54 protein-coding genes and 1 tRNA gene (2 of these 55 running past the window's edge) are annotated in these 57,671 nt (G+C 38.7%); 35 read left to right on the plus strand and 20 right to left on the minus strand.

Annotation, left to right across the window (positions count from 1 at the left end; all coding sequences use genetic code 11):
• The 4 genes in view from norV to GNP81_RS04035 are tightly spaced (at most 45 nt apart) and all read left to right on the plus strand, a layout consistent with a single transcriptional unit that may run on beyond the window.
• Positions 1 to 928 carry the 3' portion of an anaerobic nitric oxide reductase flavorubredoxin gene (gene norV / locus GNP81_RS04020; protein ID WP_155673595.1) on the plus strand. It extends 602 nt beyond the left edge of the window, so 928 of the gene's 1,530 nt are visible here — the last part of the coding sequence; the start codon falls outside the window, past its left edge; it ends in the stop codon at positions 926 to 928.
• An 11-nt stretch (positions 929 to 939) separates the two neighbouring features.
• Positions 940 to 2,085, plus strand: coding sequence for an NADH:flavorubredoxin reductase NorW (gene norW, locus GNP81_RS04025; protein ID WP_155673596.1), 1,146 nt, complete (start codon positions 940 to 942; stop codon positions 2,083 to 2,085).
• Positions 2,086 to 2,098: 13 nt separating this feature from the next.
• Positions 2,099 to 2,872, plus strand: a complete 774-nt coding sequence (locus GNP81_RS04030; RefSeq protein ID WP_155673597.1) for a ferredoxin--NADP reductase — start codon at positions 2,099 to 2,101, stop codon at positions 2,870 to 2,872.
• Positions 2,873 to 2,917: 45 nt separating this feature from the next.
• Positions 2,918 to 3,253: a TehB family protein gene (locus GNP81_RS04035; RefSeq protein WP_155670585.1), complete on the plus strand. Its 336-nt coding sequence runs from the start codon at positions 2,918 to 2,920 to the stop codon at positions 3,251 to 3,253.
• A 76-nt stretch (positions 3,254 to 3,329) separates the two neighbouring features.
• Here the strand turns inward: GNP81_RS04035 and GNP81_RS04040 are convergent, their stop codons facing one another.
• Positions 3,330 to 4,949: a methyl-accepting chemotaxis protein gene (locus tag GNP81_RS04040; protein ID WP_155670583.1), complete on the minus strand. Its 1,620-nt coding sequence runs from the start codon at positions 4,947 to 4,949 to the stop codon at positions 3,330 to 3,332.
• Positions 4,950 to 5,234: 285 nt separating this feature from the next.
• Between GNP81_RS04040 and GNP81_RS04045 the strand changes: the two genes are divergently transcribed.
• Complete coding sequence (locus GNP81_RS04045; RefSeq protein ID WP_012532917.1) at positions 5,235 to 5,507, plus strand: hypothetical protein; 273 nt, start codon at positions 5,235 to 5,237, stop codon at positions 5,505 to 5,507.
• A gap of 94 nt (positions 5,508 to 5,601) precedes the next feature.
• Here the strand turns inward: GNP81_RS04045 and GNP81_RS04050 are convergent, their stop codons facing one another.
• Together GNP81_RS04050 and GNP81_RS04055 are read right to left on the minus strand one after the other, a co-directional pair.
• Positions 5,602 to 5,775 carry a hypothetical protein gene (locus GNP81_RS04050; protein ID WP_155670581.1) on the minus strand — a complete coding sequence of 58 codons (174 nt, stop codon included), beginning with the start codon at positions 5,773 to 5,775 and terminating at the stop codon, positions 5,602 to 5,604.
• A gap of 102 nt (positions 5,776 to 5,877) precedes the next feature.
• Positions 5,878 to 6,498 carry a pseudouridine synthase gene (locus tag GNP81_RS04055; protein ID WP_155670579.1) on the minus strand — a complete coding sequence of 207 codons (621 nt, stop codon included), beginning with the start codon at positions 6,496 to 6,498 and terminating at the stop codon, positions 5,878 to 5,880.
• 204 nt (positions 6,499 to 6,702) lie between these two features.
• On the opposite strand from GNP81_RS04055, the gene GNP81_RS04060 reads away from it, so the two are divergent.
• Positions 6,703 to 8,931 (plus strand): NADP-dependent isocitrate dehydrogenase, encoded by a 2,229-nt coding sequence (locus tag GNP81_RS04060; RefSeq protein ID WP_155673598.1) that lies wholly within the window; start codon positions 6,703 to 6,705, stop codon positions 8,929 to 8,931.
• Between the two features lie 96 nt (positions 8,932 to 9,027).
• Here the strand turns inward: GNP81_RS04060 and GNP81_RS04065 are convergent, their stop codons facing one another.
• The 4 genes from GNP81_RS04065 to folD form a co-directional block, all read right to left on the minus strand.
• Complete coding sequence (locus tag GNP81_RS04065; protein WP_155673599.1) at positions 9,028 to 10,545, minus strand: SpoVR family protein; 1,518 nt, start codon at positions 10,543 to 10,545, stop codon at positions 9,028 to 9,030.
• Between the two features lie 10 nt (positions 10,546 to 10,555).
• Entirely contained in the window at positions 10,556 to 11,827 is a 1,272-nt protein-coding gene (locus tag GNP81_RS04070) for a YeaH/YhbH family protein (protein WP_155673600.1), read from the minus strand.
• 130 nt (positions 11,828 to 11,957) lie between these two features.
• On the minus strand, positions 11,958 to 13,892 hold the full coding sequence (locus GNP81_RS04075) for a PrkA family serine protein kinase (protein ID WP_155673601.1): 1,935 nt from the start codon (positions 13,890 to 13,892) through the stop codon (positions 11,958 to 11,960).
• Between the two features lie 185 nt (positions 13,893 to 14,077).
• Entirely contained in the window at positions 14,078 to 14,935 is an 858-nt protein-coding gene (gene folD / locus GNP81_RS04080) for a bifunctional methylenetetrahydrofolate dehydrogenase/methenyltetrahydrofolate cyclohydrolase FolD (RefSeq protein WP_005420192.1), read from the minus strand.
• A gap of 266 nt (positions 14,936 to 15,201) precedes the next feature.
• Between folD and GNP81_RS04085 the strand changes: the two genes are divergently transcribed.
• Positions 15,202 to 15,278, plus strand: a tRNA-Arg gene (locus GNP81_RS04085).
• Between the two features lie 111 nt (positions 15,279 to 15,389).
• On the plus strand, positions 15,390 to 16,847 hold the full coding sequence (locus tag GNP81_RS04090) for a protein adenylyltransferase SelO (protein WP_155673602.1): 1,458 nt from the start codon (positions 15,390 to 15,392) through the stop codon (positions 16,845 to 16,847).
• 52 nt (positions 16,848 to 16,899) lie between these two features.
• On the opposite strand, the gene GNP81_RS04095 is transcribed toward GNP81_RS04090, so the two are convergent.
• Positions 16,900 to 17,442 (minus strand): DUF4136 domain-containing protein, encoded by a 543-nt coding sequence (locus GNP81_RS04095; RefSeq protein ID WP_155670564.1) that lies wholly within the window; start codon positions 17,440 to 17,442, stop codon positions 16,900 to 16,902.
• 105 nt (positions 17,443 to 17,547) lie between these two features.
• A complete protein-coding gene (gene cspD / locus GNP81_RS04100; RefSeq protein WP_063648680.1) occupies positions 17,548 to 17,769 on the minus strand; it encodes a cold shock domain-containing protein CspD in 222 nt (73 codons plus the stop codon).
• Between the two features lie 398 nt (positions 17,770 to 18,167).
• Between cspD and clpS the strand changes: the two genes are divergently transcribed.
• Positions 18,168 to 18,488, plus strand: a complete 321-nt coding sequence (gene clpS / locus GNP81_RS04105; protein WP_005420184.1) for an ATP-dependent Clp protease adapter ClpS — start codon at positions 18,168 to 18,170, stop codon at positions 18,486 to 18,488.
• A gap of 42 nt (positions 18,489 to 18,530) precedes the next feature.
• Positions 18,531 to 20,783, plus strand: a complete 2,253-nt coding sequence (clpA, locus tag GNP81_RS04110; protein WP_155670562.1) for an ATP-dependent Clp protease ATP-binding subunit ClpA — start codon at positions 18,531 to 18,533, stop codon at positions 20,781 to 20,783.
• Between the two features lie 122 nt (positions 20,784 to 20,905).
• Here clpA and infA read toward each other — a convergent pair whose 3' ends face one another.
• From infA to aat, 3 genes are all read right to left on the minus strand, one after another.
• Complete coding sequence (infA, locus tag GNP81_RS04115; protein ID WP_005420180.1) at positions 20,906 to 21,124, minus strand: translation initiation factor IF-1; 219 nt, start codon at positions 21,122 to 21,124, stop codon at positions 20,906 to 20,908.
• 89 nt (positions 21,125 to 21,213) lie between these two features.
• Positions 21,214 to 21,906 (minus strand): arginyltransferase, encoded by a 693-nt coding sequence (locus GNP81_RS04120; RefSeq protein ID WP_155673603.1) that lies wholly within the window; start codon positions 21,904 to 21,906, stop codon positions 21,214 to 21,216.
• Complete coding sequence (aat, locus tag GNP81_RS04125) at positions 21,903 to 22,622, minus strand: leucyl/phenylalanyl-tRNA--protein transferase (protein WP_155673604.1); 720 nt, start codon at positions 22,620 to 22,622, stop codon at positions 21,903 to 21,905. The genes GNP81_RS04120 and aat overlap by 4 nt, the downstream gene beginning before the upstream one ends.
• Before the next feature lie 184 nt (positions 22,623 to 22,806).
• Between aat and aroA the strand changes: the two genes are divergently transcribed.
• The 7 genes from aroA to pyrF all read left to right on the plus strand — a co-directional run bounded on the left by aroA (position 22,807) and on the right by pyrF (position 29,442).
• A complete protein-coding gene (gene aroA, locus GNP81_RS04130; RefSeq protein WP_155673605.1) occupies positions 22,807 to 24,087 on the plus strand; it encodes a 3-phosphoshikimate 1-carboxyvinyltransferase in 1,281 nt (426 codons plus the stop codon).
• A 157-nt stretch (positions 24,088 to 24,244) separates the two neighbouring features.
• A complete protein-coding gene (gene cmk, locus GNP81_RS04135; RefSeq protein WP_005420163.1) occupies positions 24,245 to 24,919 on the plus strand; it encodes a (d)CMP kinase in 675 nt (224 codons plus the stop codon).
• A gap of 95 nt (positions 24,920 to 25,014) precedes the next feature.
• Positions 25,015 to 26,688 carry a 30S ribosomal protein S1 gene (gene rpsA / locus GNP81_RS04140; protein WP_005420162.1) on the plus strand — a complete coding sequence of 558 codons (1,674 nt, stop codon included), beginning with the start codon at positions 25,015 to 25,017 and terminating at the stop codon, positions 26,686 to 26,688.
• A 60-nt stretch (positions 26,689 to 26,748) separates the two neighbouring features.
• Positions 26,749 to 27,030 (plus strand): integration host factor subunit beta, encoded by a 282-nt coding sequence (gene ihfB, locus GNP81_RS04145; RefSeq protein WP_005420161.1) that lies wholly within the window; start codon positions 26,749 to 26,751, stop codon positions 27,028 to 27,030.
• A 134-nt stretch (positions 27,031 to 27,164) separates the two neighbouring features.
• Positions 27,165 to 27,449: a LapA family protein gene (locus GNP81_RS04150; protein ID WP_005420160.1), complete on the plus strand. Its 285-nt coding sequence runs from the start codon at positions 27,165 to 27,167 to the stop codon at positions 27,447 to 27,449.
• 7 nt (positions 27,450 to 27,456) lie between these two features.
• Positions 27,457 to 28,626, plus strand: a complete 1,170-nt coding sequence (lapB, locus tag GNP81_RS04155; protein WP_155670555.1) for a lipopolysaccharide assembly protein LapB — start codon at positions 27,457 to 27,459, stop codon at positions 28,624 to 28,626.
• Between the two features lie 111 nt (positions 28,627 to 28,737).
• Positions 28,738 to 29,442, plus strand: a complete 705-nt coding sequence (gene pyrF / locus GNP81_RS04160) for an orotidine-5'-phosphate decarboxylase (protein ID WP_155673606.1) — start codon at positions 28,738 to 28,740, stop codon at positions 29,440 to 29,442.
• 69 nt (positions 29,443 to 29,511) lie between these two features.
• Here the strand turns inward: pyrF and metG are convergent, their stop codons facing one another.
• Positions 29,512 to 31,572, minus strand: coding sequence for a methionine--tRNA ligase (metG, locus tag GNP81_RS04165; protein WP_065598237.1), 2,061 nt, complete (start codon positions 31,570 to 31,572; stop codon positions 29,512 to 29,514).
• 132 nt (positions 31,573 to 31,704) lie between these two features.
• Here metG and apbC point away from each other — a divergent pair, with 132 nt between their 5' ends.
• From apbC to GNP81_RS04180, 3 genes are all read left to right on the plus strand, one after another.
• The gene (gene apbC / locus GNP81_RS04170; protein WP_155670551.1) at positions 31,705 to 32,772 is read left to right on the plus strand and encodes an iron-sulfur cluster carrier protein ApbC; all 1,068 of its coding nucleotides are present in this window, start codon (positions 31,705 to 31,707) and stop codon (positions 32,770 to 32,772) included.
• Positions 32,773 to 32,876: 104 nt separating this feature from the next.
• Positions 32,877 to 33,524, plus strand: coding sequence for a uridine kinase (gene udk / locus GNP81_RS04175; RefSeq protein WP_005420153.1), 648 nt, complete (start codon positions 32,877 to 32,879; stop codon positions 33,522 to 33,524).
• Positions 33,525 to 33,699: 175 nt separating this feature from the next.
• Positions 33,700 to 35,835 (plus strand): AsmA family protein, encoded by a 2,136-nt coding sequence (locus tag GNP81_RS04180; protein ID WP_336495437.1) that lies wholly within the window; start codon positions 33,700 to 33,702, stop codon positions 35,833 to 35,835.
• Positions 35,836 to 35,905: 70 nt separating this feature from the next.
• On the opposite strand, the gene cobO is transcribed toward GNP81_RS04180, so the two are convergent.
• The 3 genes from cobO to rne all read right to left on the minus strand — a co-directional run bounded on the left by cobO (position 35,906) and on the right by rne (position 41,329).
• Positions 35,906 to 36,511, minus strand: a complete 606-nt coding sequence (gene cobO / locus GNP81_RS04185; protein WP_155666501.1) for a cob(I)yrinic acid a,c-diamide adenosyltransferase — start codon at positions 36,509 to 36,511, stop codon at positions 35,906 to 35,908.
• Positions 36,512 to 36,611: 100 nt separating this feature from the next.
• Entirely contained in the window at positions 36,612 to 38,159 is a 1,548-nt protein-coding gene (locus GNP81_RS04190) for a SulP family inorganic anion transporter (RefSeq protein WP_155673608.1), read from the minus strand.
• A gap of 176 nt (positions 38,160 to 38,335) precedes the next feature.
• Complete coding sequence (gene rne, locus GNP81_RS04195) at positions 38,336 to 41,329, minus strand: ribonuclease E (protein ID WP_155673609.1); 2,994 nt, start codon at positions 41,327 to 41,329, stop codon at positions 38,336 to 38,338.
• A 443-nt stretch (positions 41,330 to 41,772) separates the two neighbouring features.
• Between rne and rluC the strand changes: the two genes are divergently transcribed.
• A complete protein-coding gene (gene rluC / locus GNP81_RS04200; protein WP_005420144.1) occupies positions 41,773 to 42,720 on the plus strand; it encodes a 23S rRNA pseudouridine(955/2504/2580) synthase RluC in 948 nt (315 codons plus the stop codon).
• A gap of 78 nt (positions 42,721 to 42,798) precedes the next feature.
• On the opposite strand, the gene GNP81_RS04205 is transcribed toward rluC, so the two are convergent.
• Positions 42,799 to 43,380 carry a Maf family protein gene (locus tag GNP81_RS04205; protein WP_155670543.1) on the minus strand — a complete coding sequence of 194 codons (582 nt, stop codon included), beginning with the start codon at positions 43,378 to 43,380 and terminating at the stop codon, positions 42,799 to 42,801.
• 297 nt (positions 43,381 to 43,677) lie between these two features.
• On the opposite strand from GNP81_RS04205, the gene yceD reads away from it, so the two are divergent.
• From yceD to ptsG, 14 genes are all read left to right on the plus strand, one after another.
• Positions 43,678 to 44,199, plus strand: coding sequence for a 23S rRNA accumulation protein YceD (yceD, locus tag GNP81_RS04210; RefSeq protein WP_005420140.1), 522 nt, complete (start codon positions 43,678 to 43,680; stop codon positions 44,197 to 44,199).
• A 16-nt stretch (positions 44,200 to 44,215) separates the two neighbouring features.
• Positions 44,216 to 44,386 (plus strand): 50S ribosomal protein L32, encoded by a 171-nt coding sequence (gene rpmF / locus GNP81_RS04215; RefSeq protein WP_005420138.1) that lies wholly within the window; start codon positions 44,216 to 44,218, stop codon positions 44,384 to 44,386.
• Positions 44,387 to 44,396: 10 nt separating this feature from the next.
• On the plus strand, positions 44,397 to 45,422 hold the full coding sequence (gene plsX / locus GNP81_RS04220) for a phosphate acyltransferase PlsX (RefSeq protein WP_005420134.1): 1,026 nt from the start codon (positions 44,397 to 44,399) through the stop codon (positions 45,420 to 45,422).
• A 5-nt stretch (positions 45,423 to 45,427) separates the two neighbouring features.
• Entirely contained in the window at positions 45,428 to 46,381 is a 954-nt protein-coding gene (locus GNP81_RS04225; protein WP_005420128.1) for a beta-ketoacyl-ACP synthase III, read from the plus strand.
• A gap of 66 nt (positions 46,382 to 46,447) precedes the next feature.
• Positions 46,448 to 47,371 carry an ACP S-malonyltransferase gene (gene fabD, locus GNP81_RS04230; RefSeq protein WP_155670539.1) on the plus strand — a complete coding sequence of 308 codons (924 nt, stop codon included), beginning with the start codon at positions 46,448 to 46,450 and terminating at the stop codon, positions 47,369 to 47,371.
• A 19-nt stretch (positions 47,372 to 47,390) separates the two neighbouring features.
• Positions 47,391 to 48,125 carry a 3-oxoacyl-ACP reductase FabG gene (gene fabG / locus GNP81_RS04235; protein WP_196587345.1) on the plus strand — a complete coding sequence of 245 codons (735 nt, stop codon included), beginning with the start codon at positions 47,391 to 47,393 and terminating at the stop codon, positions 48,123 to 48,125.
• Between the two features lie 169 nt (positions 48,126 to 48,294).
• Entirely contained in the window at positions 48,295 to 48,528 is a 234-nt protein-coding gene (gene acpP, locus GNP81_RS04240; protein ID WP_004737381.1) for an acyl carrier protein, read from the plus strand.
• 91 nt (positions 48,529 to 48,619) lie between these two features.
• Complete coding sequence (gene fabF / locus GNP81_RS04245; RefSeq protein WP_336495438.1) at positions 48,620 to 49,864, plus strand: beta-ketoacyl-ACP synthase II; 1,245 nt, start codon at positions 48,620 to 48,622, stop codon at positions 49,862 to 49,864.
• A 112-nt stretch (positions 49,865 to 49,976) separates the two neighbouring features.
• Positions 49,977 to 50,783, plus strand: coding sequence for an aminodeoxychorismate lyase (gene pabC / locus GNP81_RS04250; protein WP_155673611.1), 807 nt, complete (start codon positions 49,977 to 49,979; stop codon positions 50,781 to 50,783).
• Complete coding sequence (gene mltG / locus GNP81_RS04255; protein WP_063669426.1) at positions 50,777 to 51,787, plus strand: endolytic transglycosylase MltG; 1,011 nt, start codon at positions 50,777 to 50,779, stop codon at positions 51,785 to 51,787. The genes pabC and mltG overlap by 7 nt, the downstream gene beginning before the upstream one ends.
• A gap of 2 nt (positions 51,788 to 51,789) precedes the next feature.
• Positions 51,790 to 52,422: a dTMP kinase gene (gene tmk / locus GNP81_RS04260; protein ID WP_155673612.1), complete on the plus strand. Its 633-nt coding sequence runs from the start codon at positions 51,790 to 51,792 to the stop codon at positions 52,420 to 52,422.
• Positions 52,412 to 53,395 carry a DNA polymerase III subunit delta' gene (holB, locus tag GNP81_RS04265; RefSeq protein ID WP_155673613.1) on the plus strand — a complete coding sequence of 328 codons (984 nt, stop codon included), beginning with the start codon at positions 52,412 to 52,414 and terminating at the stop codon, positions 53,393 to 53,395. The genes tmk and holB overlap by 11 nt, the downstream gene beginning before the upstream one ends.
• Positions 53,385 to 54,155 carry a TatD family hydrolase gene (locus GNP81_RS04270; RefSeq protein ID WP_336495439.1) on the plus strand — a complete coding sequence of 257 codons (771 nt, stop codon included), beginning with the start codon at positions 53,385 to 53,387 and terminating at the stop codon, positions 54,153 to 54,155. The genes holB and GNP81_RS04270 overlap by 11 nt, the downstream gene beginning before the upstream one ends.
• Positions 54,156 to 54,604: 449 nt before the next feature.
• A complete protein-coding gene (gene ptsG / locus GNP81_RS04275; protein ID WP_005420108.1) occupies positions 54,605 to 56,032 on the plus strand; it encodes a PTS glucose transporter subunit IIBC in 1,428 nt (475 codons plus the stop codon).
• Between the two features lie 47 nt (positions 56,033 to 56,079).
• Here the strand turns inward: ptsG and GNP81_RS04280 are convergent, their stop codons facing one another.
• The 3 genes from GNP81_RS04280 to GNP81_RS04290 all read right to left on the minus strand — a co-directional run.
• A complete protein-coding gene (locus tag GNP81_RS04280; protein ID WP_155673614.1) occupies positions 56,080 to 56,709 on the minus strand; it encodes a glutathione S-transferase in 630 nt (209 codons plus the stop codon).
• A gap of 74 nt (positions 56,710 to 56,783) precedes the next feature.
• Positions 56,784 to 56,879, minus strand: a complete 96-nt coding sequence (locus GNP81_RS04285; RefSeq protein WP_005420104.1) for a MetS family NSS transporter small subunit — start codon at positions 56,877 to 56,879, stop codon at positions 56,784 to 56,786.
• Position 56,880: 1 nt separating this feature from the next.
• Positions 56,881 to 57,671: the 3' portion of a sodium-dependent transporter gene (locus GNP81_RS04290; RefSeq protein WP_155673615.1), read on the minus strand. 676 nt of this gene lie beyond the right edge of the window; the window shows 791 of its 1,467 coding nt (coding positions 677-1,467); its start codon lies beyond the right edge, outside the window — the gene reads right to left on this strand; its stop codon occupies positions 56,881 to 56,883.

Here is a 57,671-nt window from a genome sequence, read left to right on the forward strand (position 1 = left end):
ATTCAGTGCTCTGGTTACCGCTAAAATTAAAGAAGTATTAAGCTTCAATTTACCCGTCGATATGATTGCAACATCTCATGGTTGTGTATGGAGAGAGAATCCAACTCAAATCATCCATCAATATTTAGAGTGGGCTGATACCTTTCAAGAAGATCGTATTACGATTTTTTATGATTCAATGTCAAATAACACTCGTATGATGGCTGATGCTATTGCGCAAGGCATTCACGATGTTGATCCCGCTGTAGCAGTAAAGGTCTTTAATGTTTCTCGCCAAGATAAGAATGACATTTTAACCAGTGTGTTCCGATCAAAAGGGATCCTCGTTGGTTCATCAACCATGAATAATGTGATGATGCCAAAAATTGCCGGCATGTTAGAAGAGATCACCGGGCTTAGATTTAGAGCGAAAAAAGCAGGTGCTTTTGGGAGTTATGGTTGGAATGGTGGTGCGGTTGATCGAATCCATTCACGTTTAACTGATGCTGGTTTTGAAACGGCTGTTGGGCTAAAAGCAAAATGGCGCCCAGACGGTAAAGCGATGCAATTATGCCGAGAGCATGGACAATTTATTGCAAAACAATGGGCACTAAAACCACTAATAACGACATTTAATACGATCAATGTAGAAAAGAAAGAACAAACAGTAAAAGTCATTGAATCTGCAGCAGGCAAAGAAATAAAAGGTCAAGATCCAGTGGTCATGGTGGAACCTTCGGTAGGGGTATCTACTGAATGCAAAGGGACGTCGATAACAACTGACTCTAAACAATGCATGCTTTGCTCGGTTTGTAATTGGGTTTATGACCCTGAAATTGGTGAGCCGAATCAAGGTGTAGAACCAAATACACCGTGGTCTTTGGTACCTGATGATTTCTTATGCCCTGAATGTCATTTAGGTAAAGACGTATTTGTGGAAATTAATTAGGAGAAAAGATCATGAATTTACCTATAGTGATTATCGGTAGTGGTTTTGCTTCTTACCAGTTAATTAAAACGATTCGTCGGACAAATACTGAGTGTGACATTCACGTGTTCACTTGTGATGAGGGACATGATTACAACAAACCCGATTTAAGTCATGTGTTTTCAAAACAACAACATCCAGAAGATCTAATTACATTGTCTTCGAGTGATTTTTCTGAGCAATACAATGTTATTTTGCATTCCAATACTTGGGTTGAATCGATTAACCCAGAGCAGCAAAGCATTACGGCAAATGGTGAGAAATATGCTTACGATAAATTAGTATTAGCAACAGGGTCTCACACGTTTGTTCCGCCTTTTCATGGTGACGGATGTGAGGATATTTTGACCTTAAATAGCTTGAAAGAGTTTTCAGCGATTCAACAAAAAATACTGGATGCGAAAAATATACTGGTTGTTGGTGGTGGCTTGATTGGTACTGAACTCGCTATGGATTTGGCAACGACAGGAAAAATGATCACATTGGTTGAACCAAATACGCATTTATTAGCCAATATGGTGCCTGATTTTATCTCTTTACCGCTTGAGAAAGCTTGCAAAGAAAAGGGGATTATCGTCAATTTATCCGATTGTGTGCAAGCCGTGAATAAGCAAGAGCAAGGCTACAGAGTCACAACCAGTAATGGCCATTCGTATTACGTGGATTGTGTCATATCAGCGGCTGGTTTAAAACCCAATACACAATTAGCCATAGAAGCAAATCTTACGGTTAATCGTGGTGTTGTGGTGGATTCAAAACTGCAAACATCAGCTAATAATATCTATGCTTTAGGTGACTGTGCGGAAATTGAAGGCAAAGTCATGGCGTATCTTCAACCTATCTTATTAAGCGCGAACGCATTAGCTAAAACACTATTAGGTACAGATACTGCTCTCGCATTGCCTAATATGATGGTGAAAGTGAAAACACCTAATTATCCAGTGCAGCTAGCAGGTAATACATCCACTGACATTGAACGATGGTCTGTTGATATCGATACACAAGGTTTGTGCGCTAAAGCTTATGACGTAAATAATCTATTAACGGGATTTGTAGTAACAAATGAGCGAGTTAAAAACGCTTTCCCACTATTTAGAGAGCTAAATACAACGAATTAAAAAGAGGTGAACTATGACAGAAATTCCTCATGGCTTAATTAAAGGCGTTGTCTTAAAACGCCATGATTGGACCGATAGATTATTCAGTCTGTTTGTTGACGCTCCAATTAATGCTTATCAAGCGGGACAGTTTACCAAATTGGCATTATTAAATGATAAAGGCGACTGGATAAGAAGGGCGTACTCTATCGTTAATAACCCTGATCATATTGAAGGGCGAGAGCGAATGGAATTTCTGATCATAGCTGATCAAAGCGGGGAGTTATCTCCTTGTTTGCAAAAACTGAATGCTGGTGATGAGATTTTTGTTGGCAAAGATACCAGTGGTTTTATGACCATTGATGAAGTTCCTAAAAACGCAGATGATTTTTGGTTGCTTTCAACAGGAACAGCCATTGGTCCATTTATATCGATATTAGAAACACCAGAACTTGAAATACGCTTTAAAAATCTCGTGTTAGTTCATGCGGTAAGAACAGAGTCTGAACTAATTTATCAACAACGAATTGAACAGTTATTTAAACGATATAACAAGAGGTTTCATTATGTACCAATTGTTTCTAGAGAATATGTCAGCGGAGCTTTATGTGGACGAATCCCGTCTTTATTGCTCAACGGAGAGCTTGAAAGGAGAGCAGAACTTCAACTTAGTAAAGCATCTAGCTTCTTATATATTTGTGGCAACCCAAACATGGTTAAAGACACATCTGATGCACTAAAAGAATTCGGTTTTGAAAAGCATTTACGTCGTAAACTTGGGCAATTTAGCTCAGAAAATTATTGGTAATGATTTGCACTGTTTGAATCATACAAAACGATTTGGAGAAATATCATGAGTCATTTACGTATCCCAAAAAATTGGACAATTCAACGTTCAACGCCATTCTTTACTAAAGATAATGTACCTGAGGCATTATTAACGCATCATAATACTGCTGCAGATGTATTCGGTCAGCTATGTGTGATGGAAGGGGTTGTTACTTATTATGGATTTGCAGATTCAGAAGCAACAGAACCTGAGATTACAGTTGCCATTAATGCAGGACAGTTTGCTACAAGCCCACCGCAATATTGGCATCGTATTGAGTTAAGTGACGATGCTCAATTCAATATCAATTTTTGGTCTGATCAAGATAAAAATGGAAAAAAAATGTTCAATACGAAATAGTTTACATTTTACGTATAGGGTATGTGGTTCAGCCATCAACGTTTTTATGAACGTTGATGGCGAGAAATAAATTGAGTTAGATTTTAAAGAAAGAAAGGAGGCGTTTTTGTTCTTCAGATTGTCGAGCTAATATTTCACTTTCCTGAGCATTCTTTTTAATGCTCTCAGCATTTTGATTAACCATTTCTGAGGTTAACATAATATTTTTTGTTATCTCTTGAGTTACACAGGCTTGTTCTTCAGAGGCTGTTGCTACAAGTGTATTCATTTCTGAAATATGAACTACTGCGTTCGAGATTTGATTGAACGTCGTATTCACCTCTTCAGCGATGAATTGAGACTCTCCGACTAAATGTGAGTTTTCAGTCATATGCTGATCTGCTTTCTCAGCTTGTTCTTGTAATTTGGAAATAATCTCTTGAATATTAACCGTTGAATGTTGAGTTTTTGCTGCTAGTGCACGAACTTCATCTGCAACAACCGCAAATCCTCTTCCTTGTTCTCCTGCGCGAGCGGCTTCAATGGCTGCATTGAGTGCTAACAAGTTTGTTTGTTCAGAAATATTATTAATAACTTCGACAACAGAGCCAATATCTGAAGAATATTCACGTAATTGATTTACTATCGTTGCTGATTCTTTTACCGAATCATTAATTCTTTCAGCAATGTTTTTTGAACGCTCTAATGCATCGTAACCTTCAGAAATACTATTGTTTGCATTCACTGTTGCTTTTTCTGCATTAGAAGCATTAATACTGACTTCTGTTGCAGTTTGGGACAATTCATTTACAGCTGTAGCAACTTGTTCTATTTGTTCTAATTCAATCTGAACATTGGTTGTTGATTCTTCCATTACGTTTTTTAATGCTAAGGAAGCAGAAGACACATTTTCTGCAATAGAATGAGAGCCTTGAGCTATGGTAGCTAATTTATCAACTGTTTGGTTTATACTGCTTGTTAACTGAGCCAGTTCATTTGAACCATTCTCTTCAGGCTGTTTTGATGACAAATCGCCCTCTGCAATCTTCAGCATTGCATCTTTTATAGAAATAATTGGATTAACAATAGAATTTGATAATACAAATGAAATAGCAAGCATTAACACAGAGAAAAGAAAACTAATCATACTGAACATAGTAATCAAGGAAGAGAATTTTTCTTCAGAGCTTGAAATTGAATTATCAACACGATCAGAAAGTTCAGTAGTAAATAAATTTAATTTATCAACCACATCCATACCTAACATGCTTGCTTTGTCTTGCCATTGTCTAAGTTCTTCTTTAGATATTAAACCATTAGCATAATTATTTAATACGGTTTCGGTTTGTGTCATGTGTTGATAGTAAGCATCAAACGCCATTTTTCTTTCTTTAGTTGATTGTCGACCATCATCTTTAAATGATTTATTAACGTCGGCATACCAAGTATTTAATGCGTTTGTATAGGTTTGACGATATTTATTATCTTGAAGTGAACGAAAATAGTGAACACGTATAACCCATAGTTGAGTTACTTCTTGATCATTGACAAAATTGATCGTATTTACTGCATTTGATATTTGAAGACTTGATTCTTTTTGTGCAGTTTCAAAATATTTAAATGAGATATAAATTACTAAAAAGAAAAAACTAATAGTGATCCAACTTAAACTTAGTAATTGTGTTTTTAATTTAACGTTTTTTAAAAAAGTAAACATATAAAATGTAAGTGGCTGAAAAATGTGATGCGGATTGTATTTATAAAAAATAAAAAAGGAATATTATCTCTTTAAATATTTAGAGTGTTTGCACTAAAAATGAGCGTTTTTATTTTCTGGAATTTTCGTTGATATTTTTTTTGCATATCTAGCTTGTATTGCATTTTGTTTTCGTATGGATACTTGGTGTTAAAGTTGATTTTCTATTGTTAATATTTTCCAAATGAATGCGTTTTTTACTTTTTCTATGGCATAGTAAGCAAAATTATTAAGTGAGCAGTACAAATGACAGAGCAACTAGACGATTTCATGACAGAAGAAACATTGATTGAAACCGTAAAAAATCAAATTGAAGATGGCAGTCCTATCGCAGTTAAAGAAACATTAATGCGTTTAGTTATGACGGGTAATCCACGTGAAGAAGCCATTGAAATGATGGCGTGTGCGCTAGCTATTGAAGTATTTGATGTGATGAAAAATGGCGCAGAGTTTAATCAAAAGCGTTATAAAGAAAATTTAGAATCATTACCAGACATGAGCTTCATGGGTGACGAATAATTCCAATAATTAGTAGACAGTAATTGTCTTTGATATTGAAATAAAAAGGCCTGATAGTATTAGAACTATCAGGCCTTTTTCATAAAGTAATGCGTTAATTAGCACAGCCAATTTCACCAGTTAGCATACAGTTTTGTTGCTGTTTTTCTTGGTTTTTATAATGCTCATTAGTCAATTCTGTTGAGTTAATATCAGCTCTATCTGCTGGAGCGCAAGCGCTAAGTAAGAGTACGCTAGCAAGTCCTACTGCTTTAACCATGGTGTTCATAATGATCCCTTTATTTTTTATAATTAATATAGCCAGTCTAATTTAAAAAACAGTAAACAGATAGTGGAATTAACGTTTTTATTACAATTTAATCTGTTGTTTTTAAAGTGATACTTCTTTCCAGGTGCCGTGAGCTACATCTTTTATTGTCCAATCTCCCATTGAATAACGTATCAATCGTAATGTTGGAAAACCAATATTAGCTGTCATACGGCGTACTTGTCGGTTACGACCTTCAATAATCGTAATTGAGATCCAAGTTGTTGGAATAGCTGCTCGAAAACGCACCGGTGGGTTACGCTCCCAGATTTCAGGTTCTGGCATGATTTCTACTTTCGCAGGCAATGTCATACCATCTTTTAATTCAACACCTTGGCGAAGTTTATCTAAATCGTCTTCTGTTGGTGCACCTTCAACTTGTACCCAATAGGTTTTTGGTGATTTGGATTCTGGTTGAGTCAATCGTGCTTGTAACACGCCATCATTAGTTAAGATCAACAGACCTTCGCTATCGCGATCAAGACGGCCTGCTGCATAAACGTCTTTAACGGAAATAAAATCTGCGAGGGTCTGGCGATGTTGGTCATCAGTAAATTGACTCAATACATCAAAAGGTTTATTAAAGATAATAACTTTACGATCTTTAGGTGCAGGGCGTGGCTTTTGAGTGCTTTTTTTCTTAAAAGCCGGTTTTTTCCAATTAGGGGAACGTTTGAATGTCATGTTAACTACCTTGCAGATTTGTAAAGCTTTTGTGGTGTTTAGTTTTAAAGTTCACCGCTTTTCGCTATAGTATGCGCGTGAAATAAGAGACTAATAAAAATAATACCAATGTAATTAATGATTAGAATTGGTATCAAAGTCGGTAAATTACAAAGCCTATTATACGTTTTGTTGCGGGTTTTGTGGATTAAATAGGGAAATTAAATGACAACGCAAAAATCTAAGATTATCTATACTATCACTGATGAAGCGCCAGCACTGGCGACGCACTCACTTCTTCCAATTATTCAAGCATTTGCAGCATCATCAGATATCGATGTTGATACTCGCGACATTTCACTTGCTGGTCGTGTTATTGCTAACTTTCCTGAATATTTAACTGAAGAGCAGCGTATTGGTGATGCATTAGCAGAGCTTGGTGAATTAGCTACAACACCAGAAGCAAATATCATTAAACTTCCAAATATCAGTGCATCTATTCCTCAACTTCATGCTGTAATTAAAGAGCTTCAAGCGAAAGGCTATGCTCTACCTAACTATCCAGAAGAAGCAAAAACAGATGAAGAAAAAGCGGTTAAAGCAGTGTATGACAAAATTAAAGGATCCGCTGTAAACCCTGTACTTCGCGAAGGTAACTCTGACCGTCGTGCTCCAGGGGCTGTTAAGCAATACGCTCGTAATAACCCACATTCGATGGGCGCATGGTCTGCTGATTCAAAATCACACGTCGCAAGCATGAGCGATGGTGATTTCTATTCAAGTGAACAGTCTGTAACTATTGATGGTGCAACGAATGTAAGTATTGAGTTTGTGGCTGAAAATGGCGATATCACCGTACTTAAAGAAGGGTTAGCGCTAAAAGATAAAGAAATCATTGATGGTTCTTGTTTAAGTAAGAAAGCATTGGTTGAGTTCTTTGAAGCAGAAACAAAAAAAGCGAAAGAAGAAGATGTGTTACTTTCGCTACATATGAAAGCAACCATGATGAAAGTATCTGATCCCGTGATCTTTGGTCATGCTGTAAAAGTCTTCTACAAAGAGGTATTTGAAAAACACGCAGCGACTTTTGAGAAGCTGGGAGTAGATGCAAATAATGGTATTGGTGATGTGTATTCTAAAATTGCCTCTTTACCTGAAGCTGAGAGAGCGGAAATTGAAGCTGATTTAGCTGCGGTATATGCATACCAACCAGAGCTTGCAATGGTTGATTCAGACCGTGGAATTACCAACCTTCATGTTCCTAGCGATGTGATTATCGATGCTTCTATGCCAGCAGCACTGCGAACTTCTGGTCAAATGTGGGGACCTGATGGCCAACTGAAAGACACGAAAGCGATGATTCCAGATCGTTGTTATGCTGGTGTTTACCAAGCTGTGATTGATTTCTGTAAAGTAAATGGTGCGTTTGATCCAACAACAATGGGTTCAGTACCTAATGTTGGTTTAATGGCTCAAAAAGCAGAAGAGTACGGCTCTCATGATAAAACATTCATCCTTCCTGCCGCAGGTACAGTACGAGTGATTGATGGTGCAGGTCATGCGCTTATTGAACATTCTGTTGCTGAAGGTGACATTTGGCGTATGTGCCAAGCTAAGGATGCACCAATTCAAGATTGGGTGAAATTAGCGGTAAATCGTGCTCGTGCAACCGGAACGCCTGCGGTCTTCTGGCTTGACGCTAATCGTTCACATGATGCGGAGCTGATTAAAAAGGTAAATACTTACCTTGCAGGTCATGATACAACGGGGCTAGATATTCGTATTTTAGCGCCAGTAGAGGCGACTCAGTTCTCATTAGAGCGCATTGTTAAAGGCGAAGATACTATTTCAGTAACAGGTAATGTATTACGTGATTACCTAACAGATTTGTTCCCTATTCTTGAGCTAGGCACATCAGCGAAAATGCTGTCGATTGTACCTCTTATGAATGGTGGTGGTTTATTTGAAACCGGAGCGGGTGGTTCAGCACCAAAGCACGTTCAACAGTTTGAAAAAGAAAATCATTTACGTTGGGATTCTTTAGGTGAGTTCTTAGCTCTTGCTGCTTCGTTTGAACATTTAAGTGTGACAACGGGTAACGCAAAAGCACAAATCTTGGCTGATACATTAGATGCGGCAACATCGAAGTTTTTGGAAACGAATAAGTCACCATCACGTCGTGTGGGTGAATTAGATAACCGTGGTAGTCACTTCTATCTTGCAATGTACTGGGCTCAAGAGCTGGCAGCACAAACTAAAGATACAGATCTTCAAGCTTACTTTGGTTCGTTAGCTGAAACATTAACATCAAATGAAGCAAAAATTGTTGATGAGCTCAATGCTGCGCAAGGCGTTGCTGGTAACGTTGGCGGTTATTTTCAACCCGTTGCTGAATTAGCTGCGAAAGAGATGCGTCCAAGTGCAACATTAAATGCAGCACTAGCATCGCTGTAAAATTATCACTATTTAGATAAATGAAATAAAGCCTTGAGGTAGTTATACCTCAAGGCTTTTTCTTTTATTTATGTCTGATATTAGCTTTGATTAGCATTAAATGCTGGTATTGTAATAATTACGTTTTGGGCAAGACGAAATAATTTCAGCTCGATTAAATGAAATCACTTCTTCAAGGATAACGTCAAAGCCCCATAAACGATGAAGATGTTTCATTACTTCTTCATGGCTCTTATCCAAAGGTATACGGTTATGAGGAATATGACGCAGAATTAAAGAACGATCACCTCGCACATCTACATTCCACACTTGAATGTTAGGTTCTAGGTTACTCAAATTGTATTGAGCAGCTAATTTTTCTCTGATTTCGCGATAACCTGTTTCATCATGAATAGCATTTACCTCAATATGTTTGTTTTTATCATTATCTAAGATAGAGAATAGCTTAAATTCTCTAATTAACTTAGGTGATAAATATTGGCTAATAAAACTTTCATCTTTAAAGTTATGCATGGCGAAATGCACCGAATCTAACCAATCGCTTCCTGCTAAATCCGGAAACCATTCTCTGTCTTCATCTGTTGGCTCCTCACATATTCGACGAATGTCTTGGAACATGGCGAAACCAAGAGCATAAGGATTAATTCCGCTGTAATAAGGACTGTTATAACTTGGTTGAGCAACAACATTGGTATGACTGTGTAAGAATTCGAGGATAAACTTTTCAGACACTAATCCTTCGTCATAAAGGTGGTTAAGGATCGTATAGTGCCAAAAAGTAGCCCAACCCTCGTTCATTACTTGAGTTTGTTTTTGAGGATAAAAATATTGGCTAATTTTTCGAATAATACGAACGACTTCTCGTTGCCATGATTCAAGTAGGGGAGCATGTTTTTCTATAAAATAAAGAATGTTTTCTTGTGGCTCTGATGGAAAGCGAACTTTTTCTTCGTTATTTTCTTCTTTTGATTTTGGTACGGTTCGCCATAGGTCATTTACTTGAGATTGAAGATAGGCTTCTCTGTCTTCTTGACGAATTTTTTCTTCTGCTATCGAGATTTTTTCAGGGCGTTTATATCTATCTACGCCATAGTTCATTAAGGCATGACAAGAATCGAGAATTTTTTCTACTTCATCAACACCGTATTTTTCTTCACACTTGGTTAAGTATTGTTGAGCAAACAATAAATAATCGACAATCGAACTGGCGTCAGTCCAAGTTTGAAATAGGTAATTACCTTTAAAAAATGAGTTATGACCATAGCAAGCATGTGCCATGACTAAGGCTTGCATTGTAATGGTGTTCTCTTCCATTAAATAGGCAATGCAGGGGGAGGAGTTAATAACGATTTCATAAGCGAGTCCCATTTGACCATGCTTATAGTTTTGTTCTGTTTGGATGAATTTTTTACCAAATGACCAGTGATGATAATTAATGGGCATACCTACACTAGAGTAAGCATCCATCATTTGTTCAGCTGTGATGATTTCGATTTGGTTTGGGTAAGTATCCAAACGGTAGTGCTCGGCAACACGCTTAATTTCTACATGATATTCTTCGAGCATTTGAAAGGTCCAATCTGGCCCATCAGGTAGCTTTGTCGTCCTTTTCATCATTGCCTCCTTAAGCCAGCTGCTTTTGAAATAATTCTCTGAATATTGGGTAAATATCTTCAACGGAGCGAATGTTTTTCATAGCAAAATTATCAAAGCCTTGTGCCAACTTGTCGTACTCAGTCCACAATGTTTGGTGATGACGTTTTGTGATTTCGATATATGAGTAATATTGGCAAGTTGGAAGAATGGATGACGTCAGTAACTCTTTACATTTTGGTGAGTCATCAGCCCAATTATCACCATCAGAGGCTTGTGCGGCATAAATATTCCACTCATTTGCAGGAAAACGTTCAGCAACGATGTCTCTCATGAGTTTCAATGCGCTTGAAACCATGGTCCCACCGGTTTCTTGAGAGTAAAAGAAATCGTGTTCATTTACTTCTTTCGCTTGAGTGTGGTGGCGAATAAAAACGACTTCTACGTTTTCATAAGTACGAGTTAAAAATAGATAAAGTAGAACGTAAAAACGTTTTGCGATGTCTTTGGTTGCTTGATCCATAGACCCAGATACATCCATTAAGCAAAACATCACCGCCTGACTTGATGGGATTGGGGTTCGTTCGTAATTTTTATAACGCAAATCAAACGAATCAATATAAGGAACATGTTTGATTCTTTCTCTAAGTTCCTCTATTTGCTCCTGCATTTTACGAACCGTAAGCGGTTGACTCGGTTCACTGTTTTCAATGGCTTCTAATTCTTGCTCTAACTCGGACAATAATCGTTTTTTACCCGCTGTCATGGCTGTTCTGCGGGCAAGTGATTGCTGTAGGGAGCGGACGATATCAATATTAGAAGGGACGCCAGCGGTTTGATAACCTGCTCGATGGGTTTCCCATTCTGTTATTTTTTGAACTTGGTTTTTCTCAAGATTAGGCAATTCAAGTTCTTCAAAAAGAATATCAAGGTATTCGTCTTTTGATATTTGAAAAATGAAATCGTCTTGACCTTCGCCATCAGCACTGGCATCTCCATCACCAGCACCTCCGCCACCATTACCACCCTGAGGACGTTCAATTTTATCGCCTTTAATAAATTGGTCATTACCGGGTAATACACGTTCACGAATACCACCTTGACCTTGATGGAAAACAGGCTCCGAAATATCTCCCTTTGGAATAGAGATACTTTCACCACTTTCTGTATTGGTTACTGAACGTTGATTTACAGCATCAGAAACCGCACGTTTTATTTGGTCTTTATGGCGACGAATAAAGCGCTGTCTATTGACTGTACTTTTCTTTTTACCATTCAACCTTCGGTCAATAAATTGAGCCATAATATTGCCCTCCTGATTCATATCACCTTAGCGATTGTCTAAAGGAACTTACTTATATAGACAACAAATTAGCTAAAATGTTATTAGATCAGCCCATAATCAGCTATGGGCTGTAACGTCCTGTTTATTTTTATGATGATTTACGAACACGTAAGTACCATTCAGCTAATAGTCTTACTTGTTTTTTGGTGTAGCCTTTTTCCATCATTCGAGCTACAAAATCATCGTGTTTTTTCTGATCGTCGGTTGAGGTTTTTCCGTTAAAGGAGATAACTGGAAGAAGATCTTCTGTATTGGAGAACATTTTCTTCTCAATAACTACACGCAGTTTTTCGTAACTGGTCCAGGTTGGGTTTTGTCCGTTGTTGTTTGCTTTTGCTCTAAGAACAAAATTCACGATTTCATTACGGAAATCTTTTGGATTGCTGATCCCCGCTGTTTTTTCTATTTTTTCTAATTCATCGTTAAGTGCTGAACGGTCAAATAATTGGCCAGTTTCAGGATCACGATACTCTTGATCTTGAATCCAAAAATCAGCATAGGTTACGTAACGATCGAAAATGTTCTGACCATATTCTGAATAAGACTCAAGATAAGCGGTTTGAATTTCTTTACCGATAAACTCGACATATTTAGGGATTAAGAACCCTTTTAAGAATTCGGTGTATTTATCTGCAATGTCTTGTGCAAATTGTTCTCTTTCTATTTGTTGTTCTATTACATAAAAAAGATGAACAGGGTTGGCTGCGACTTCGGTTTGATCAAAGTTAAATACACGAGAGAGGATCTTGAAGGCGAATCGAGTTGATAAGCCTGACATACCTTCATCAACACCAGCAAAATCTCGATACTCTTGGTAACTTTTGGCTTTTGGATCGGTGTCTTTTAGGGTTTCTCCGTCATAAACACGCATTTTAGAGAAAAGAGATGAATTCTCTGGTTCTTTTAGACGCGATAATATTGAGAATTGCGCCAGAATATCTAACGTACTAGGAGAGCAAGGTGCATGAGACAATTCACTGTGCTCTAGTAGTTTTTGGTATATCTTGATTTCTTCCGATACACGCAAACAATAAGGGACTTTTACGATATAAACCCTATCTAAAAAGGCTTCGTTGTTTTTGTTATTTCGGAACGTTTGCCATTCTGATTCGTTTGAGTGAGCAAGGATCATCCCATCAAATGGTAACGCTGACAGTCCTTCTGTCCCATTAAAATTACCTTCTTGGGTAGCAGTTAAAAGAGGATGAAGCACTTTAATCGGAGCCTTAAACATCTCTACGAATTCCATTAGGCCTTGGTTCGCTTTACATAGTGATCCCGAATAGCTATAAGCATCAGGATCATCTTGGGCGAAATGCTCTAATTGACGAATATCGACCTTACCTACAAGAGAGGAAATATCTTGATTGTTCTCATCGCCCGGTTCCGTTTTTGCGATACCGATTTGGTCAAGAATCGATGGGTGAACTTTAATGACTTTAAATTTCGTTATGTCGCCACCAAATTCATGCAGTCGTTTTGCTGCCCAAGGTGACATAATGGAGCGTAGGTTACGTGGTTCAATACCGTATTCATTTTTGAGTAGTTCACCATCTTCATTGACATCAAATAAACAGAAAGGGTGATCATTAACTGGGCTGCGTTCCCCATTTGCGCTAAGTACATAAATAGGTAATTTTTGCATTAAGCTTTTTAGTTTTTCAGCAAGTGAAGACTTACCACCGCCTACTGGACCTAATAAATAAAGCACTTGCTTACGTTCTTCAAGGCCTTGAGCTGCATGTTTTAGATAAGAAACAATTTGTTCTATTGGCTCTTCCATACCATAGAAATCTTTGAAGGTTTCATAGCGAGAAATAACACGATTAGAGAAAATGCGACTGAGTTGCGGATCAAGTGCAGTATCGACGACTTCAGGCTCTCCAATGGCCAGCAGTAATCTTTCTGCTGCATTAGCATAAGCACTTTTGTCATTACTACATAGTGATAAGAAATCTTGCAGTGACATCTCTTCATCTTTTGCCGCTTCATAACGGGCTTGATAGTGGTCAAAAATACTCATATCCATTTCCTCTTGTCATCCGTTTTTTAAATTACGCATACTAAGCCTAGTAACTAAATGCTTATTTTGTCCAAGAAAAAACTGAAAATAGAGTGAAATTTGGTCAAGAAGTGTGGGGAAGCGCAGATATAAAAAAGCGAGCAGTAAAATTGCTCGCCAATTGATAGTTTTGTAATTATTGAAAGTTATTTGCTGTGGTATTGCTCACAAGCAAGTAGGGTGTTTTCGATAAGTGTCGCCACTGTCATAGGGCCAACACCACCAGGTACAGGAGTAATATAACTTGCTTTTGTTTTGGCTACGTCATACTCGACATCGCCAATTAACTTACCTGAATCCAGTCGATTAATACCTACATCAACAACGACAGCACCTTCTTTAATCCATTCACCTGGAATGAAGTTTGGTTTACCAACGGCGACAACAACCAAATCAGCTTGACGAATATGGCTTTCCAAATCTTTTGTAAAGCGATGACAAGTAGTGGTCGTACAACCAGCGAGAAGTAATTCAAGCGTCATTGGTCGACCAACAATATTGGAAGCACCAACAACAACGGCATGCATGCCACGAACTTGAATGTTGTAGCGATCAAGTAGAGTGATGATCCCTTTTGGTGTACAAGAACGCAATTTTGGAATACGTTGTGATAATCGACCTACGTTATATGGATGGAAACCATCAACGTCTTTTTCTGGGTCGATATGCTCTAAAATTTTCGTGCTATCCATTCCTGCAGGAAGAGGTAATTGAACCAAAATACCATCAATTTCAGGATCTTGGTTTAGTTCATCAATTAGGTTAAGAAGTTCTGATTCAGATGTGGTCGTTGGAAGGTCATATGATTTTGAAACAAAACCGACTTCTTCACAGGCGCGACGCTTACTACCTACATAAACTTGAGAGGCTGGATCTTGTCCAACTAATACAACTGCAAGGCCTGGAGCACGTAATCCTGCTTCTACACGAGCTTTAACACGAGCTCCGACTTCAGAGCGAACGGTTTGAGAAATGAGTTTTCCATCGATAATTTGAGCGGTCATAGTGATCCTTCTAAAGGGCAGTTACTGGTTGACCTAAGTATTGTCGCAGAATTAATTCAGAATAGCCATAGAGCAAACGTTTGCGCCAGAGGTTTTTTAAGTATCAAAACATCGTAATATCAATGATATTTGTAGGTTTTTTATTCAGAATGGTTTTCTTGTTGCTATAAAGTGAGCAAAGTGACTCATTTTTCATCACTCAGTAAGATAATGATAAGAAAAGGATTGATCTGATTTCGGATATTCGTATAATCCTACCACACAAAGCGCCCTTAGCTCAGCTGGATAGAGCACGTCCCTTCTAAGGATGTGGTCGTAGGTTCGAATCCTACAGGGCGCGCCAAAATTGGAAAAGCCGCATTAACCTTATGGTTAGTGCGGCTTTTTTCATTTCTGTCATATTATTTATCAATATGCTAGCGTTAGTTCATTGCATAGTTAATGGATTACTCTTATGTCTTTTTGGAATTCACTTTCAATTACTACTCGCTATTCAAGATTGCCTCGCTGTTTTTTCACGTATGTACAACCGACCCCCTTAGATAATTCTCGTTGGCTTATATGGAACAGTGAATTAGCTAAACAGTTTGATTTACCTGAGAACGTACATAATCATTCTGAGCTGTTAGATGCGTTTTCGGGTGAGACAGTGCCGTCCGTTTTTGCACCACTAGCCATGAAATATGCAGGACATCAATTTGGTAGTTATAACCCAGACCTTGGTGATGGAAGAGGACTTTTACTAGCAGAAATAAAAGATAAAAAAGGGAATAGTTTTGATCTTCATTTAAAAGGAGCTGGTTTAACGCCTTATTCTCGTTCTGGTGATGGCCGAGCTGTATTACGCTCTACAATTCGTGAGTATTTATGTAGTGAAGCGATGGCTGGGCTTGGTATTCCTACGACACGAGCATTAGGAATGATGACGAGTGATACCCCGGTATTTAGAGAAGGGTATGAGACTGGGGCTCTACTCATTAGAATGGCTGAAACTCATATTCGATTTGGTCATTTTGAGCATTTGTTTTATTCAAATTTATTGGAAGAGCTAAAGTTATTATCGGATAAAGTGATTGAATGGCATTTCCCTTGTTGTTTAGGTGAAGATAAACCATATCTCGCAATGTTTAATAATATTGTAGATAGAACTGCTTATATGATTGCGCAATGGCAGGCTGTGGGATTTGCCCATGGTGTTATGAATACCGATAATATGTCGATTATTGGCCAAACGTTCGATTATGGTCCTTTTGGCTTTCTTGATGATTATGAGCCCGGTTATATCTGTAATCATTCTGACTACCAAGGGCGCTATGCATTTAATCAACAACCTAGAATTGGTTTATGGAACTTATCGGCCTTGGCACATTCACTTTCACCGTTAATTGATAAGTCAGATTTAGAAAAAGCATTAGAGCAATATGAAATAAAATTGCATGATTATTTTAGTCAATTGATGCGAAAAAAATTGGGCCTATTTTCTAAGCAGGAAGGGGACAGCCGTCTATTTGAATCCATGTTCGAATTACTGTCACAAGGTGCGGTGGATTACACTCGATTTATGAGGGCGCTGTCTTACTTAGATTCTCAAGATAAACAAACTGTAATTGATTTATTTGTTGATAGAGATGCGGCAACATTATGGGTAAATCTGTACTTAACACGATGTAAGTTAGAAGCTGATAGCTCCGATATGCGTTGTTCAAAAATGAGAAAAGTGAACCCAAAATATATTTTGAGAAATTACTTAGCTCAACAGGCCATTGTTAAAGCAAATGAGGGGGATTTTAGTGACGTTAAAATTTTATCTACGCTATTGGCATCACCATTTGATGAACATCCTGATTTTGAGCATTATGCTGAATTCCCCCCAGAGTGGGGGAAGAAAATGGAAATCAGCTGTTCATCATAGAGTTAATTAATTTATGACGTAGTAAGGCAGCCATATTTGCTGCTTTTTACTCTTAGTTTCTCTCTTCTAAGCTGTGAAACATGAGTTGAAGTAATTCGTCCATTGCACCCGTTTTATCACTATTTGTATAACCTTGAGCTAATATTGTCCATTGTGGTGATAATTGAGTCGGCAAATAAACGGCAATAAACACACTGGCTTTGTCACTGTTATTTTCATCGATGCCATGTGGCTCTATGCCTGCTGATAATCCTGTTTTATTTAGAATTTGATCGTCGCTGATCTTAGTATCTACCCCTAAACCATAGCCAATATAAAAATCGGCTTTTTGCAGATCATCCGTGTAGATAAACCCTTTTTGTTTTAATTCATTTTTTAAAGCAAGAATGAATTTTTCTTCAGTATCATTCTTGTTTAATTTTTTATTTAGGTAATTGGCATTGACATCCGGATGCCAACTGAAGAATGTTCTTCCAGATATTATGTTATTAATATCACCAGTTGTAACAAGGTTTACCGTGCTTTTTTCTTGATGTGTTTCAGTAACACAACCGCTTAATGTAAAAAGTAGAAGTAAAGAAAGTATATATTTCAAAATAGAGACCTAAACGAAATGAATAAAGATTGGAGTGGTATCGGTAGAATTGGTTCAAAAAAGGTGAGTACATTCACTCACCTTTTTATAAACTTGAAAATGAAGTTATTTGGCACTTTCACCTTCGAGTAGTTTAATTTCACTTGCATGAAAACCTTTTGGACCTTCGTGGATTTCGTAAGTGACGGCCTGTCCTGCTTTTAGGGTACGGTACCCTTCCATTTCGATGGTGGAGTAATGAGCAAAAATATCGCCATCCTCACCTTCTGGGCAAATGAAGCCAAACCCTTTGGCGTTATTGAACCATTTTACTGTACCTGTTGCCATGCTATACATCCCTCTGCATTTTAATTACCTAGCACAATGGTTATGAATTAATCATTTAGCTGTTCAATTGATAACCACTACAAGTACACTCTATTAAATATAAAATGTGAGTCAAGTACAAAGTTGTCACTTTTTTAACATTTATACTTAATATCACATTTAAGGTTAACATATTTGTCAATAATATCAGTTTGATAAATATAGTGGAGAACCTGAACAAAAGGCTCTATTCTTTATTTATTGTTTCGATGAATTTCTATCCAATTAACAAAAAAATAAGTGATAAAGACTTTAAAACAGTATCTTTTGTTTGATGTAATCTCTCGTCTAGATTAGTCTGAATAGTAAGGGGATACCTTGAAGTATCAGATTATTTTTTTACTAATTTAGTTGTCGACATGAGTAAACTATATGAATGGATTTCTCCTGATTCAGATGTTTTGGAGCAAGAGAAAACAGAGTTAAGACCACCATCTATGTATAAAGTGGTTTTAAATAATGACGATTACACTCCAATGGAGTTTGTTGTCGAAGTTTTAGATAAATTTTTTTCCATGGACTTGGAAAAAGCAACACAATTAATGCTAACAGTGCATTATGAAGGGAAAGCAGTATGTGGGACGTTCACTGCTGAAGTTGCTGAAACTAAAGTTGCGCAAGTGAATACTTACTCGCGTGATAATGAGCACCCACTACTGTGTACAATGGAGCAAGCGTAAGTTTGTTCGTTACACCATAATTTGGTGTTTTGGGAGGTTCCTATGCTAAATAAAGAATTAGAAGCGAGTTTGAACACTGCGTTTGCTCGTGCGCGAGAAAAGCGTCATGAATTCATGACGGTAGAGCACTTGCTATTTGCTCTGCTGGAGAACCCATCAGCTCACGAAGCGCTTATTGCTTGTCATACTGATTTAGATGCCTTGGCAACTGAAATCGACGAATTTATCACACAGACAACACCATTAATTCCTCTTGATGATGAAAGCCGTGAAACTCAGCCTACGCTTAGCTTTCAGCGTGTATTACAACGAGCTGTTTTTCATGTTCAATCATCTGGTCGAAGTGAAGTTACTGGTGCAAACGTATTGGTCGCTATTTTTAGTGAACAAGAATCTCACGCAGCATATCTACTTAAAAAGAATGATATTAGCCGTTTAGATATCGTTAACTTTATCTCCCATGGTGCACCAGAAAATCGAGATGAAAATAGCGAGTCAAACAATGTTGAAGCGGCGGTTGAAGCAAATTCAGAAGATAAATTAGAGAGTTTTGCAACTAATTTAAACCAAGTCGCTAAAAATGGTGGTATTGACCCGCTTATTGGTCGTGATCAAGAACTTGAACGAACTATTCAAGTGTTATGTCGTCGTCGCAAAAATAACCCATTATTAGTGGGTGAAGCTGGTGTTGGTAAAACTGCGATTGCGGAAGGTCTTGCATGGCGTATTGTTGAAGAACAAGTACCTGATGTAATTAAAGATTGTGTTATTTATTCTTTAGATATTGGTTCATTACTTGCGGGTACTAAATACCGCGGTGATTTTGAAAAACGTTTTAAAGCGATTTTGAAGCAACTTGAAAAAGAAGAACACGCGGTTTTATTTATTGATGAAATTCATACCATTATTGGAGCGGGTGCCGCTTCTGGTGGTCAAGTTGATGCCGCGAACTTAATTAAACCATTATTAAGTAGTGGTAAATTACGTTGTATTGGCTCAACAACTTATCAAGAACACAGCACTATTTTTGAAAAAGAACGTGCATTAGCTCGTCGTTTCCAAAAAATTGATATTTTAGAACCGTCGTTAGATGATACGACAAAAATATTGATCGGTCTGAAAAGTAAGTACGAAGAACATCATGAAGTGCGTTATACCAATAAAGCACTTCGTGCGGCGGTAGAATTATCTGCTAAGTATATTAATGAACGCCATCTTCCAGATAAAGCAATTGATGTAATTGATGAAGCGGGCGCACGTTGTCGCTTAACACCTGCTAGTCGTCGTAAAAAGACCATCAATGTCGCTGATATTGAATCCATGGTCGCGAAAATGGCGCGTATTCCTGAAAAATCTGTATCTTCAAGTGATAAAGATGTTCTGAAAAAGCTTGATGATAAATTAAAAATGCTTGTGTTTGGACAAGATCAGGGTATCGATGCACTATGTGAAGCGATTAAATTAAGCCGTGCCGGTCTTGGTGCTGAGAATAAACCGGTAGGTTCATTCTTATTTGCTGGTCCTACTGGTGTTGGTAAAACGGAAGTAACGGTTCAATTAGCTAAAGCTTTAGGTATTGAATTACTGCGCTTTGATATGTCTGAATATGGTGAGCAGCATACTGTTAGCCGCTTAATTGGTGCGCCTCCGGGTTATGTTGGTTACGAGCAAGGTGGTTTATTAACTGATGCGGTAATTAAACATCCACATTCTGTTGTTCTTCTTGATGAACTTGAAAAAGCGCACCCAGATATCTTTAATCTGCTGTTACAAGTAATGGATAATGGTACGTTGACAGATAACAATGGACGTAAAGCGGATTTCCGCAACGTAATTTTTGTTATGACAACCAATGCGGGTGTTCAAGAGACGGTTAAAAAATCAATTGGTCTAATTCAACAAGATCATTCTACTGATGCAATGGCGGCAATTAAGAAAGTATTTACGCCTGAATTCAGAAACCGTTTGGATAATATCATTTGGTTTGAGCATCTAAGTAAAGATGTCATTTCACTGGTTGTTGAAAAATTCATTGCAGAGCTGCAAGCACAGTTAGATGCTCGTGGTGTATCAATGGAAGTATCCAAAGAAGCAAAAGCATGGCTTGCTGAAAAGGGCTATGACAAAGCGATGGGGGCACGTCCAATGGCTCGAGTTATTCAAGAAAACCTTAAAAAACCAATGGCAAATGAATTACTGTTTGGTGATTTGGTTGATGGTGGTACGGTACGAGTGAAACTTAAGAAAGATGAACTTGTATTTGAATTTACAAGTGAAACTGAAGCGGTTCATTAATAAACCAATTCTATTGCTATCATCTAGTTTGCTTTGAGATCTAATAAAAAACCCAGTCATTGACTGGGTTTTTGTTATTGTTTTTTTATTAGTTTAAAGCGATAAACTAATAGAATGACAAATTAACGCGCACGGAAGACGATACGGCCTTTAGATAAATCATAAGGAGTCATTTCAACTGTTACTTTGTCACCAGTAAGAATACGGATGTAGTTTTTACGCATTTTACCTGAGATATGAGCAGTAACAACGTGACCGTTTTCTAATTCTACGCGAAACATTGTGTTTGGTAGTGTATCTAGAACTGTGCCTTGCAGTTCAATTGCGTCTTCTTTTGCCATTGAATCCTCTTTATATAGATAGCTTTGGCTGATTTTTAAGCGGCTAATAATGCCCTTAAAAATGATGTATGTAAAGTTTGGGCTGCATTTTAACCCTGCCAGACCATATTTACTAGCTTTTGGTTCGGTTTATATTGATCTTTATACTTCATTGCTGGGCAATCGTCTATTTGATAACCAGGGTAAAGCCACTCTTTAGATAACTCTTTGCATAATTTTAGCTGAATAAGAACGGAGATTGTTCCTAGAGATAGAGGATGTTCTGGTTCAAAAAATGTATACATAGCGCTGATGGAGTCAGATAGAACATCACTAACAGCAATGGCTATTAGAGTTTCGTTTTCATAAATATGTAAAAATTGATTCGTTAACCAGTGACTGTGTGAAAATTCAAAAAATTGTTTTTGATTCGCAGGATACATGCTTCCAGTTCTATGGCGAGTATTGATATAACGTTCATACAAATCGAACCAATTATCATCCATTTTGGATTTTAGTTCCCATCGGAAAGAAGAGAGTTTATTTAGTAATCTTTTTTGGCTTTTGCTTGGTTTAAATTTATTTGCATTAATTCTTAGTGGCTTACAAGCATCACAATGCTCACACATGGGTTTATAAATGGTTTCACCACTTCGACGAAAACCAAGACGAATTAGGGCTTGATAACCTAAAGTTGTATGTAATTCTTGTTCCATTACAACGGCTAATCGTTCTTTTTGTTCTGGTAGGTAGCTGCAAGGCCCTTCTGGTGTTAAACCAACTTGAAGTGAGTATTGATTCATGAAAATGAACTATCCCCTAAAGTTTGAGTTAAATAGCAGTCAGATGATGTTGGTTTTACACGAAGCTCTTCAAGTAATGTTTTGAAATTACTTCGTTTCATTTCTTGAGCTCCAAGACTTTCTAAATGAGGATTCATCATTTGGCAGTCGATAAGCTTTCCATTAGATGATACAAAGTGCTCACAAAATTTCCATAATGCAATTTTTGATGCATTAGTTTGCAATGAAAACATAGACTCACCACAAAAAACTTGGCCTATTTGTAACCCATATAATCCACCAATTAACTCATTGCCATTCCATACTTCAACTGAATGGCAATAACCAAGATCAACCAATGTTTTATAAGCCTTGATCATTTCCGGCATTATCCATGTTTCTTCTTTTGGCCTGGTTGATGCACAAAGGTCAATAACTTGATAAGTGGCTTTGTTGAGAGTTACGTTGTAGTTCGATTTTCTGAAGAACTTTTTTAAGCTTTTAGATGGTGAAAATTGCTCAGGGAAAAATACGCCTCGAACGCTTGGACTCCACCATAGGATAGGATCACCATCACTGTACCATGGGAAAATACCATGTTGGTATGCACTGATCAGCTGCGCAGAGGATAAGTCTCCACCCATTATGAGTAAACCATCAGGGTTATTTAATGCGTTTTCTATATTAGGAAAAACGGTTGAATGAGATGGAATAAGCTCAGGTAAATAGATAGTCATAGATAAAAGAAATCACTATTCATTATTTTTAGGCCAAAGAGACGATATTGCCTCTGGTACATCGCGTTGGTTTTCGTTACTCTGAAAGTATGAAGAATAACAAAAAATAACAATTAAAGCTGAAGCAGTCATGAAAAATTAATCATGACATTATTTTTATTTGTACAGGAATTTTTACACAAACATGGAAAGCTTAACTCTTCAACCTATCTCTAAAATTGATGGACAAATCAATCTACCTGGTTCAAAAAGTGTATCAAACCGAGCGTTACTTCTAGCTGCGTTAGCTTCAGGAACTACAAAATTAACGAATCTATTAGATAGTGATGATATTCGTCATATGTTGAATGCGCTTAAAGCATTGGGCGTTGAATATAAATTATCAGCAGATAAAACAGAATGTGAAGTAACTGGATTAGGACGAGCGTTTGAACCTAATGAAGCATTAGAGCTTTTCTTAGGTAATGCTGGAACGGCGATGCGTCCATTGGCTGCGGCACTATGTTTAGGCCAAGGTGAGTTTGTACTAACGGGTGAACCTCGTATGAAAGAGCGACCAATCGGTCACCTTGTAACGGCTCTTAAAGCTGCTGGAGCAGACGTAGAATATTTAGAAAATGAAAATTATCCACCGTTAAAAATTATAGGTACAGGCCTACATGGTGGAACAGTGGACATTGATGGCTCGATTTCTAGCCAATTTCTTACTGCGTTTTTAATGGCTGCACCATTATCTACAAAAGAAACAACGATTAATATTGTTGGTGATTTAGTTTCAAAGCCTTACATTGATATTACACTAGACATAATGGCAACATTTGGTGTGGAAATTGAGAATCAGAACTATCAAACGTTTGTCGTTCCTGCGAATCAAACTTATGTAGCTCCTGGTGACTTTCTTGTGGAAGGTGATGCTTCATCAGCATCCTATTTTCTTGCTGCCGCTGCAATTAAGGGTGGGGAAGTAAAAGTAACAGGTATTGGTAAAAAGAGTATTCAAGGCGATGTTCAATTTGCAGATGCATTAGCTGCAATGGGGGCTGAAATTGAATGGGGCGATGATTATGTTATCGCTCGAAAAGGTGAACTTAATGCCATTGATATGGATTTCAACCATATTCCAGATGCTGCAATGACAATTGCAACCGCTGCATTATTTGCAAAAGGAACGACCTCAATTCGTAACGTATACAATTGGCGTGTAAAAGAAACTGATCGTTTGGCTGCGATGGCAACCGAGTTAAGAAAAGTGGGTGCAGTAGTGGAGGAAGGGGAAGATTATATTACGATTACACCGCCAGCTTCATTACAGCATGCATCGATTGACACTTATGATGACCACCGCATGGCGATGTGTTTTTCTTTAGTTGCATTAAGTGATACTCCTGTAACGATTAATGATCCAGGTTGTACATCGAAAACATTCCCTGATTATTTTGATAAATTAAAAGAATTAAGCTGCTAATTGGTTGTATTTTAAATTATTACCTTATATTCAATAAAAGCTCTGTATCAAAATTCAGAGCTTTTTTAGTTTTTCATAATCAAGAGTATATAAATAATCTTACTTGGGTATAATGCTGCCCGTAGAAACCAATCACAATAATTAATTGGAGAACTCCATGACTACTCATTCACCAGTCGTTACTGTTGATGGTCCAAGTGGAGCAGGTAAAGGCACGTTGTGCATGTTACTTGCAGAAAAGCTAGGTTATAATTTATTAGACTCTGGCGCTATTTACCGAGTGCTAGCATTAGCTGCTATTCACCATGGTGTTGATCTTAATTCAGAAGATGCACTAGTTCCTTTAGCGGCTAATTTGGATGTGCAATTCAAAGCTGAAGGTGAATTGGTTAAAGTAATTCTTGAAGGTGAAGACGTATCTGCAGAACTTCGTAAAGAAGAAACAGGTATGGCTGCATCTAAAGTTGCTGCGTTACCTCAAGTTCGCGAAGCTTTATTACGTCGTCAGCGTGCGTTTTCTGCTCAACCTGGCTTGATTGCTGATGGTCGAGATATGGGTACTGTTGTGTTTCCTAACGCTGAAGTTAAGATATTTTTAGATGCAAGTGCTGAAGAACGTGCGAATCGCCGAATGAAGCAGTTGCAACAGAAGGGGTTAGATGTTAAATTTGACCGTCTTTTAAGCGAAATTCAAGAACGTGATGATCGAGACCGCAATCGCGCTGTCGCACCATTACGTCCTGCGGAAGACGCTTTAGTTTTAGACTCAACGTCAATGAATATTGATGAAGTTGTCGCGCAAGCCATTACTTTTATTGAATCTAAGCTATAATATTAAACTTAGTTAGTTGCAAGGATGATAACTAACCTTACTATCAACCCCATGCGGTAGGATACCCATGGACGTTTAAATTTGAAGATCAAATAATGACTGAATCTTTTGCTCAACTCTTTGAAGAGTTTCTAAATGAAACTGAATTCCAACAAGGCAGCATCGTTAAAGGTACTGTAGTAGCTATCGAGAACGGTTTCGTTCTTGTTGACGCTGGCCTTAAGTCTGAAGCAGCTATCCCAGCTGAACAATTCAAGAACGCTGCTGGCGAACTTGAAGTTGAAGTTGGTTCTGAAGTAGACGTTGCTCTTGACGCTGTTGAAGATGGTTTCGGTGAAACTCAACTTTCTCGTGAGAAAGCGAAGCGTCACGAAGCTTGGATCCAACTTGAAAAAGCATACGAAGATGCTGAAACAGTTATGGGTGTTATCAACGGTAAAGTTAAAGGCGGCTTCACAGTTGAACTTAACGGTATCCGTGCATTCCTACCTGGTTCTCTTGTTGATGTACGTCCAGTACGTGACACTCTTCACCTTGAAGGCAAAGAGCTAGAGTTCAAAGTAATCAAGCTTGACCAAAAACGTAACAACGTTGTTGTTTCACGTCGTGCTGTTATCGAATCTGAAAACAGTGTTGAACGTGATGAGCTACTTGCTTCTCTACAAGAAGGCATGGAAGTTAAAGGTATCGTTAAGAACCTTACTGACTACGGTGCATTCGTTGACCTAGGTGGCGTAGACGGTCTACTACACATCACAGATATGGCTTGGAAACGTGTTAAACACCCATCTGAGATCGTAAATGTTGGTGACGAGATCAACGTTAAAGTTCTTAAGTTCGATCGTGAGCGCACTCGCGTTTCTCTAGGTCTTAAGCAACTAGGCGAAGATCCATGGGTAGCTATCGCTAAGCGTTACCCAGAAGGTCACAAGCTTTCTGGTCGTGTTACTAACCTAACTGACTACGGCTGCTTCGTTGAAATCGAAGAAGGCGTTGAAGGTCTAGTACACGTTTCTGAAATGGATTGGACTAACAAGAACATCCACCCTTCTAAAGTTGTTAACGTAGGCGACGAAGTTGAGGTTATGGTTCTTGAGATTGACGAAGAACGTCGTCGTATCTCTCTAGGTCTAAAACAATGTAAAGCTAACCCATGGCAGACATTCGCTGAAGCGCAAGCTAAAGGCGACAAAGTTACTGGTAAGATCAAATCTATCACTGACTTTGGTATCTTCATCGGTCTTGACGGCGGCATCGACGGTCTAGTTCACCTATCTGACATTTCTTGGAATGCTACAGGTGAAGACGCGGTACGTGAGTACAAGAAAGGCGACGAAATCTCTGCTGTTGTTCTAGCAGTAGATGCAGAGCGTGAGCGTATTTCTCTAGGTGTTAAACAAATGGAAGAAGACCCATTTAACAACTACCTAGCAGACAACAAGAAAGGTACTCTAGTAAACGGTACTGTTTCAGCTGTTGACGCTAAAGGCGCTACAATCACTCTTGCAGACAGCGTAGAAGGTTACATCCGTACTTCTGAGCTATCTCGTGACCGTGTTGAAGATGCATCTCTAATCCTAAGCGTTGGCGATAGCGTTGAAGCGAAGTTCACTGGTGTAGACCGTAAGAACCGCGTAGTTAACCTATCTATCAAAGCTAAAGATGAAGCTGACGAGCAAGAAGCAATGGCTTCACTGAACACTAAGTCTGAAGACGGTGGTTTCGGTAACGCAATGGCTGACGCTTTCAAAGCAGCTAAAGGCGAATAAGTAAATTAGAAGGGAGCAACATTGCTCCCTTTTCTTTCGATAACGTAAGAGAGGTCATTTATGACAAAATCTGAACTGATTGAACAACTGTGTAGTAAAAAGCCTCAACTTTCTGCTAAGCAGGTGGAAGATACAGTCAAGGAAATCCTTGAGCAGATGGCAACAACGCTAGAAGGCGGTGATCGTATAGAGATTCGTGGTTTTGGTAGTTTTTCTCTACACTATCGAGAGCCACGTTTAGGTCGTAATCCTAAAACTGGTGATAAGGTAGAGCTGGACGGTAAGTTCGTTCCACACTTTAAACCAGGTAAAGAACTGCGTGAACGTGTGAATTACAGCTAATGCTAATTGGCATACAAAAACGGCATACTTTTGAGTATGCCGTTTTTTTATGTTCATTTTCAATGCATTTAGGTGTATCTTTAGAGCTGTAAAATAAAAACTTTTAGATACTCAATTAACTGGAGGGAATACCAGTGAAAATTATCGTTGCCATTTTATTACTTGTTTTATTTTTGATCTCACTGGCTATTGGTGCACAGAATCAAGCTATTGTTAATTTTAATTACCTGTTAGCTCAAGGTGATTTTCAACTGTCCACATTATTGGGTATTTTCTTTGCAACTGGCTTTGGTTTAGGCTGGTTAATTTGTGGCAGCATGTATCTAAAAGCGAGCATGACTCAACGCCGCCTTCGCAAACGCTTAGATAAAAAAACGGCTGAGCTTGATAAGTTGCGAATTGAGTCAACGAAAGGGTAGTGACTGAATGTTAGAACTGCTATTCCTATTATTACCTATTGCTGCCGGTTATGGTTGGTATATGGGTAATAGGAGTGCGAGACAACAACGCCAAAAAGAAACGAATCACCTGTCACGTCAATACGTGGCGGGTTTGAATCTATTGTTGTCTGATCAGTCGGACAAAGCAGTCGATCATTTCATCGAACTACTTCAAGTCGATAGCGATACCATAGACACCCACCTTGCATTAGGTAACCTTTTTAGACGAAGAGGTGAAGTCGATCGCGCCATCAAAATTCATCAAAATCTCATCGCACGTCCGAACCTTACGATAGACCAACGAAATATAGCCTTACAGCAGTTAGCAAAAGATTATATGGTTTCAGGTATTCTTGACCGTGCTGAAAAAATATTTGAGCAGCTGCTTGAAGAGCCTGATCACAGAGAAGCCGCTTTACTGCAATTAGTTGCTATTCATCAACAGACTCGAGAGTGGGAGCAAGCTATTCAATTTGCGAACAGTTTGGTTCGTATGGGTCGTAAAAAACTCAAGCTTGATATTGCTCACTATTATTGTGAGCTAGCGATGCAAGAGCTTGCAGATGATAATTTGAATAAAGCAAAACAGAATCTTAAAAAAGCCTTATCTTCTGATAATCAATGTGTACGAGCCTCTATTATGATGGCGAAACTTCTTATGGAAGAAGAGAATTACAAAAGTGCTCTTGCTCACCTTGAATCAGTGCTGGATCAAGATATTGATTTTGTAAGTGAAGCATTACCATTGCTTGCTGAATGTTATGAAAAACTAGACAGAGAAGGCGCATTACTTCAATTTTTAAAAGAAGCAATTTCAAAAGGCGCAGGAGCTAGTGCTGAATTGATGCTTTCAAATTTGATTGCTAAGCATGAGGGTGTTGCTTTAGCTCAAGGGTATATGACCAAACAGCTTCTTAAGAACCCTACGATGAAGGGATTTTATCGTCTCATGGGCTACCATACTGATGAAGCGGAAGATGGTAGGGCGAAAGCAAGTTTATCTAGTCTGCAAACTCTTGTTGGCGAGCAATTGAAAATGAAACCTAATTACCGCTGCAGTAAGTGTGGTTTCTCTGCTCATCGATTGTTTTGGCAGTGTCCATCTTGTAAGGGATGGGGAGTTATTAAGCCTATTAGAGGTTTAGATGGTGAATAATTGAAGAGGCGCTCTGAGTGCCTCTTTTTTTGAATGTAAGAAAAGACCGTGAGTGTGACTAATCTTCATTATTAATTGATGAGATTAGTATAAATTTTTAAAGGAGAGAAAATGAAAGACCAAAAGGTGATCGTGGCACTGGATTATGATAATCAAGCAGATGCGTTAACGTTTGTTGATAAAATTGATCCAAGTTCATGTCGTTTAAAAGTAGGCAAAGAGATGTTTACTTTATTTGGCCCTGAGTTTGTTAAAGAACTTCATAAACGTGGTTTTTCTGTTTTTCTAGATTTAAAGTTTCATGATATTCCAAATACCTGTTCAAAAGCGGTAAGAGCGGCAGCAGAAATGGGTGTATGGATGGTTAACGTTCATGCGAGTGGTGGTGAGCGTATGATGAGTGCCTCGCGTGAAATATTAGAACCTTATGGTAGTGACCGTCCATTATTAATTGGTGTGACGATATTAACGAGCATGGAGCAACAAGATTTAGCTGGTATTGGTTTAGATATTGCACCACAAGAACAAGTAAAACGTTTAGCGGCATTAACGAAAAACAGCGGTTTAGATGGTGTCGTATGTTCAGCTCAAGAAGCATCAATGCTAAAAGCTGATTTAGGTAAAGAGTTTCAGTTAGTAACTCCAGGAATTCGTCCTGCAGGTTCTGATGTTGGTGATCAAAAGCGTATTATGACGCCAGTAGATGCGATTACGGCAGGTTCTGACTACTTAGTTATAGGTCGTCCGATTACACAAGCGGAGAATCCATCACAAGTCCTTAATGAGATTAATCTATCTCTCGCTTCTGTTTTATAACTAGCTCTATTGTTAATAGATAAAAAAATAGAGACCATTTGGTCTCTATTTTTGTTTGTAAGTTTAGAATTACATTACACGCATGCCAGGTTGAGCACCTTCGTGTGGTTCTAAGATCCAAAGATCTTTACCACCAGGGCCTGCAGCTAGGATCATACCTTCAGACATACCAAACTTCATCTTACGAGGTTTAAGGTTAGCAACCATAACAGTTAGCTTGCCTTCTAGCTCTTCAGGTTTGTATGCTGATTTGATTCCAGAGAACACTTGACGAGTCTCGCCACCGATATCCAGTTGGAATTTAAGTAGTTTGTTTGCCTTTGGCACTTCTTCACAAGAGATAATACGTGCAATACGCATATCAACCGCTTCGAAGGCATCAAACTCAATCTCATCAGCGATAGGATCTTTATCTAGTTCTGTTTGACTTGCTTTTTCTTTTTCCGCTTCAGCCTTTTCTTTTGCTGCCATTTCGATTGCTGCGTCTTCTTTAGACTCTTCAATCATAGCTTCAACTTTCTTAGGATCAATACGAGCGAATAATGCTTTAAATTTAGTGATCTCATGAGCAACTAGTGGTTGTGCGACGCCTTCCCACGTTAGTGTTTCATTTAAGAACGCTTCAGTACGAGCTGCAAGCTCTGGCATTACAGGTTTTAAGTAAGCCATTAATACACGGAACAAGTTAATACCTACAGAAGACACTTCTTGTAGTTCTTGTTCTTTACCTTCTTCTTTTGCAAGAACCCAAGGTGCTTTCTCATCAATGTATTGGTTTGCTTTATCAGCTAGTGCTGTGATTTCACGAATAGCACGACCAAATTCACGAGTTTCATATAGTTCAGCAATACGATCAGCTGCTGCAATAAATTCATTGTAAAGCTCAGGCTCTGCAAAGTTATCTGCAAGTTTGCCATCAAAGCGTTTAGTAATGAAACCAGCGTTACGAGAAGCTAGGTTTACAATCTTGTTAACTACATCAGAGTTTACACGTTGAGTGAAATCTTCAAGGTTTAAATCAAGATCATCAATACGGCTGTTTAGTTTCGCTGCATAGTAGTAACGTAGACACTCAGGGTCTAAGTGATTTAAGTAAGTACCAGCTTTGATGAAAGTGCCTTTAGATTTAGACATTTTCGCACCGTTAACCGTTACGTAACCGTGAACGAATACGTTATTTGGTTTACGGAAACCTGCGCCATCAAGCATTGCAGGCCAGAATAGGCTGTGGAAGTAAACAATGTCTTTACCAATGAAGTGATAAAGCTCAGTTGTGCTGTCTTTCTTCCAGTATTCATCAAAGTTTAAATCATCACGCTTATTACATAGGTTTTTGAATGAACCCATGTAACCAATCGGAGCATCTAGCCAAACGTAGAAGAATTTATTTGTTTCGCCAGGGATTTCAAAACCAAAGTATGGTGCATCACGAGAAATGTCCCATTGCTGTAAGCCTGATTCAAACCACTCTTGCATTTTGTTTGCAGTTTCAGTTTGAAGAGAGCCTGAGCGAGTCCACTCTTTAAGCATGCTTTCAAATTGAGGAAGATCAAAGAAGAAATGCTCAGAATCTTTCATCACTGGAGTCGCACCAGAAACGGCTGATTTTGGATTAATTAAATCTGTTGGACTGTATGTTTCGCCACAGTTGTCGCAGTTGTCGCCGTATTGGTCTTCTGCTTTACATTTAGGACATGTACCTTTTACAAAACGATCTGGTAAGAACATTTCTTTTTCAGGATCGAACAGCTGAGAAATTGTACGACTTGTAATAAAGCCGTTTTTCTTTAGCTCAAGGTAGATGTGAGAAGCTAATTCGCGGTTTTCATCACTGTGCGTGCTGTGATAGTTATCAAAGCTAATATCAAAGCCTGCGAAATCTTTTTGGTGCTCTTCGCTAACGGCTGCGATCATTTCTTCTGGAGAAATACCCATCTGTTGAGCTTTAAGCATGATTGGTGTGCCGTGAGCATCATCTGCACAAATAAAGTTAACGTCGTTGCCGCGTAAACGTTGGTAACGAACCCAGATATCCGCTTGGATATGCTCAAGCATGTGGCCTAAGTGGATTGAACCGTTTGCATACGGTAGGGCACATGTAACCAGAATTTTTCTCGGATCTGTAGCCATATCTTCTCTTTCGCTTAATGTGATGGGTGAAAATTTAAGAGATAAATAGTACCTGAACCAAGTTAGAAAGCATAGAGGATCAAGGCTCCAATTAGTGATAGGATGAGTAAAAATAACCGTGGAGCATTGAAGATGGCATTTCAAACGATGGTAGAGATTAAAAATTGGTTAAATACGTTTACGCATTCGCAACTTTGTGAAGGTTGGGCTGATATTTCAAATGTAGTATCAATTGATGCGGTAGGGAATATTAATGTTGTTTTTCCTTTTGTATCAAACAGCTTAAAAAGTGATTTTCATGATTGGTTAGAGGTGCAAAAGGAAGAATTAGCATTACCTAAGTTGTCTGTTCAAGTATCGACTAAAACCTCGTCTTTAAAAACAAATCAACCTGCGATTAAAGGCGTAAAAAATATCATAGCGGTGAGTTCTGGTAAGGGTGGGGTCGGTAAATCAACAACAGCAGTAAATTTAGCATTGGCTCTACACCATTTAGGCGCACGTGTTGGTATTTTGGATGCAGATATATACGGCCCTTCTGTGCCTTTAATGCTAGGAGTTGAAGATAAAAAACCAGCGATTGTGGATAATAATAGAATGATGCCTGTTGAAGCTCATGGACTATACAGTAATTCAATTGGTTACTTAGTCGAGAAAGGTGAAGCTGCAGTGTGGCGAGGCCCTATGGCATCTAAAGCTTTATCTCAGCTTCTTAATGAAACATGGTGGCCTGATTTGGATTATCTTATTATTGATATGCCACCAGGTACTGGTGATATTCAACTTACATTGTCTCAACAAGTACCGACGACAGGTGCTGTAATTGTCACAACACCACAAGATCTTGCATTAACTGATGCGATTAAAGGCGTGAATATGTTTACGAAAGTGGATGTGCCTGTCATTGGTGTAGTGGAAAATATGAGTGTTCACATTTGTTCTAATTGTGGTCACCAAGAAGCGATTTTTGGAACTGGTGGAGCAATGATTATGGCTCAACGTTACTCGATTCCATTATTAGCTCAATTACCATTACATATCGATATACGAAGTGAGACTGATTCTGGAACGCCTAGCGTGGCTATTAATCCAACAAGCCCTCACAGTGAATTGTATATTAATTTGGCAGAACAAGTATCAAGTCGACTATACTGGCAAGGAGAGGTGATTCCTGACCAAATAATGTTCAAGTCATTGTAGGATCACACTTAAGTGAAATTTGAGCTGGAAAGTATCATTAGTAATCCCTATAATCATGCGGTTTTATTAAATATCCGTATATCGCACACTTTTAGGTATCTTTTATGTCAGAGAACAGTAATCATCACTGTATTATCGTAGGTATTGCAGGCGCATCAGCTTCAGGTAAAAGCTTGATTGCTTCAACAATTTATAATGAACTACGAGCAAAAGTTGGCGATCATCAGATTGGTGTAATAACTGAAGATAGTTACTACAAGGACCAAAGCCACCTGACCATGGAAGAAAGAGTCAAAACAAATTACGATCATCCAAATGCATTAGATCACGAATTACTTTGTGAGCATTTAGAGCAATTGATGCGTGGTGAAGCGGTTAATATTCCAACTTACAGTTATACAGAGCATACGCGTACTTCTGAAGTTGATGTAATGACTCCAAAGAAAGTAATCATTCTTGAAGGTATTTTATTACTAACAGATCCACGTCTACGTAATTTAATGCATGCAAGTGTATTTATGGATACTCCTTTAGATATCTGTTTACTACGTCGTGCTCGACGCGATGTAGAAGAGCGTGGTCGTACAATGGAATCTGTTTTTGAACAGTACCAAAAAACAGTACGTCCAATGTTCATGCAATTCATTGATCCATCAAAGCAACACGCTGACATCATTGTCCCGCGTGGTGGTAAAAACCGCATTGCGATTGATGTATTAAAAGCACATATCTCACGCTTATTAAAAGCGTAAGACATTTATCTTTAAAAGGGCCGGCAATTATGTCGGCCTTTTTTTTTGTCTCATACCTTATAATTTCGCTATACTCCAATGTATAACTATCGATAAGCTCATGTTTATTATGCTTAACTGATGGCATACTTAACACTATCGTTACTATTTAAGAACAATTAGATGGATTTTGGCCGTGAAAAAAATAGCCCTATTAATTAGTATACCGTTTATTGCTGTAATCGGTGCCGTATTGGTATTAGTGTTACTTGTTAACCCTAATGAATTTAAACCGTTGATAACAGAACAAGTTGAAGCGCAAACAGGTCGTCAATTAACGATTGATGGGGATATTGAATGGCGCTTTTTTCCGTCAGTAGGTTTCTCTATTGGTAAGATGGCATTAAGTAATCCAGAAGGATTTGTGGAGCCAAATTTAGTCTCATTCGATAATGCGATACTTGATCTTAATGTTCGTCCTTTATTTCAACATGAAGTTAGTATCGGTCTTATTACTTTGGATGGGGCTTCATTTACGTTACATACATTAAAGAATGGCGTGACTAATTTAGATGGTCTTGTTGCTAAAAAAGAAACATCAACAGTAGAAAATAATAACCCAACAGCTCCAGCAGAAGAATCTGACGTTAATTCAGAAGCATCGTCAGCAACAAGTACAGAATTCAATGGCTGGAAAGTCTCTTTACAAGGTATTGCTTTAACTAATGCGGAAGTGCTTATCCAAGATGATAAAGCAGGTTCAAAAATTCACTTTAGTGATATGAATTTATCCCTTTCAGAGTTCATTCCGGGACAGTGGGCTGAGTTAAACTTTGACTTAAAAGGTGATTTAGGTAAGCAAAAAGTCGCACTAAAAGGGAAAACAGAGCTTAATATAGCTGAAACGCTAGATGATGCCTCATTTAAGAATGTTGAATTTAATGCTTCGTATGCTGATGCAGCAAATAAATTTAATGATATTACCTTTACTATTGATCAATTTTCTTTTGATAAATGGGCTAATTTAGCTTTAAAAGCAAAAGGTAAAGCAAATAATTTAGAGGTTAATTCGAATTCAACATTTGCTCTTTATGTACCAAAAGCGTTAGATCTAATTAAAATCAAAGAATTCACAAGTACTAACAATGTGAAGGGAAAAGGCATTCCAAATGAAGATGTGACCGCTGTTATTGGATTTAATAGTTCCTTTGATCTAAACAAATCGTTCTTGAAGATAGACAAGCTTGCTTTATCAGCGGTTGATACCGATTTTACTGGTAAGTTGAGCGTGCAATTAAATGATATTCCTAAAGTTCGCTTTGATCTACGCAGCCCAAGTATTGATGTTGATGCTTTACTAGCAACGTTACCAAAAGATGAGTCATCTAAAATAGTAGATTCAAATACATCAACAAAAGCGTCATCTGCACCAGTAAAAGAAGTGGAACCTGACTTAAGTGCATTGAAAACGTTAGATGTTGCGGGTTCAATTATTATTGATAAATTTAAAGCTAATAACGCAAAAATGCAGAATGTGACGTCTGTGTTCTCTGTTAATCGTGGTGTGTTGAAATTAACGAAATTTCATTCTGATTTATATAGTGGTGGAATTGATATGACAGCAACACTTGATGCTCGAAAATCAGTACCGACTTATAGCGTTAAACAGACGATTAGAGGAGTAAAAGTTGCCCCTTTATTAACGGATGTCATGGGTGAGAGTCTTGTAGAAGGTACAGGTAATATAGCGATTAATGCATCAGGAAAAAGTTTAAAACCAACGGCACTTAAGCAGAACCTTAAAGGGAAAGTTTCGATTAACTTTGCTGATGGTGCTGTAAATGGTATTAACATTCCGTTATTAATCCGTACGACTTATGCAAAGGTTAAAGGTGAAAAAGTTAAAGGAAGCGAAGAAGCTGAAAAAACAGATTTTAGTGCCCTTACTGCTGACTTTTATCTAGCAAACGGTAATGCAACAACTAAAAATATCAAGATGGTCTCTCCTTTACTTCGAATTCATGGTGAAGGTTCTGCACATTATGTGAATGAAACAGCAAATATGCTGATTAAAACGTCTATTGTGGGCACATTAAAGGGGCAGGGCGGTAAGGATATTGACGATCTAAAAGATGTGACGATTCCAATTCGAGTAACGGGTTCTTGGTCAAATCCTAAATATAAACTTGAATTCGATGATGTGATGAAGCAAAAAGCACAAAAAGAAATTGATCGTGGTATTGAGAAGCTAGAAGAAAAATATGGCGATAAGATTAAAGATGAAAAAGTAAAAGATGCGGCAAATAAGTTACTTAAAGGACTTTTTAATTAAGTTTGAGTTATAGCATCATATAAAGAAATGGCCTACATCATTAAGATAGTAGGCCATTTTTTTTAAGGTATTACCAATCAATGCCTTTTAACGCTTTAATACCAGAATCGAATGCATGTTTAACACTTCGCACTTCAGAAACGGTATCTGCCATTTCAATTAACTCACGATGAGCTGCTCGTCCTGTAATAACGACAGATTGCATTTTAGGGCGATTAGATAGTGCCGTTTTTAATTCTTCCAAATCAATATAGCCATAGGTGACCATGTACGTCATTTCATCAAGCAAAACTAAATCGATAGAATCATCTTCGAGCGCTTTTTTACATTTTGCCCATACAGCTTGAGCTGCTTTTGTATCCGATTCTTTATCTTGAGTATTCCAAGTAAAGCCAGTTTTCATTACATGGAATGGAACGTTATGCATTTCTAATAAGTTTCGTTCACCACAATCCCAAGTGCCTTTAATAAATTGGGCTACTACGCAATTAAGTCCATGACCAACAGCTCGAGCAACAGTACCAAAGCCTGATGTGGTTTTTCCTTTGCCATTTCCCGTAATGATCAAGAGTAGCCCTTTTTCTTCTTGAGCTTCGGCCACACGTTTATCAACGTTGTTTTTAATTTTTTCTTGTCGTTGTTTATAACGTTCGTCTTTTTTATCTTGTTCAGTCATGTTTTATTCCATTAAAAGAAAGGTGAATATAAAAAATCCCGATAGGAGAACCATATCGGGATTTCTAAAGTCTATCAATGAATTTGAATTATATGCCTAATTATTGACTCACAACTTTATAGATAGGGTCTTCTTGTACATTGATTTCAACTAAGCTACCTGCTTTGTTTAGAAGAGCATGGCAATCTTGGCTTAAGTGACGAAGATGCACTTTTTTACCTGCTTTAGAGTAACGCTCAGCGATAGTATCAACGGCTTCAATAGCTGAATGGTCAACAACACGTGATGCTGCGAAGTCAATAATGATGTCTTGAGGATCATTTTCAACATCAAATAACTCTAAGAAGTTTGCTGCTGAGCCAAAGAAAATTGGACCATTAATTTCATAAACTTTAGAACCTTCTTCGTTTACAGAGTTTGTAGAGAAGATGTGTTTAGCGTGTTGCCATGCAAACATAAGTGCTGATGCAATTACACCTACTGCCACAGCGACCGCAAGGTCAGTAAACACAGTTACCACAGTTACTAGTACAATCACGAAGAAGTCTTGTTTTGGTACACGACGTGCCAGTTTGAATGTTGCCCATTCAAATGTCCCAATAACTACCATGAACATAACACCAACAAGAGCAGCTAGAGGGATCATTTCAATTAGTGATGAAGCAAATAAAATGAAGACCAATAGCATTACAGCTGCAACGATACCAGATAGACGACCACGACCACCTGAGTTTACGTTAATCATTGATTGACCAATCATTGCACAACCACCCATAGCTCCAAACACAGAACAAGTGATGTTTGCTACACCTTGACCAACACATTCACGGTTTGATTGACCACGAGTACCTGTCATTTCGTCAATTACAGTTAATGTTAGAAGAGACTCAATTAAACCGATAGCCGCTAAGATAAGCGCGTATGGGAATATGATGTACAGTGTTTCCAATGACAGAGGAACAACCGGCAGTGCAAATGTTGGTAAAGATCCTGCAAGTGTCGCGGTATCATTACCACTCATTGTTCGTAGGAAATCAACAACGGTACGAGTATCTAAATCTAAACCCTGTACTAAACCAGTAACAACAATAATAGCAACTAAAGAAGATGGAACCGCTGTTGTTAATTTCGGTAAGAAATGAATGATAGCCATAGTTACAGCAACAAGACCTAGCATTAATATCATTTGATCGCCTTGAAGCCAATCAAGGTTACCTAATGCATCGGGTGCTTTAAATTGACCAAGTTGAGCAAGGAAGATAACAATAGCAAGGCCGTTCACAAACCCTATCATTACTGGGTGAGGAACGATACGAATGAATTTACCAAGTTTAAATAAACCAGCTGAAATTTGAAGGATACCGGCGAGCATAATGGCTGCAAAAAGGTACTGAACGCCGTGAACTGCTACTAAGCTAACCATTACAACTGCCATCGCACCTGTAGCACCAGAGATCATGCCTGGGCGGCCGCCAATAAGAGAAGTAATTAAGCCTACGATGAAGGCAGCATATAGACCAACCATTGGGTCAACACCTGCTACAAAAGCAAAAGCTACAGCTTCAGGAACCAAGGCTAGCGCAACGGTCAGACCTGATAAGACATCATTCTTTACGGAATGATTAGAAAATTTTGGAAATTCAAACATGTTTTTTAGATATCTTCTTTGGTTGTTTTTCAAGCATAGTGTGCGGCGAATCGTACAGAAAAGCGTGATGAACTTCAATGTTTATTCGGAATTAGATATAAAAAAAGCAAGTTACGTCGAAACGTAACTTGCTTAATTTTATTGGTTATTTATTTTAAAGGCGTTTGCCTAAAAAATTATAAACCTGCAGTTTTTGCCATTGCAGCACTTGCTTGAGAAGTAGCTGTTTGGCTGCCCGCCTGCTTAGGTGCAAAGCGCTCTGTTCTGAATTCAGCAGCAGTAACAGTGATCTCTTTAATCTCTGTTGGGCCTGTTGCTTTTGTCATACCAGAAGAAGCATGTCCTTTGTATTGAGTTTTTGGTGCAACCTTAGTTTCAACAATAGGTTGTACTTCTTCAACTTCAACAAGAGTTTCTACAGCAACTTCAGCAACTGGAACTTCATTTACGTCGGCTACCGCTAACGTTGGCTCAACAGGTGCTTCTGCAACGACGTCTACTACAGGAGTAACAATTGGAGCTTCAGTCACAGTGGCTTCAACTGGTGCTGGAGTTATCTCTTTCACGTCTTCAATAACAGGCGTTTGTACAACTTCTTCAATTGGAGCTACAGATGCTTCAACATAAGGAAGTAGAACTTTACCCATTGCCATTTCAGGGAAAGCAACACCGCCAACTTGAACAGTCACTTTCTGTGCTTTATCTTGAGCTGCTTGAGTTTCGTTATCTACGAACTTCTCTTGCTGGCGTTGTTTCGCTTGTTTCATTTCAAGAATACGAGCGAAATCAGGGTAAGCTTTACCCATCGCCATTTCAGGAGATGCAACACCAGAAGATAAGCGTGAAGGGTTTACAGGGCGACGATCGCGACGACGACGGCGCTGACCACTTGCACGAAGGTGACGAGGTGAACGACGGTTACGACGTTGGCCTTCTTTACGTTCAGTGTTTTTCTCTGTATTTGCTTCAGTATTTGCTTGTTGTGCTTCTACTGGTGCTGTTGCTACAACTGCATCTGTTTCAGCTTCAACTGCTTTACCTGTACGCACTTTCTTTTGTAACTGACGACGTTGACGACGTTGTTTAACTTGTGCCGTTTTTTCACGTTTTTCAGTTTGTTTCTCAGTATTTTGAGCAGGAGCTTGTTGTGCATCAGCCGCTAATTTAAGACCTTGTTCTGCAATTTCTTTGCGTACTTTAGGTTGTTTAGTTGGCTTGTTATCATTTGCTTTAACTTGCTTACCTGTTGTTGCATTCGCATCGTCTTGTTTTTTACCACGACGATTTTCGTTACGGTTATCATTGCCGTTACGACGATTGTTGCGGTTATTACGACCGTTTTCGTTATTGCGACGACGATCATTATTACGATTTTGATTACGACGTTGAGGTTGAGCAGGTTTCTCTTCTTCAACTTTCTTTTCAGTTTTTTCTGATGCATCAGGAGCAGCGAAGAAGTTAGCAATCGCTTTGAAGAAACGGCTGATAATGCCAGGTTTCTCTTCAGTTTTTACTTCTGCTTTTTTCTCTGGTTGTGCTTTTGCTACTGGTGCAGCCTGAGTTGGTGCACTGAAACCTTGAAGAACAGGTTCTTCACGTTTCTTAGGAGCAATATTTACAATTGGAGCTTCTTTTGATTCCGCTTCACGTAGTGCTTCTAGCTTCTTAGGAAGAAGGTAAGACAGCATTTCTTGCTCTTCACCATCACGGATACGGATCACTTCAAAATGAGGTGTTTCCATATCAGAGTTAGGAACAATAATGACACGAACATCATGGAATTTTTCAATATGCTGAACTGAACGACGTTTTTCATTCAATAAGTAAGAAGCAATAGAAACAGGAACAACAGCAAGAACTTGTGTTGTATTGTCTTTTAATGATTCTTCTTCAATTAGACGTAGAACAGACAGTGCTAGAGATTCGTTATCACGAACCACACCAGTACCCGTACAACGAGGACAAATATGGTGGCTTGCTTCTGCTAAAGACGGGCTTAAGCGTTGGCGAGACATTTCTAGAAGACCGAAACGAGAAATACGACCGATTTGAACACGAGCACGATCCATACGAACGGCTTCACGCATACGGTTTTCAACTTCTCGTTGGTGACGAACTGGCGTCATATCGATAAAGTCGATAACCACTAAACCACCTAAGTCACGTAAACGTAATTGACGTGCAATTTCGTCAGCAGCTTCAAGGTTTGTATTTAGGGCCGTTTCTTCAATATCACCACCTTTCGTTGCACGAGCAGAGTTGATATCAATCGATGTTAATGCTTCTGTTGGGTCAATAACGATAGAGCCACCAGATGGAAGGCGAACTTCACGTTCAAATGCCGATTCAATTTGGCTTTCGATTTGGTAGTGACTAAACAGAGGAACTTCGCCTTCATACAATTTAACGCGAGATAAGAAATCTGGGCGAATAAGTTGAATATGTTGACGTGCACGATCAAAGATTTTCGGACTATCAATTAAGATTTCACCAATATCACGGCGTAAGTAATCACGAATTGCGCGAACAATTACGTTACTTTCTTGGTGAATTAGGAAAGGAGCTTGGTTTGATTCAGAAGCGTGCTTAACTGCTTCCCAGTGGTTCAGTAGAACATTTAAATCCCACTCAAGTTCTTCAGCTGATTTACCAACACCAGCAGTACGTACAATTAGTCCCATACCTTGAGGTAGTTCTAATGTGCTTAATGCTGCTTTTAATTGAGTGCGCTCTTCACCTTCGATACGACGAGAAATACCGCCAGCACGAGGGTTGTTTGGCATAAGAACAAGGTAACTACCAGCAAGAGAAATGAACGTTGTTAAAGCTGCGCCTTTGTTTCCACGCTCTTCTTTTTCAACTTGAACAATAACTTCTTGGCCTTCTTTCAAAACGTCCTTAATGTTTGGACGACCTTGATATGTGTAGCCTTGAGGGAAATATTCTTTTGCGATTTCCTTAAGGGGAAGGAAACCATGGCGATCAGCGCCGTAATCAACGAAAGCTGCTTCCAAGCTTGGTTCGATACGTGTGATTTTGCCTTTATAAATATTAGCTTTTTTAGATTCGTGACCAGGACTTTCGATATCTAGATCGAAAAGGCGTTGGCCATCAACTAATGCGACGCGCAACTCTTCCTTTTGGGTTGCGTTAATCAACATTCTTTTCATTAGTGAATACTCATTACAAATTGTCGAGCTTGTGTATCTTAATCCATTTCAAATGGTGCCAGATCCCAAGGCTGATTACATGTGCAGCCTCACGGCTGGAACTCAGGGATGCTCTAGGGCACAATCCACATCAACACCATTAATTAACAGTGCTGATCCGCAATAATTCACGGTCGTTAAAACATCAAAAATGGTTTAGGCATAACAAGCAAAAAAACTCAAAGCAGTACAGATGTCTTACGCCAATTGCTGCATCACTGCGTTTGAGCAGTATATTTTTAGTTCGTGTTGGTGCTTTTATGCTCACCAAGGTGAAGAAATAGCCATCTGGGCTAATTTCAGAGTGCAACTATAACAGTCAGATGAAATCGCAGCAATCTTCATTATTTAGATCTGAGTTAAAAAAATTTCATCAAATGAGAATATAGCAGTAGAATGCTCCAATGAATGATGATAAACCAAAAGTGCAATTCGTCGATATTGATGACGATTTTGCAGGGCAACGAATCGATAATTTTCTTCTTGCCCGCTTAAAAAATGTTCCTAAAAGTATGATTTATCGAATCGTGCGTAAGGGAGAAGTACGTGTAAATAAAAAACGTATTAAGCCTGAATATAAACTGCAAGAAGGCGACGTAGTTCGTATTCCTCCAGTAAAAGTGCCGGAATCAACTGCACCAGATCTTCCTAATGTAAAATTAGGCAAAGTAGCAGAGCTTGAACATTGTATTATTTACGAAGATGATCATGTTTTAATTTTAAATAAACCATCAGGTACAGCAGTGCATGGCGGTAGTGGTTTAAAATTTGGTGCGATTGAAGCATTACGAGCTTTGCGACCTGATGCTCGTTTTTTAGAATTAGTACACCGAATTGACCGTGATACGTCTGGTATCTTATTAGTTGCGAAGAAACGTTCGGCTCTGCGTCGACTTCAAGAACAGTTTAGAAATAAAACAGTACAGAAATATTATTTTGCATTGGTGATGGGACAATGGAAAAACAGCTGCAAGGTTGTTAATGCTCCATTACTAAAAAACGAAGTGAATAGTATTGTTCGTGTTAACCCAAACGGAAAACCGTCTGAGACTCGATTTAAAGTGCTTGAGAAATTCGAACAAGCAACATTAATTCAAGCGAGTCCAATAACAGGGCGTACACACCAAATTCGTGTTCATACACAATATACGGGGCACCCAATTGGTTGGGATGACCGTTATGGTGATCGTCGATTTGATGCGTATACAGGCCAGTTTGGTTTAGACCGTTTATTTTTGCATGCTGCAAACATCAAGTTCACTCATCCTGCGACGGAAGAGTTAATGGATATTAGTGCACCTATGGAAGCAAAACTAGAACGTGTACTAAAAGGCTTACGCAGTAAAAATTAATTTAACGATGTAAGTTTATATAATTAATTGACATGCTAGAAGCGATAAGTAGATTGTTACTTATCGCTTTTTTATTAATTACAAAACGTTAAGGCCCTGTTTCTCTAACATATCGATAAGAGAGATTAACGGTAATCCAATTAGCGTATTTGGATCTTTTCCTTCTAATTTCTCAAATAAGGCAATGCCTAAACCTTCACACTTAAAGCTTCCTGCGCAATAAAACGGTTCTTCTTTGTCTACATAGTTTTCAATTTGTTGACGGCTTAGTTTTTTGAAATAAACATTGAACTCTTCACAGATGGTTTCTGCTTGTTTTGTTGTGGTATTAAATACTGAAAGGCCTGTATAAAACGTAATTTTTTGGCCACTTGCTTCTTCTAGTTGTTGTACGGCTTTTTCACGCGTAAGTGGTTTACCGATAATTTTTCCGTTAATCACACAAACTTGGTCGGATCCAATTATCAAATAATTTGGATCTTCAATGCCACATGAATTCGCTTTTGTCTCTGCTAAACGAGTCACTAAATTGATAGGTGATTCATTTTTCAGCGGAGTTTCATCACAAACGGGTGAAATTGCATCAAAATCCAGTTGGATCTTTGACAAGATCTCTTTACGGAATGGGGATGTAGAGGCAAGAATAAGTTTTGATTGCATAATGGGTTCTTCTTCTCAAATTTTTCGTTTATTATTAGTAATACCAATTCCAGTAATTATCTGCTTATTATTACTGGTTAAATCTCTTAATAGCCGCGTTAAAAAATAGCATTGTAGAATAACTACTTATAATATTTTTTGCCTTACTCTTAAGTGATTTTCCTGTGTAATAAATAGATCATCTAATTAATTACATTGGTATAACTCTGCTGAAATAGCAACTGGGAAGAAAAAAAGCATAAATTTGTGCCATTTTTCTTTGACTCGAAGGCTTTAGAAAGATAAGATGCGCGCCCTATGCAAAAGGTAAAATTACCACGAACAGTTGATGCTGCTCGAACTGCTCAAAAAAGAATGGACTACGATGGAATCATCCAGTCTAGTATTTTAAAGCGTTTAGCTGAATCTACTGTAGATGTGAAAAGTGATGCTGAAGTCACTTTGTCATTTAAAGTTGACGAACAACGACTAGCCGTTATCTCTGGTAAAGCTGACGTCGATGTGTTGTTGGAATGTCAACGCTGTAATGAAAATTTCGAACATCATCTAAGCGTATCATTTACCTACACGCCTTTTTTAAGCGAAGAGAAGGCAGCTTTAGTTCCTGAGGACTATGAGCTTGTAGATTTAAATGAGTTTGGTGAAGTCGATCTCGTTGAGCTGGTAACTGACGAGTTTATTCTAGCGTTGCCGCAAGTCGCTATGCATGACATTGAAGATTGTCAGGTCAAATCTAACAATTTGGTATTTGGCGAAATTCCTGAAGAGGAAGAGAAACCGAATCCGTTTGATGTTTTAAAATCTTTAAAACAACAGTAATTGAGGAGTAGGGTCCATGGCCGTACAAAAGAGCAAGAAATCACGTTCAATGCGTGGCATGCGTCGTTCACACGATGCACTAACTACAAGTGCAGTATCTGTAGACGCAACAAGTGGCGAAACTCACCTTCGTCACAACGTTACAGCTGACGGTTACTACCGTGGCCGCAAGGTAATCAACAAGTAAGGTTGACGCTTTGCAGCAGCTAACCATTGCAATTGATGCGATGGGTGGGGACTTCGGTCCCCAAGTTACAGTGCCTGCCGCCGTGCAGGCATTGTCACAATTCCCAGAGCTAAAAATCACAGTTATTGGAGATCGTGACGCGATTTCTACACAACTGACACATCTAAATTATATCCCCAACTCAAGATTTTCTATTGTTCATAGCGAAAGCGTTATAGGCAATAACACACAACCTTCAAAAGCCCTACGTCACAGTCGCGGAAGCTCAATGCGAATGGCCATTGATATGGTCGCAAATAAAGAAGCAGATGCGTGCATTAGTGCCGGTAATACAGGTGCGCTGATGGGATTATCTCGATTTACATTAAAGCTTCTTCCTGGTGTCGAACGTCCTGCGCTAATTAGCCCTTTACCAACTAAAAATAATCAAAGAACTTGGATGTTAGATCTTGGTGCTAATGTTTCATGCGATGCTGAAACCCTTTTTCAGTTTGCGGTAATGGGTTCAGAATTAGCTGAGCAAACATTGAAACGTAAAGCCAAAGTCGCATTATTAAATATTGGTGAAGAAGAGATTAAGGGTAACGATCAGATTAAACGTTGCGCTGAAATGTTAAATCAATGCCAAGATATTGAATTTATCGGTTATATTGAAGGTGATAAGCTTTATCAAGGCATTGCAGATGTAGTAGTGTGTGATGGCTTTGTTGGGAATGTTTGCTTGAAAACAAGTGAAGGTGTAGCGCATTTATTTTTAGATCAACTAAAATCACACCTGATCACATCAAAATTTAAACAATTTATAGCGAAATGGCTCTTTGGTGATGTCATTTCTTGCTTAAAAGGGCTGAACCCCGACCAGTATAACGGCGCAAGTCTGATAGGATTGCGCGGCATTGTTGTTAAAAGTCATGGAAGCGCAGATGTATCTGCCTTTAACAATGCCATCAAGGAAGCGGTTCATGAGGTCAAGCGACAAATACCTAACCGTATTAGTGATCGCTTGGAGGCAGTTTTACTCGAGAGGCATTATTAGTCTTCATGTATAGCAAAATTTTAGGTACTGGTAGCTATTTACCAGCACAAATTCGCTCAAATGCGGATTTAGAAAAAATGGTCGATACTAGTGATGAGTGGATCTTAGCTCGAACTGGTATTAGTGAACGTCGCATTGCTGGTGAAGATGAATCGGTAGCTACAATGGCTCACCTTGCTTCTGTAAATGCAATTGAAATGGCTGGTATTGATAAGAACGATATTGATCTTATTATTTTGGCAACAAGTACGCCTACGTACTCATTTCCATCTGCAGCGTGTGAAGTTCAAGGTTTATTAGGTATTCAAGGCTGTCCTGCATTTGATTTATCAGCAGCATGTTCAGGTTTTGTTTATGCATTAAGCGTTGCAGACCAACACATTAAAACAGGCATGGCAAAGAACGTACTTGTTATTGGTTCTGATGCTGTTTCTCATACTTGTGATCCAGAAGACCGCTCAACTATCATTTTATTTGGTGATGGTGCAGGCGCTGTTGTCTTAGGACAAAGTGAAGAACCTGGCATTATCTCAACACATTTACATGCTGATGGTAAGTTTGGTGAATTACTTTCATTACCTGTTCCTTCTCGTAAGAATGAAGAAGCAGACAAGTGGCTATATATGGCTGGTAATGAAGTATTTAAAGTAGCAGTAACTCAACTGTCTAACTTGGTAAAAGAAACACTTCAAGAAAATCAGATGGATAAATCTGAACTTGATTGGCTGGTTCCTCATCAAGCTAACTTACGAATTATTAAAGCGACAGCAAAGAAACTATCAATGTCGATGGATCAAGTTGTTGTAACTCTAGACCGCCACGGTAACACTTCAGCTGCGACTGTTCCTACAGCGTTAGATGAAGCGGTACGTGATGGCCGAATTCAACGAGGTCAAACTCTACTACTTGAAGCATTTGGTGGTGGGTTTACTTGGGGCTCGGCTCTGGTTAAGTTTTAAATTTAGAGGTTAACCCTATGTGTGGTTAACTCTCTTAAATAAGCTTATTTAAAGGAAATAATATTCATGAGCAATTTTGCTATCGTTTTTCCAGGCCAAGGCTCTCAAGCTGTTGGCATGCTTGCTGAATTAGGTGAGCAACACGAAGTGGTAACTCAAACATTTGCAGAAGCATCTGACGCATTAGGTTATGACTTATGGTCTTTAGTTCAAAATGGACCAGCAGAAGATTTAAATCAAACTTTCCGTACGCAGCCTGCATTGTTAGCAACGTCTGTTGCATTATGGCGTGTATGGCAAGAACAAGGTTTGGCTCAACCATCAGTATTAGCTGGTCATAGCCTTGGTGAATATTCAGCGCTTGTTTGTGCGGGTGTCATTGACTTTAAAGAAGCGATTAAATTAGTAGAATTGCGTGGCCAATTAATGCAAGAAGCGGTTCCTGCAGGTGTTGGTGCCATGTATGCAATTATTGGTTTAGATAATGAATCAATTGCTAAAGCATGTGAAGAAGCTGCACAAGGTGAAGTAGTTTCACCTGTAAACTTTAACTCTCCAGGCCAAGTGGTTATCGCTGGTAACAAAGATGCAGTTGAACGTGCAGGCGTATTATGTAAAGAAGCGGGTGCAAAACGTGCTCTTCCTTTACCAGTGTCAGTACCTTCACACTGTGCACTAATGAAACCAGCAGCAGATAAATTGGCTGTAGCATTAGAAAATATCGAATTCAACACACCAGCATTACCAGTAATTAATAATGTTGATGTTATTGCAGAAACTGATCCTGCAAAAATCAAAGATGCACTAGTTCGTCAATTATACGGCCCAGTTCGTTGGACTGAAGTTGTTGAAAATATGGCAGAACAAGGCGTTGAAACGTTATACGAAGTTGGTCCAGGTAAAGTATTAACTGGTCTAACGAAACGCATCGTTAAGTCACTTAGCGCAGCAGCGGTAAATGATGCTGCTTCACTTGAAGCTGCTAAGTAATTAAAGGGAAAATAAAATGATGAATCTAGAAGGCAAAATTGCCTTAGTTACTGGTGCAAGCCGTGGTATTGGTCGTTCAATTGCTGAACTACTTGTATCTCGTGGCGCAACAGTGATTGGTACAGCGACATCTGAAGGTGGCGCTGCAGCAATCAGTGAATACCTAGGTGAGAACGGTAAAGGTCTTGCTTTAAATGTAACTGATGTAGAGTCGATTGAGTCTGTACTAAAAAGCATTAACGATGAGTTTGGTGCGATTGATATCTTGGTAAACAATGCGGGTATTACTCGTGATAACCTACTTATGCGTATGAAAGACGATGAGTGGACAGATATCATGGATACTAACTTAACGTCTATTTTCCGTTTATCAAAAGCGGTTCTTCGTGGCATGATGAAGAAACGTAACGGTCGTATCATTAACGTTGGTTCTGTTGTTGGTACAATGGGTAACGCTGGTCAAACTAACTATGCAGCTGCAAAAGCAGGTGTAATTGGTTTTACTAAGTCTATGGCTCGTGAAGTTGCTTCACGTGGCGTAACAGTAAATACTGTTGCACCAGGTTTTATTGAAACAGATATGACAAAAGCCTTGAATGATGACCAACGAGCTGCAACACTATCATCAGTACCAGCTGGACGTCTAGGTGATCCAAAAGAAATCGCATCAGCGGTGGTATTTTTGGCTTCTCCAGAAGCGGCATACATTACGGGCGAAACACTGCACGTAAATGGCGGCATGTACATGGTTTAATTCATAGAATTGATTTAAGGGTGACTTAGGTCAATTCTGAGTCAAAATTGCACTAAAAATCACGAAAATCGTGGTTTGACCAGCAATGTTGGCCTTGCAACTTTCTTATTAATGAATAAAATACAGCAAGTATCGCAAATCAGCGAATCTGTAATTAGGAAAATAAAAAATGAGTAATCTTGAAGAACGCGTAAAGAAAATCATCGTTGAACAACTAGGTGTGGATGAAGCTGAAGTTAAAAACGAAGCATCATTTGTTGATGACCTAGGTGCAGACTCACTAGACACAGTTGAGCTAGTAATGGCTCTAGAAGAAGAGTTTGATACTGAGATTCCAGATGAAGAAGCTGAGAAGATCACTACTGTTCAAGCTGCTATCGACTACGTAACTAGCGCACAGTAAGAAATACCCTCCAGGCGGTCATCTTGACCGCCTGAGTTTTTATACGCAACAAATCCCTATCTAATTTCAATTAATTCCGGAGAAATATATCGTGTCCAAACGTCGTGTAGTTGTTACAGGCATGGGTATGCTAACACCGGTGGGTAACACTGTTGAAGCATCTTGGAAAGCGCTGTTAGCAGGCCAAAGCGGTATCGTTAATATCGAACACTTTGACACCACTGAGTTTACTACTCGTTTTGCAGGTCTAGTTCAAGACTTTAATGCTGAAGAGTACATGTCTAAGAAAGACGCTCGTAAGATGGATTTATTTATCCAATACGGCGTAGCTGCTGGCATTCAGGCATTAGATGACTCGGGTTTTAAAGTTACTGAAGAAAATGCTCACCGTATCGGTGCAGCAATTGGTTCAGGTATTGGTGGCCTTGGCTTAATTGAAGCTGGCTACAAAGCATTCAGTGAAAAAGGTCCTCGTAAGATCAGCCCGTTTTTCGTGCCTTCTACCATCGTTAATATGATCGCAGGTCATATGTCGATTATCCGTGGTTTACGTGGTCCAAATATCGCAATTTCAACTGCTTGTACTACAGGTCTTCATAATATTGGTCATGCTGCACGTATGATCGCTTATGGTGATGCTGATGCAATGCTAGCTGGTGGTGCAGAAAAAGCATCTACAGAGCTAGGTATGGGTGGTTTTGGTGCAGCAAAAGCACTATCTACAAATAATGAAAACCCTCAAGGCGCATCTCGTCCTTGGGACAAAAACCGTGATGGTTTTGTTCTAGGTGATGGTGCTGGCATGATGGTTCTTGAAGAGTATGAACACGCTAAAGCTCGTGGTGCTAAGATCTACTGTGAACTTGTAGGTTTTGGTATGAGCGGTGATGCTTACCATATGACTTCGCCAACGCCAGATGGTTCTGGTGGTGCGTTAGCTATGGAAGCTGCGATGCGTGATGCTGGCGTAACAGGTGAACAAATCGGTTACGTAAATGCACACGGTACGTCTACTCCTGCTGGTGATGTAGCTGAAATTAAAGGCATTAAACGTGCTCTTGGTGAAGCTGGCTCTAAACAAGTTTTAGTATCTTCAACAAAATCAATGACTGGTCACCTTTTAGGTGCTGCGGGTTCTGTTGAAGCAATCATCACAGCGATGTCTTTGGTTGATCAAATGGTTCCACCAACAATCAATCTTGATGATCCTGAAGAAGGTTTAGATATTGACCTTGTTCCACACACTGCTCGCAAAGTAACAGATATGGAATACGCAATCTGTAACTCATTCGGTTTTGGTGGTACAAACGGTTCACTAATCTTCAAGAAAATGTAATAACTTGTTTGTGAAGCTTAACTAGTTTCCAAGAGTCAGTTACACTTTAAAGGCGGTTTGATATTATATCAAACCGCCTTTTTATTTATTAGTCTGTTGGTTAGGAGTTGTCATGTTTTGGGTTAATGGAATGGAATCTGAATCACTACCAATCAGTGATCGAGCAACTCAGTATGGTGATGGCTTTTTTACTACCATGAAGGTATTAAATAAGAAGATTTGCTTGTGGGAACTGCACTTAACTCGACTTAAAACATCAGCAGAGCGTTTAGGTATAACGGAGCCAGATTGGTGTGTACTTGAAGTACAAATGATTAAGCTTGCTTCTAAAGTAATAAATGGTGGCATTAAAATCTTAATAACAAGAGGAAGTGGTGGGCGTGGTTACTCCCCAGAAGGATGTACAAACACGCAAGTGATTGTGTCTACTTTTACACTGCCTGTTGAATATCAAGAATGGCAACAAAAAGGCATAGATTTAGGGATATCCGATATTCATCTAGGACTTAATCCACTCTTAGCAGGAATGAAACATCTAAACCGCCTAGAGCAAGTACTAATAAAACAATCAGTGAAGAAAACAGATTACTTAGATGTCATTGTTCTCGATATTAATAACAACATCGTTGAGACAACGATAGGAAACATTTTTTGGATTAAGGATGATAGAATATTTACCCCTAATTTATCATTAGCAGGTGTTGAAGGGGTGATGAAGACTCACATTAGTGACATTGCTAAGAGTCATCATATCGACATAGAATCAGTACATTGTAATATTGATACGCTTGCAAATGCGGATGAAGTTTTTATCACTAACTCCTTATTTGAAGTTGTACCGATAAATAAGATCAAAGAAATTCATTTTACCAAACATACATTAACTCATTGGTTTCAGGAGAAACTGTACTCGTGTTGAAAAAACTAATTATCATTATTTTATTTTTAGCAGTCGCTGCACTTGGTGCGGGCTTTTGGGCTTATCAGCAGGCAATCAATTTTACACAACAACCTGTAATGCTAGAGAACGCTCAACTTGTTGAAGTAAAACCTGGAACAAGTTATCGAAAACTCATTCGTCAATTTGAAGAAAATAAATGGATATCTGATGCTAAATGGGCACGGTTTACTCATAAAGTCTCTCCGCAACTAACGAATATTAAAGCAGGTACTTATTGGGTTGAGCCAAACCAAACACTTGCAGATGTGTTAACTCAGCTAAAAACAGGTAAAGAACATCAGTTCTCAATTACTTTTGTAGAAGGAAGTCGCTTTTCTGAATGGCAACAACAACTGGAACAAGCTCCTTATCTAGAGCATGAGCTTGAGGGCATGTCAGAAAAAGAAATTGCAAACAAGTTGGGTATTGAACGAACTAAATTGGAAGGCTTATTTTTAGCTGAGACATACCATTACACCGCAGGTATGAGCGATTTTGATATTTTAGAGCGTTCTCATAAAGCATTAACAACATTATTAGATGCAGAATGGAAAACAAAGTCAGCTAATTTACCGTTAAAATCTTCTTATGAAGCATTAATTCTGGCGTCTATTATTGAAAAAGAAACGGCAATTGATTCTGAGAGAGAGCGAGTTTCATCTGTTTTTGTTAACCGTTTAAAGCGTGGTATGCGTTTACAAACTGATCCGACAGTTATCTATGGTATGGGTGACAAATACGACGGTAATATTCGTAAGAAAGATCTACGAACACCTACGGCTTACAATACTTACACAATTAATGGGCTACCACCAACACCTATAGCAATGGCTGGTCCTGCTTCAATAAAAGCAGCACTGCACCCTGAAACTAGTCGGTACCTATATTTTGTCGCTGATGGCACTGGCGGTCATAAATTCACTAAATCATTAGTTGAGCATAACAAAGCGGTTAGAGCTTACTTAAGAACCTTAAGAAATTAATCATGTCTAAATTTATTGTAATCGAAGGCCTAGAAGGCGCAGGTAAAAGTACAGCAATTAAGAACGTACTATCTACATTAGCAAAACACGGTATTACGTCACCAGTTACAACGCGTGAGCCAGGTGGAACGCCTCTTGCCGAGAAAATGCGTGAATTGGTTAAACAGGGTCATCCTGATGAGCCATTAACTGATATGGCAGAATTGCTTCTTCTTTATGCTGCTCGTGCTCAGTTAGTTGGAAACGTGATTAAGCCTGCTCTTGCAAAAGGTGAATGGGTTGTTGGTGATCGTCATGATTTATCTTCACAAGCATACCAAGGTGGTGGTCGTGGATTTGACCGTGATCTAATGATGACCATGAGAAATACTGTACTAGGTGATTTTAAACCTGATTTAACTATTTACATGGATATTGACCCTAAATTAGGTTTGCAACGAGCATCGGCACGCGGTGAGCTTGATAGAATTGAACAAATGAAATTGGATTTTTTTGAAAGAAGCCGTGAGCGTTATTTAGAATTTGCAAATAGTGATGAAAGCATTATTACTATTGATGCAGGTCAGGACTTGGAGACGGTAACACAATCAATTATTACCGCTTTAGAAGCTTGGTTAGTGAATAATGGCTACTAAACTTTATCCTTGGCAGACAAGCTTATGGCAACAGTGGCAGCAGTTGATTCAAAATGATCGACTTCCTCATGCTATTTTATGCGCTATGCCTATAGGTGCGGGAAGAGAAGCATTAGTTCAGTATTTTGCAGATACATTACTGTGTCTAACGCAAGGTATCGAACCATGTGGTTTTTGTCACAGCTGTGAGTTAATTGAATCACAAACTCATCCTGATTTGCATTGGATAAAACCTGAAACTGAAGGTAAATCAATTTCAGTGGAACAGATACGCCAATGTAATTCATGGGCTTTAGAGTCCTCGCAATTTAACGCTAAGCGAGTGATCATCATTGATCCTGCAGAAAAAATGACAGAGTCGGCAGCGAATGCATTACTTAAGACATTAGAAGCGCCACCGAAAAATTGTCAATTTGTATTGTTGGCGGATTCGCCCCATCATTTGTTACCAACAATACGTAGTCGTTGTCAGGTATGGCATCAATCGAAAGTCGATGCTGAATCGATTGCAGCTTGGCTTCAAGAGACAGAGAACCTTTCGGTATCAATGCAGTCTATTGCTTTGAATGATTCACTTCCATTAGCAGTGAAAAGCTTTTATCAAGATAAGAAGCAAGCACTGCATAAGCAGTTATTGTCGGATTTTGAAGCTTGTGTAAGAAGTGATTTTTGCCAGACTGCTGATATTGTCAAAACCCTTCTAAAACTTGAACATGAAGGTTTAACTTGGCTCAGTTATTTACTTGCTGATATTCAGAAAAGACAAATGGGAATAATGCAGCCTTGGGTTCATTGTGATGAAACAAGAGTTGTTGAGGGTTTAGCAAAAACATTATCGAGTAATGTGGTTTATAAGCAATATATTGCATTAAACTCATTACAAGAGCAGTTAAATAGTTTCCCAGGATTAAATAAAGAATTACTACTAACTCAATGGATGTTTGAGTTTACTGGAGAGTTGAGTGTTAATTGATTCACACTGTCATTTAGATAAATTAAATTATGATGACTTACATGTAAATGTTGCAGATGTACTTGATAAAGCGAAGAAACAAGGAGTCGAGCAGTTTTTAACAGTAGGTGTTACCTTAGATGCCTTTCCGAATATGATGAATATGATAGCAGAATACCCAGAAGTTCATGCGTCTTGTGGTATTCATCCATTAGATGTCGACTCTGCATTTGATTTGTCACTTTTTCGTCAATATGCGGCACATGAACGTGTTATCGCTATTGGTGAGACCGGGTTAGATTATTTTTATCAGCCAGAAAGTGCACCACGTCAGAGAGACCTGTTTGAGCAGCAAGTTGAGGTTGCTGTTGAATATAATAAGCCATTAATTATTCATACTAGACAAGCAAGAGAAGACACTCTAGCTATTCTAAAAAATGGTAAAGCAGATAAATGCGGTGGGGTAATTCACTGTTTTACTGAAGATTGGGCTTTCGCAGAAGCTGCGATGGAACTTGGCTTTTACATTTCAATTTCAGGGATTGTTACTTTTAATAAAGCATCCGAGCTGAAAGATGTGGTGCGTCGCCTTCCTCTTGAGCGTTTATTAGTTGAGACGGACTCTCCTTATTTAGCTCCTGTACCTTTTCGCGGAAAGGAAAATCAGCCTGCATACGTGAAAGAAGTGGCAGCATATATTGCTTTACTTAAAGGGAAAAGTGTTGAAGAAGTTGCACAGGTAACAACCAATAACTTTAAAAATCTTTTTTTGAACAAATAATTAGATATTGATGGCAAAGTAATCGATAAAGGAGGCTTAGGTCTCCTTTTTTTATGTTTTACGGATTTAACCCTGTTTTTTATACCGATAACGATACGTAAACGTTTTCGTTTGTATTATATTTGTACTATCTATTTTTGTTGCTAAAAATAACATTTCAGTTTTTGATTTTTTTGATATAATTTCTTTTAAATCAATACCTTGAGTTTAAATTTGTTTTTATGGGAAGAAATTTCTAAGCCTTGCTTTTGTGATCACTGCAGGGTTTTAAAACAATAAATGAAAACATGCTAGAAACTGGTTTTGCATAGGTCTATATTTAGCGCAGTTTGATTTGAGATACGATTATTTACAATTTATTAATTGCATCAAAGGCAAGGGGGATATTGCCGTGATTAATAAGTAGATAATTAAATCCAAATTGTAGTTATAAATATTAGGAGCAAAACATGTTTAAACACCTTTTTGCTAGTCTACAGAAAGTTGGTAAGGCGCTAATGCTGCCTGTATCAGTTCTTCCTGTTGCTGGTATTCTTTTAGGGGTTGGTGCGGCCAACTTTAGTTTCCTTCCAGAAGTGGTTTCTCACTTAATGGAACAAGCTGGTGGTTCAGTATTCGGTCAAATGGCTCTGCTATTTGCCGTTGGTACTGCACTTGGTTTTACAAACAACGATGGTGTTGCTGGTCTAGCTGCTGTTGTTGGTTACGGCATCATGGTTGCTACATTAAAAGTAATGGCAACTGTAATGGGTGTTGATGGCATCGAGACAGGTGTTCTTGGTGGTATCCTTGCTGGTGGTGTTGCTGGTTGGGCATTCAACAAGTTCTACCGTATTCAACTTCCTGAATACCTAGGTTTCTTCGCTGGTAAGCGTGCTGTGCCAATCGTAACTGGTTTTGCATCTATCGCTCTAGGTCTTATCCTATCAGTTGTATGGCCTCCAATCGGTGGTGCTATTGCAGCATTCTCTGACTGGGCTGCACACCAAAACCCAGTAGCTGCATTCGGTATCTACGGTGTTATTGAACGTTCTCTAATTCCTTTTGGTCTACACCATATCTGGAACGTACCGTTCTTCTACGAAGCTGGTTCTTGTGTAAACAATGCTGGTGAGCACGTAAATGGTATTATGACCTGCTTCCTAACTGCTGATGACGCATCTCGTGCAGCGGGTAACGGTTTCGGTCAACTAGCTGGTGGTTACTTATTCAAAATGTTCGGTCTTCCTGCTGCTGCAATCGCAATTGCACACTCAGCAAAACCTGAAAACCGCGCTAAAGTAATGGGTATCATGGCATCTGCAGCGTTAACTTCATTCCTAACAGGTATTACTGAACCAATCGAATTCGCATTCCTATTCGTTGCTCCTGTACTGTACGCTATCCACGCTGTATTAGCTGGTGTTGCATACATGCTAACTAACGCACTAGGTATCGTTCACGGTCACACATTCTCAAATGGTTTCATTGACTTCGTTGTTCAATCTCCACGTGCTGAGAATATGCTTCTTCTTGTTGGTCTTGGTCTTGTTTATGCTGTTGTTTACTACGTAGTATTCCGCGCTGTAATCAAAGCAATGAACCTAAAAACACCTGGTCGTGAAGATGAAGATGATACTGCTACTAAAGTAACTGGTTCTGAACTAGCTGGTGAATTAGTTGCTGCATTCGGTGGTAAAGAAAACATCACTAACCTTGATGCTTGTATCACTCGTCTACGTGTTTCTGTAGCGAATGTTGAAGCTGTAAACCAAGATAAACTAAAACAACTTGGCGCTGCTGGTGTTGTTGTAGCTGGTTCTGGTGTACAAGCTATCTTCGGTACTAAGTCTGATAACCTTAAAACAGACATGAATGAGTGGATTAGCAACAACTAATTCATCATTGAAAGAATAAAAAAGGAGGCCAATCGGTCTCCTTTTTTTTATTTCTTTTCTGGGAAGGTAAATTCTTGATGTGATTCTAACCATGTTGGGTATTTGAACATAATTGAGTTAAACAGTTCTGACTCTGTAAATTCAAAAAGCCAGCGTTGTAAATTTTTGTATTTACTCTGGCGAAACCAATGAATATCAACAAAGGCAAATTGACGAATAAACGGAAGAATAGCTAAATCAGCAAAACTGTATTGAGCTGAGAAGAGCATAGGTGAAGTCGCTAATCTTTGTTCTAATTTATTTAAAAACAGCTCACCTTGTTCTCGGTAGTAAATTTCAGGGTAGTCAGGATAGCGATCTGCGTACTTATATTTATCTAACCAGCTTTTAAAAATACCGTCATTCTCTTGAATCAATAGGAGCATATCGTTCGTTGTCGATAACAATAGCTCAGAGTCTTCTAAGGCCCACGTCATAATATCTAAGCTTTCATCGATAACTTTACCATTATTGATAATTAAAACCGGTACGGTGCCTTTAGGTGACGCTTGAAGCATAGATTCAGGTTTATGTTTTAATATAATTTCACGAAGTTGAACCGATTTGTCTGATTTAACGATTCCAAGCCGAGCACGCATGGCATAAGGGCAACGACGAAAAGAATAAAGTGTAGTCATGATTTAATCCATTATCAGAGCGGTATAAAAAAGCAGATCCGAAGATCTGCTTTAAGATTAGCATTTTCTAGTTTCTAATTACTGTTCATTGCTTTACGAATACAGAAGGCTGCTCCACCCCAAGTGATTCCTAAACCAATAATCATCATAATGATTGCACCCGTTTCCATATTAAGCCTCCTTACTTGATTTATTAATAATAATACCGACAACTAGCATTGCTGCAATTAAGCCCCAGCCAAGTAACAGTAAATCTGATTGTGCATAACCGCCATACCCATCAGTTAGCGTATTAATAATATTTGTACCTAGGATTACGACTAAGAAAGCAGGACTTACAAATCGCAGGCAAATTTCAAACCATTTACCAACTGTGAATTCTGATACTGCGTTTACATGTGAACGAATATCTGTAAGTTTGACTAACCAACCCATAACAAGTAGTTCAATTAAGCAGCTTGCAAGCAGAGCGATGTTGTTAATGAAATAATCAACAAGATCCAGCAGCAGTAGACCACCATTTGTTGCAAATGCCATTGAAATAATTAAACCAGAGCCACAAACAACAGAAGCTGCTTTTCTGCGAGACCAATTCAGCTTATCGATAAATGCAGAGGTGACGGCTTCAATTATAGAGATGTGAGAACTTAAACCTGCTACAACAAGAGCTAAGAAGAATAGTGGACCTAAAATATAAGGTATTGGTAATAAGTTAATTGCAGCAGGAATAGTAACAAATGCCAAACCAACGCCCGCACTAACTACCTCAGTTAATGGTTTTCCTTGTTCTTGAGCCATGTAACCAAGAACCGAGAAAATAAGAATACCTGCAATGATAGAAAAGCCACAGTTAATTAATACCGTCATAAAGGCGTTGTTATTCACATCAGACTTTTCTGGAAGATAGCTTGAATATGCAAGCATGATGGCGAAACCAACACTTAGGGTAAAGAATATTTGTC

Source organism: Aliivibrio fischeri (genome assembly GCF_009727955.1).
Lineage (GTDB): Bacteria > Pseudomonadota > Gammaproteobacteria > Enterobacterales > Vibrionaceae > Aliivibrio > Aliivibrio fischeri_A.

Bases quoted from the DNA above. Each gene is read 5' to 3' on its own strand.
- GNP81_RS04065 (WP_155673599.1), bottom strand. From the start codon at position 10,545: ATGAAAAGGACGACAAAGCTACCTGATGGGCCAGATTGGACCTTTCAA.
- GNP81_RS04120 (WP_155673603.1), bottom strand. From the start codon at position 21,906: ATGAATCAATACTCACTTCAAGTTGGTTTAACACCAGAAGGGCCTTGC.
- yceD (WP_005420140.1), top strand. From the start codon at position 43,678: ATGCAAAAGGTAAAATTACCACGAACAGTTGATGCTGCTCGAACTGCT.
- clpA (WP_155670562.1), top strand. From the start codon at position 18,531: ATGCTAAATAAAGAATTAGAAGCGAGTTTGAACACTGCGTTTGCTCGT.
- rluC (WP_005420144.1), top strand. From the start codon at position 41,773: ATGAATGATGATAAACCAAAAGTGCAATTCGTCGATATTGATGACGAT.
- GNP81_RS04040 (WP_155670583.1), bottom strand. From the start codon at position 4,949: ATGTTTACTTTTTTAAAAAACGTTAAATTAAAAACACAATTACTAAGT.
- GNP81_RS04280 (WP_155673614.1), bottom strand. From the start codon at position 56,709: ATGACTACACTTTATTCTTTTCGTCGTTGCCCTTATGCCATGCGTGCT.
- fabD (WP_155670539.1), top strand. From the start codon at position 46,448: ATGAGCAATTTTGCTATCGTTTTTCCAGGCCAAGGCTCTCAAGCTGTT.
- aat (WP_155673604.1), bottom strand. From the start codon at position 22,622: ATGACTATCTATTTACCTGAGCTTATTCCATCTCATTCAACCGTTTTT.
- fabG (WP_196587345.1), top strand. From the start codon at position 47,391: ATGAATCTAGAAGGCAAAATTGCCTTAGTTACTGGTGCAAGCCGTGGT.
- GNP81_RS04060 (WP_155673598.1), top strand. From the start codon at position 6,703: ATGACAACGCAAAAATCTAAGATTATCTATACTATCACTGATGAAGCG.
- GNP81_RS04190 (WP_155673608.1), bottom strand. From the start codon at position 38,159: ATGTTTGAATTTCCAAAATTTTCTAATCATTCCGTAAAGAATGATGTC.
- infA (WP_005420180.1), bottom strand. From the start codon at position 21,124: ATGGCAAAAGAAGACGCAATTGAACTGCAAGGCACAGTTCTAGATACA.
- holB (WP_155673613.1), top strand. From the start codon at position 52,412: ATGGCTACTAAACTTTATCCTTGGCAGACAAGCTTATGGCAACAGTGG.
- udk (WP_005420153.1), top strand. From the start codon at position 32,877: ATGTCAGAGAACAGTAATCATCACTGTATTATCGTAGGTATTGCAGGC.
- ptsG (WP_005420108.1), top strand. From the start codon at position 54,605: ATGTTTAAACACCTTTTTGCTAGTCTACAGAAAGTTGGTAAGGCGCTA.
- acpP (WP_004737381.1), top strand. From the start codon at position 48,295: ATGAGTAATCTTGAAGAACGCGTAAAGAAAATCATCGTTGAACAACTA.
- pyrF (WP_155673606.1), top strand. From the start codon at position 28,738: ATGAAAGACCAAAAGGTGATCGTGGCACTGGATTATGATAATCAAGCA.
- cobO (WP_155666501.1), bottom strand. From the start codon at position 36,511: ATGACTGAACAAGATAAAAAAGACGAACGTTATAAACAACGACAAGAA.
- GNP81_RS04070 (WP_155673600.1), bottom strand. From the start codon at position 11,827: ATGGCTCAATTTATTGACCGAAGGTTGAATGGTAAAAAGAAAAGTACA.
- GNP81_RS04225 (WP_005420128.1), top strand. From the start codon at position 45,428: ATGTATAGCAAAATTTTAGGTACTGGTAGCTATTTACCAGCACAAATT.
- GNP81_RS04050 (WP_155670581.1), bottom strand. From the start codon at position 5,775: ATGAACACCATGGTTAAAGCAGTAGGACTTGCTAGCGTACTCTTACTT.
- tmk (WP_155673612.1), top strand. From the start codon at position 51,790: ATGTCTAAATTTATTGTAATCGAAGGCCTAGAAGGCGCAGGTAAAAGT.
- cspD (WP_063648680.1), bottom strand. From the start codon at position 17,769: ATGGCAACAGGTACAGTAAAATGGTTCAATAACGCCAAAGGGTTTGGC.
- folD (WP_005420192.1), bottom strand. From the start codon at position 14,935: ATGACCGCTCAAATTATCGATGGAAAACTCATTTCTCAAACCGTTCGC.
- aroA (WP_155673605.1), top strand. From the start codon at position 22,807: ATGGAAAGCTTAACTCTTCAACCTATCTCTAAAATTGATGGACAAATC.
- GNP81_RS04030 (WP_155673597.1), top strand. From the start codon at position 2,099: ATGACAGAAATTCCTCATGGCTTAATTAAAGGCGTTGTCTTAAAACGC.
- rne (WP_155673609.1), bottom strand. From the start codon at position 41,329: ATGAAAAGAATGTTGATTAACGCAACCCAAAAGGAAGAGTTGCGCGTC.
- GNP81_RS04075 (WP_155673601.1), bottom strand. From the start codon at position 13,892: ATGAGTATTTTTGACCACTATCAAGCCCGTTATGAAGCGGCAAAAGAT.
- GNP81_RS04205 (WP_155670543.1), bottom strand. From the start codon at position 43,380: ATGCAATCAAAACTTATTCTTGCCTCTACATCCCCATTCCGTAAAGAG.
- GNP81_RS04055 (WP_155670579.1), bottom strand. From the start codon at position 6,498: ATGACATTCAAACGTTCCCCTAATTGGAAAAAACCGGCTTTTAAGAAA.
- cmk (WP_005420163.1), top strand. From the start codon at position 24,245: ATGACTACTCATTCACCAGTCGTTACTGTTGATGGTCCAAGTGGAGCA.
- norW (WP_155673596.1), top strand. From the start codon at position 940: ATGAATTTACCTATAGTGATTATCGGTAGTGGTTTTGCTTCTTACCAG.
- GNP81_RS04285 (WP_005420104.1), bottom strand. From the start codon at position 56,879: ATGGAAACGGGTGCAATCATTATGATGATTATTGGTTTAGGAATCACT.
- GNP81_RS04035 (WP_155670585.1), top strand. From the start codon at position 2,918: ATGAGTCATTTACGTATCCCAAAAAATTGGACAATTCAACGTTCAACG.
- rpmF (WP_005420138.1), top strand. From the start codon at position 44,216: ATGGCCGTACAAAAGAGCAAGAAATCACGTTCAATGCGTGGCATGCGT.
- pabC (WP_155673611.1), top strand. From the start codon at position 49,977: ATGTTTTGGGTTAATGGAATGGAATCTGAATCACTACCAATCAGTGAT.
- clpS (WP_005420184.1), top strand. From the start codon at position 18,168: ATGAGTAAACTATATGAATGGATTTCTCCTGATTCAGATGTTTTGGAG.
- lapB (WP_155670555.1), top strand. From the start codon at position 27,457: ATGTTAGAACTGCTATTCCTATTATTACCTATTGCTGCCGGTTATGGT.
- apbC (WP_155670551.1), top strand. From the start codon at position 31,705: ATGGCATTTCAAACGATGGTAGAGATTAAAAATTGGTTAAATACGTTT.
- metG (WP_065598237.1), bottom strand. From the start codon at position 31,572: ATGGCTACAGATCCGAGAAAAATTCTGGTTACATGTGCCCTACCGTAT.
- rpsA (WP_005420162.1), top strand. From the start codon at position 25,015: ATGACTGAATCTTTTGCTCAACTCTTTGAAGAGTTTCTAAATGAAACT.
- ihfB (WP_005420161.1), top strand. From the start codon at position 26,749: ATGACAAAATCTGAACTGATTGAACAACTGTGTAGTAAAAAGCCTCAA.
- GNP81_RS04090 (WP_155673602.1), top strand. From the start codon at position 15,390: ATGTCTTTTTGGAATTCACTTTCAATTACTACTCGCTATTCAAGATTG.
- GNP81_RS04045 (WP_012532917.1), top strand. From the start codon at position 5,235: ATGACAGAGCAACTAGACGATTTCATGACAGAAGAAACATTGATTGAA.